Genomic DNA, 57671 nt, shown 5'->3' on the forward strand with positions numbered 1-57671 from the left:
GGCAAGTCGGGCACCGTGGCCAGGGCGTCCGCCGCGCTCACGTACAGTTCAGTGTGCGAGGTTCCCAAGTGCGAGGCCACGGCCTTGGCGAATTCCGCCTCGTTGTAGCCGGGTTCTTCGAAGCCGATGGAATAGGTATTCACGTTCCCCGAACCGCCCGCGCGCATCAGGGCCACGATCACCGACGAATCGATGCCGCCCGACAGGAATGCGCCCAGGCCCACGTCGGCCAGCATCTGGCGCTGCACCGACGCGCCCAGCACGGATTCCAGCGCGTCCACCGCCTGGTCTTCGGTTTCGAAATCCAGTTCTTGTTCCCGGGCCTGCTGCGCCACGGTTTGCGCCGACCAGTAAGTGCGCACCGGCGGGATCTCGCGGTTGCGGCACTGTTCGCGAGTCAGGCTGACCCAGGTGCCCGGCGCCAATTTGCGCATGCCGCGGTAGATGCTCCAGGGCGCAGGGATATAGTTGTGGCGCACCAGCAGCGACAAGGCGCGCCGGTCGATTTCGCGCGAGAAGCCCGGCATCGCCGTCAGCGCCTTGAGCTGCGAGCCGAAGACGAAATTCTGGCCGGCGAAGCCCATGTACAGGGGCTTTTCCCCCATGCGATCGCGCATCAGGGACAAGCTGCGTTCCTGGCGATCCCACAGGCCCATGGAGAACATGCCCGTGGCCCGGTAGAGCGTGTCTTCGATGCCCCAGGCCGCAAAGCAGGCCAGTATGGTCTCGGTGTCGGAATGCCCGCGCCAATCGGGGGCCTGGCCGAGGCTTTCGAGTTCGGCCCGCAGATCGAGGTGGTTGTATATCTCGCCATTGAGCACCAGCACATAGCGCCCGCAGTGCGACAGCATGGGTTGGTGCCCGGCCTCGGACAGATCGAGAATGGCCAGGCGCACGTGGCCCAGGGCCAGGCCGGCCTCGGTATCCTGCCAATAACCTTCGCTGTCGGGGCCGCGCTCACGCATCCGGCCGCAGCCGCGCTCCAGCTCGGCCTGCTTGTTGACCATCGGTCCCCATACGCCAACGATTCCACACATAGCCAGTCCGTTATTCCCGTTCCTGACCGGGCTCAAACACATGGTGCCATAAAGCCATGATCCGGACCATAGAAAATCGATCGCGCACATCGACGGCGCGCCTTCCCAGGGCCGCGCGCCGCTCATGATTCGTCATCAGCCCGTACAGGTGCGCCGCCAGCGCCTCGGGGTCGTCGACGGGACGCACCAGCACCCCGTCAATGCCGTCGCGCACGATTTCCCTGGGACCCGTATCGCAGTCGAAGGCCACCGCGGGCAGCCCGCTGGCCATGGACTCGATCAGCGTGTTGGACAGGCCCTCGACGCGCGAGCTCAGCACATACAGGTCGGACTGCTCATACCACTGCCCGACATTGCCCACCCGGCCCGGCATGCTGATGCGCTCCTGCAGGCCCGCTGTGTCGATCTGCCGCTGCAGTTCGTCGCGGCTGTCGCCCTCGCCGAGTATGACGAGATCCCAGTCGCGCACATGCTCGGCCATCATCTGGAATGCCTGTATCAGCAGATCGAAACCCTTGTGGGGATGCAGCCGCCCGACCGCCAGCAGGCGCCGGCGGCCGTTGCGCGGCGGCGGCTCCGCGACCGGCTCGCCGGCCTCCAGCGGCCAGCGCACGGCATTGGGAATCACCGACACGGAACAGCCCGGCACGTTCTGTTCCAGCCACAGCGCCGTGCCCTTGGTGAGCGCCACCACTGCCGCGGCGCGCGGATAGGTGCGGCGGCGCAGGCGCAGCCACATGGAGCTCAATTCCTGCGAAGGCGGATGCGTATGCTCGGTGGCGATGACTCGACAGGGCTGGCGGCGCGCCGCCAGCACGGCCAGCACCGAGGCCGTGGTCATCATGCCCAGCACCACGGTGGGACGGCTACGGCGTATCAGGCGGCGCAGCGCGTGCACACGGCGCAGATTGGCCAGCACCCCGCGCAGGCCGCCGCCGCTATCGCCGGCCGTGCCCAGCGCCACGCGTCGCACCGAGGGGTGCAGCGCGTAGGCATCGCTGGCCGCATCGGATTGCGTCACCAGCGTGACCTGGTAGCCGCGCTCGACCCAGTAGCCGCTCAGGTCGACGGCCACGCGTTCGGCCCCTCCCCCGCTCAGGGAATGGATGACTATCATCAGATGAGGGGAACGAACTGCTGGCTTCAAAATTTGCACTCGCAACGAATCTATATATGACAACGCGCCCGCGACGCCGGATCATGGGCGGCTGCGCGCCGCGGCCGGCGACGACGCCCAGGCGGCCACGACATAGCAGACATAAGAAAGAACGTACATGATGCTGGTGGCGAGCATGATGCCTTCGACGCCCATGCGCGGCGCCAGCACATGGTTCATGACCGCCTTCAACGCGAAATTGGCCACCGCGATGGCGGCCATGATGCGGTAGCGATTCTGGCTGGCCAGCAACTGCACCAGCATCAGCACCCCGAAATAAAAGGGCAGTTGCAGCAGGCCCCAGCGCAATACCTGGGCCACCGTGGCGGTATTCTGCGCGGTGAAGGCGCCGCGCTGGAACAGCAGCGCCACGCCCCAAGGCGCCAGCAGCCAGCCTATCAGGCATACCACCGCACCGGCCAGCACCATCATGCCCGACCACTTCAAGGCGGTAGCCCGCGCGCGCACCGGGTCGCCGCGTCCCTGGATGTCGGACAGCACCGGCAGCGCCGCGCGCCCCACGGAGGCCGCCCCCAGGCCCAGCACCAGCGAAAGCAGGCGCGCGGCATAGCCCAGCGTGGCGTTGGCATTGGCCCCCAGGTTGGCCGCGGTGTATTGATCGATGGGGCCGACGAAGCTCATGGCCACCTGCCCCACCAGCATCACGCCGGCGGCCGCCGCCAGGTCGGGCCAATGCGGCGAACGCAGCGTCAACTGCGGCCGGCCCCACATGCCGTCGGCCTTGCTGGCCAGCCACAACTGCCAGGCCGACTGCAGCAGGTAGCCCAGCAGGGTGCCCCACAGCAGGGGCCGCACGTCGCGCACCGGCCATGCCAGGATACAAAGCAGAATCAGCATCGCCGGCACGCTGTCGAGCAAAGTATTGATATGGCGCTCGTGCGAACGCAGCCGCGCTGCGCTGACACCTGTCATGACGGTCAGCAGCGCCGCAGGCGCGAAAGCCAGCATGAGCTGCGAGCTCATGTCGCGCACCTCGGGCGACAGCCCTTTGCCCGCCACGCTCAGCACCCAGGGCCATGCGGCGTAGATGAGCACCGCCAGCACTGCGCCCAGCACCAGCACCCAGGCCTGCAGTTCGCGCAGGAAACGCGCGCGCGCGGCCGGGTCCTGGTAGCGGATGCGCACCAGCACTGGAATGAGCACTACCGAAAGCACGCCGACCAGTGTGACCGGCAGCCAGTTCGCCATAGTCATGGTGAACTGGTAGGCATCCACCACGCTGCTCACGCCATAGCGGTACGCCACCGCCATTTCCTTGAGCGCGCCGGCCGCCTTCCCCAGCAACAGGAAGAAGGCGACCCGCGCCGCCCCCTGGGCAATGCGCCGATGATCGGAGTGCAGATTGCTTAGTCGTCGTATGAACGTATTCAAGTGAAGAACTCTCCGGCCTTTCGGCCGGCGCTTCTCCGCCACTATTCGGGGCGCCTACGGCGCTGAACGGACAAAGGCCTCGCTTCGGCCCCGCCCCTGCGGGCTGGGCTTGCGCTCGGGCTCGTGGTCAACGCAGGAATTGCGTGTACCAGGGCATGGCCACTTCCAGCCCCTGCACGATGTCGTGCAAGGGCTCGTATCCCAGCAACTGCCGCGCCTTGCTGATGTCGGCCTGCGAATGGCGCACGTCGCCGGCGCGGAAATCGCCGTGCACCGGCTGCTTGTCGTAGACGATGCCGTTGTTGGCCAGCGCCCGGGCGAGATATTCGAACAGTTCGTTCAGGCTGGTGCGTGCGTTGTAGGCCACGTTGTAGACCTGGTTGACGCCCTCGGGCTGCGCCAGCGCAGCCAGCAGATTGGCCTGCACCGCGTTCTCGACGAAACAGAAGTCGCGGCTGGTCTCGCCGTCGCCGTTGACGACCACGTCCTCGCCGCGGATCATGGCCGCCACCCACTTGGGGATCACCGCCGCATACGCGCCGTTGGGGTCCTGGCGCTTGCCGAAGACATTGAAGTAGCGCAGGCCTATGCTGCCGAAGTCGTAGGCGCGCGCGAACACGTCGGCATACAGCTCGTTGACGTACTTGGTGATGGCATAGGGCGACAGCGGACGGCCGATGCGGTCCTCGACCTTGGGCAGGTCGGGATGATCGCCATAGGTCGAGCTGGAAGCGGCATAGACAAAGGCTTTCACCTTGGCGTCGCGCGCCGCCACCAGCATGTTCAGGAAGCCGCCCACGTTCACGTCGTTGGTCGTGATGGGATCGGCCAGCGAGCGCGGCACGGAGCCCAGCGCCGCCTGGTGCAGCACGAAATCGACGCCGTCCACCGCCTTGCGGCAAGTGTCCAGGTCGCGGATGTCGCCCTCATGGAAAGTGAAACGCGACCACTGCTCGGCCGACACAGTCTGGCGCACCTCGTCCAGGTTGTATTGATGTCCGGTGGCGAAGTTGTCCAGCCCGACCACCTTCTGGTCGAGCGCCAGCAGGGTTTCGAGGATGTTGGAGCCGATAAAGCCGGCGCAGCCTGTCACCAGCCACGTGCGGGGCGTCGTGCGCAGGCTGGCCATCAATTCCTGGTAACGGGTACTCATATGCAATGAACCTTCGATGAAGTTTGTCTGCCCGCCCCTGCGGCGGGCAGTTCGCGCTGCGCGCGCCCGGCGCCGCTACAGGCGCAAATCGGATTCCCCGGCCGGAAGCACGTACTTCAGATCGTACAGGACATGTTCCGGACGGCCCAGGGCGCGCAGCGCCGCCGCGCCCATATCGGCAAATTGCTCGTGCGCCACCGCCAGTATGATGCCGTCGTAGGCGCCCGGCGCCGGCTCCGACACCGGCGTAATGCCGTATTCGTGCTGCGCCTCGGCGGCCTCGACCCACGGGTCGTAGACATCCACCTCGATGTTGTACTCGCCCAGCTCGCGCACGATGTCGACCACGCGGGTATTGCGCAGATCGGGGCAGTTTTCCTTGAACGTCAAGCCCATCACCAGCACGCGCGAGCCCTGCACCTGGATGCGCCGCTTGGTCATGGCCTTTACCAGTTGCGACACCACGTAGCCGCCCATGGAATCGTTCAGCCGGCGCCCGGCCAGGATGATCTCGGGGTGATAGCCGATGGCCTGGGCCTTGTGCGTCAGGTAGTAGGGATCCACGCCTATGCAGTGGCCGCCCACCAGGCCGGGACGGAAAGGCAGGAAATTCCATTTGGTGCCGGCCGCTTCGAGCACGGCCTGGGTGTCTATGCCCATCTTATTGAAGATCAGCGCCAGCTCGTTGATGAGCGCGATGTTGACGTCGCGCTGCGTGTTTTCGATGACCTTGGCGGCTTCGGCCACGCGGATCGAGCTGGCCTTGTGGGTGCCGGCGACTATGATCTCGCGGTACAGCGCATCGACCAGTTCGGCGGTCTCGGGCGTCGAGCCCGAGGTCACTTTCTTGATGGTCGAGACGCGGTGCGACTTGTCGCCCGGGTTGATGCGCTCGGGGCTGTAGCCGGCGTAGAAATCCTGGTTGTAGCGCAGGCCCGACATGCGTTCCAGCACCGGCACACATACTTCTTCGGTGGCGCCGGGATACACCGTGGATTCATAGACGACCACGTCGCCGCGCTTCAGGACCTTGCCTATGGTCTCGCTGGCGCGCACCAGGGGCGTGAGATCAGGCTGCTTGTACTCGTCTATGGGAGTGGGCACGGTAACGATGAACACATTGGCGCGGGCCAGTTGCTCGGCATCGTCGGTAAAGCTCAGGTGCTTGGCCTGCGCCAGTTCGGCGCCGTCGACTTCCAAGGTATGGTCGCGCCCTTCTCGCAGCTCGGCAATACGGCGGGCATTGATGTCGAAGCCCAACACCGGCCGCTTCTTGCCGAATTCGACCGCCAGGGGCAGGCCCACGTAGCCCAGCCCGACCACCGCAAGGTTCACGTCTTGAATTTGCAACTTGAATCTCCCACGCATTGCGCTAAAAAAGAAGTACTGCCTGCCGGCCTCGGCCCCGTACCCTACAGTTTAATGAAAGGCTAGCTGAAAGGGGGGCCGGCCGAAGAAACCAGACGTCTCGTGTGTTTCATTTTGACGGCGCCGGCGGCGCGCGGCATCTGTCGCCGCGGCCCGGAACCTGTATGGCGCCCTCTGCTACTTGCCGTGCTTGTGGTGCTCGCGGCCCAGCGACGGCAGCAGCAGCCACGCCGGGCGGCGCCACGACACGAGCCGCGAATACAGCCAGATGTACACCAACGAGAAAACCAGCAGGCTGGCGCATAGCGCCCAGGCGTTGTCCCACCAGATGGTGGCCGGCACCAGGCCGATCAGCGTCAGCACCCACAGGTAGGGCGAGGCCATGGCATTGCAAAGCGCCGGCACGGCGTGGCGGCTGTCGCGGCTGAAAGTCACCCGCACCAGCCGCCGGAACACCAGTTGATGCAAATGCAGCGCATCGGGCTGGTCGACCGGCGTGCCGCGCTTGAAGCGCCGGCGCCAGATCGAGAACAGGGTTTCGAAGACCGGGTAGAACAGCACCGCCAGCGCGTAAAAGGGCGAGACGCTGGGGTTGCGCACGACCAGTTGCACCGCCAGTTCGGCCAGCATGAAGCCCAGGAAATACGCGCCGCCGTCGCCCAGGAAGACCCGGCCGAAGGGAAAATTCCAGACCAGGAAACCCAGGGTGGCCGAGGCCAGCGCCGCGGCGATCAGAAAGATGGGAATGTCCTGCACTTGCAGGGCCACCAGGGCCAGGGACAGGGCCATCAAGGTCGCCACCATGCCGGCGAGCCCGTTCATGCCGTCGACTATATTCAGCGCGTGCGTGCAGCCGCCCACCGCCACCATGGTGAAGATCAGGGAAATCGGCCAGAAGCCCAGTATCCAGTCTATGGGCCACAGCCCGACCCGGGACACCCCGCCCAACAGCCACCACGCGATGGCCGCGGACACGAAAGCCGCCAGCAGGCGCTTGCCCGAGCCTATGTCCTTGGTGATGTCTTCGAGCAGGCCGGCCACGAACACCGGCAGCGCGGCCACGAACAGCACCGGCCACAACCACGTGAGGGTCATGTTCTTGGGCCCCAGCACCAGCAGCCCGGCCAGGCTGCCGGCCAGCACCGCCAGCCCGCCCACCCGCGGCGTCGGGCGCGAATGCGAGGCCTGGATCTTGTGCAGATCGGAATCGCCCGTAAACGCGCCATGCCAGCGCTCTGATGCCACGATCAGGCCGCCGATGGTGAATGCCACGATACAGATATACAGCCAGCTCACTGTATCCCAGGTTTGATGCGAGGCCACGGCCCCCCCATACACGGTAGAGAACTTCATATTATCGGACGTATTTGTAACACGCCGGGAAGCCCCCTCGGGAAAAATGCAACAAAAAAAACGCCGGCCTTCCGGCGCCGCGACGGCCCTGGTCCGCGAGATTTTCGGCCGCTATCGGGCCACGCCTGAAAAAAAAGAAAAAAAAGCCCGAGATCTTGCGATCTCGGGCTAAATCCACCAAAGGAGGAGGGTGGAGGAGACAACCGTGGCATGTCGGGCTACGAAAGCATTGCTACTTGCTTGAGACCGCGCGATTCGAGTTCCTATCGGGTTTTCCTCTACAATCGCGTTTCGACATCCGATAACTAAAGTATATAGCGTTTTTTTGTGCAATGCAAGATCTATCCGGAAAAAAATCGATATCCGCGTACCGTGTTGCTTTTTTCCATCATCAAGGGCTTGCACACCCAAAAAAGCCTGAATCAATATAACAATTAATTACAAATCAAGCCTTTAGCCGACGCAGCAGACCAGGCCGCGCCGGGCCCGGCCCCTCACAAACGATACGCGGTGGTAGTCATGATCTTGGCCATGCCCCGCATGCCCAGGCGTGCCGGCAGCGGCAGCGGCCGGCCGCCATGCTCCTCGGCGGTGGCGCGGTGCTGCGCCTCGTCGTGGCGCATTTGTTCCACGATGCCGCGCGAGCGCGCGTCGGCCGGCGGCAACACGTCGAGGTGCTTCTGCAGGTGCTGCTCGACCTGCGCCTCGGTCTCGGCCATGAAGCCCAGGTTTTTCGCCCTGCCCGCGTAGCCGGCGGCCAGCCCCAGCGAAAACGAGCCCGCATACCACAAGGGATTCAGCCAGCTCGGGCGGCTCTGCAGCTCGTCCAGCCGTTGCCGGCACCAGGCCAGGTGATCGACCTCTTCGGCGGCCGCCCGGCGCAGCACCGCGCGGGCCTGCTCGTCGCGGCAAAATACGGCCTGGCCACGGTACAAGGCCTGGGCGCAGACTTCGCCGACGTGGTTCACGCGCATCAGCCCCGCGGCATGCTTGCGCTCGGCCGCCGATAGCGCGGCATCGTCCGCGGTGGGGTCCCCCACCGCCGGATTGGGCCTGGCAGCCTGCGCGGTGCCGCCCAGCACCTGCAAGGCGCGCCCGCACTCGGCGAGCACCGCGTCCAGCAGGCCGGCGCGGCGCGAGAGGGGCGCCACCGCGGGAGCCGAGATTTCTTGATCAGTCATGATTGTTCCGTCCTTGCTTGGGTCATGTCCGCCGGCGCTTGTCCGCTCTCGGCGAACTCGGCCGCTTTTCATCGCTCGGGCCGTCGAACAGCCAGCGCCAGTAGCGTGCCAGGCACGCCAGCGGCAGCAGTATCGACAAGGCTACCAGCCCGCGTCCCGCAATCACCTGATCGCCCGCCAAATAGAAATTGCACAAACGCGTCGTGTCGTTCTGGTACAGCAAGCCCACTACTGCGGCCATCCAGCAGAAGCCGCCGAGAAAAAACAGCTTGACCACCATATTGGCTCTTCGGAGCGAGTCAAGCAGTATCATCCCCAATACAAATAGCACAAAAAATTTCATGGCCTGGGCCCACCAATAGGCCTGGACCTGGTCCAGGGCCTTGGGGATCATCCAGTAGGCGCCGGCAAGGCTGGCCAGCAACAGGCCAGGCACGCCGAATTCGTCGAAGCGCCGCCAGGACCGCAGCAGCCAGCCCTGGCAGCCATCGGGACGACCGGCCAGCGCATGGTTCGTGCACATCCCGGCGCACAAGATCAGCGGAATATGCACGAACATGTGCAAGGCCATGGACGAGGTCAGCGGCCCCAGGAACAACAGCGCAAGCAGCAGCAACCCCGCGCTGGCCAGCGCGGGACGCCGCCACGCGGCGCCGATGGCTGTCGTGCGGCCGCTCATCGAGCGCCTCCGCCGCTACGCGGCGCCCCAGCCAAGACAGCCATCTTGCCGACGGCATGGGCCGCTGCAGCATGGGTTCCTGCAGCATGGGTTCCTGCAGCATGGGTTCCTGCAGCATGGGTTCCTGCGGCATTGCCTCCGGTATTGCGCGCGGCCTGCGCCACCGCGGCTGCGAGGGCCTCGTCGGGCGCGTCATAGTCGACCACGCGCGCAAGACGGCCGTCGGCGGTCACCACGTGCAAGGCGGCATTATGCACGAACTGCCCCAAGGGGGCCGGCACCACCACAATGCCGAAGGTGTCGAGCAGCTCGCGCCGCTGAGCCGCGTCGGCCAAGCCGGCAAACCGCCACAGTTGCGGGTCGGCATGCAGGCTCTGGGCATAGCGCGTCAGTTCGTCCGCGGTGTCGGCAGGATCGAAGCTGATGCTCAGCAAACGCACGCGATCGGACAGGCCGCGGCGCAGCACCTCCGCCTGCAGTTGCTGGAACTCGGACCCCAGGGCCGCACATATGGAAATGCAGCGCGTATAGACGAAATCGACGATGGCAACGCGCCCGTCGCTGCGCAGCCAGCTCAGCAGCGAGGCCCTGGCTCCGGATTCCAGGACCACGGGCGCATCGGGCAAGGGGCGCGGATGGCGCTCCACGGCCAGGCGGCGCGCGGATTCGGAGGTGACGACCTCAAAGCCGTCGGTCTGCGCATAAATGGCGCTCAGGCCGAGCAGGCACACCAGCAGCAGCGCGGCGACGAGTTTCATGGCCGTGCCTGATGCCCGGCTGCAACCAGGGCGACAGCCGCCGCGGCGCGCGCAAGGCGGCCGGGCTCATTGCAGCCGCGAGCGGCACCAGGCCCTCGCGGCGCGCCGATGTCAACGCATGGCATCCAGTTCGGCATCGCCATTCCAGGGCTTGTCGTGAGCCTTGGTCTCGTCACGCTCTTTCTTGACCAGCGCCGCGTCCACGGGCGTAGCGTGGTTGCCGAAGCTGGTGCGCACATGCGTGAGCACCGCGGCGATTTCCTGGTCGCTGAGCTTGTCCTTGAATGTCGGCATCTGGCCGTTGTACTTGGCGCCCTTGACGGTCAGCGTGCCGGTGACCCCATGCAGCACGATGCGCGCCATGACCTCGGCCTTGCCGTCGACCCACTCGGACCCGGCCAGCGGCGGGAACACGCCCGGCAGGCCGGTGCCGGTGGCCTGGTGACAGGCCACGCACTGCGATGCATAGATCTGCGCCCCATCGACCTTGCCGCCCGCGGCTTTCGCGACGACGAAGTCGGCGGCGACGCGATGGTCGCCCAGGCTGGGGTCGCTGCTTTGCGGCGTCACCCAGAGGTAGCGCACCGCCGCCAGGAAGACCACCGCCACCACCGCGATGACCGCCCAGGGTATGGGCCGCCTGCCTTCGGAAGGCTCAGGCATTTCGCGCTCTTGCGCGTCCGTATCATGTTCAGCCACTGTGCTTCTCCTTGTCCTGCGGGGCCCTGCCCCATCGATTCCGCCGGACGATCATTTGCCTTGCGTCAGCTCGTTCTTGATCGGGTAGGTGTGATCGAGCGACAACAGGTACGTGACCAGGTCCAGCGCCTCGGGCCTGGCCACCACGACTTCGCCCGGCGGCGCATAGCCGGGAGGCAGGTTCACCACGCGGTCGCCCGGATCGGCTTTCGCCTTGACATCGAACAGGAACGGGTACGAAGGCATGATGCTGCCCGGCGTATAGGCGCGCGGCTGGTACAAGTGGCCGAGGTTCCAGTCGGCGCTGGGCTGGCGCGCGCCGATGTTGAACAGGTCGGGGCCGGTGCGCATGGTGCCCAGCAGCGGCGGCGAATCGTAGTAGTAATCGCCCGCCACCGGCGCGCGTCCCCAGCCGCGCTTGAAGTCGGCCGGCGTCTGCGCCTGGCTGCGCGGCTGCTGCGAATGGCAGTACAGGCAGCCGTTGGCGATGTATACCTCGCGGCCGCGCAGTTCGGCTGCGGTGTAGGGTTTCAGCCCGGGCGACGCCTTGACGTCGTCCAACTGCATATAAGGCATGATCACCAGCGTTGCGGTGGCCAGCGCCAGGGTCACCATGGCGCCGCTGAGCAGCTTGACTTCGCTTTCCATGGTCAGGCTCCTTGAGTGGCGGCGATGGCGCTCTTGTGGAACAAGGCGGGCCCGATACGGGCCGGCCCATAGCGCAACGCCATCGCGACGAAATGGAAGGCGAACACCAGGTGACCCAGGGTCATGATGCCGCCGCCCACGCTACGCGCTTCGAGATAAGGGATGGTGACGCGCACCGAATCCATGAAGGGCTTGGCCGGATCGAGCATGTCCAGCCCCTGCAGGACGCCGCCTATGGTCAGGCCGACGAAATAAATGGCGAAGCCTATGACCACCAGCCAGAAATGCAGCGCAATCAGCCGCGGATAGGGCCATTCCCAGGACATGACGCGAGGCATGACGAAATACATGGCACCGAACATGGTCAGGGTGAAGAAGGCGTACAGGCCCAGGTGGGCGTGGGCCACGGTGAAGTGCGTGAAATGGGTAATGGTGTTGATGCTGCGCAAGGCCTCGAACGAGCCCTGCAGCGAGCTGAGCGTGTACATCATGCCGCCCAGGACGATGAAGCGCAGCGTCGGCGAATAGATCAGTGTCTTGAAGTGGCCGCGCATCGTCAGGTGCTGATTGACCGAGAAGGCGATCACCGGCACGATCATCATGATGCTCTGGACGATGGACAGCGTGACCAGCCAGCCGGGCACCGGGCTGCCGATGAGATGGTGGCCGCCCACCTGTCCGTAGAAAAAGGCCAGCGCCCAGAAGCCCAGCAGCGACAGGTTGTAGGACTGGATCGGGCGGCCGATGATCTTGGGCAGGAAATAATAAATGGTGGCCAGCGCGATGGGGGTGTAGTAGAGCCCCAGCACGTTGTGCCCGTACCACCAGTTCATCGTGGCCTGCTCCATGCCGAAGTGCAGGCCGGGCATCTTGGCCACCAGGTACAGCACCGGGAACCAGAACAGCGCCGCGCCCATGTACCAGATCGATACGTACAGGTGCTTGACGCGCCGGTTCTGCAGCGTATAGACCAGCGGCAGGGCGATCAGCGCCCCGCCGGCCACCAGCAGGATGCTGATCTGCCAGGGGATTTCCAGCCACTCCAGGCCCGAGTTGAAGCCGGCGGCGATGCTGCCCAGGCCGGCGATCAGGCCGGCGTTCCAGAGCATGCAGCCCAGCAGCGCGAAGCGGCCGCCCACCAGCTCGGTCTTCAACAGCCGCGGGATGGTCCAGATGGCCACGCCGAAGGCCGCCATCGGACACCAGCCGTAGGCGACGGCGTTCAGGTGCAGGGTGCGCAGCCGGCCGAAGGTAAGCCAGGCCTGGCTGGTGAGGAAATCCGGCTGGTGCAGCTTGATCGAGCTGATCAGGCCGGCGCTCGAGGCGATGATCAGCCAGACTATGGCACAGGACAGGAAAACGAAGGACACCAGCGAGGTCGAGCGGTCGGCCTGCAGCCGTTCTTCCAGCTCTTTGTGCATCAATGCGGCCCGGGCCGGGTCTTCCGGCATCTGGTGCTCGCCGACGGTATCCTGCAGGCTGGCCAGTTGCTGCGGCGTCAGCGCGGGCTCTTCCACCTTGCCGATTTCCCCTTCGGAAAATATGACGCGAGCCGCCGCCGGGTCGCCGTCGAACAGGTTCTTGCGCAGCGACCAGATGAAAATGAACAGGCCAGTGACGGAAATGACGAAAGCTAGCAGTAGCGTGGTGACCGTATCCATGGATATCCAACTCCGAATCGGGCACGGCGGGTAGCGTCTTGCGCAATAAGCGGGCGAGAACGGGGGGAGCTGCTTCCAATGCCGGGCGCGGGTGCATGCGCCGAGCATGTGCGCCCTCCCGCGCAGGCTCAACAGAACTTTTTGCGCCGGTACGAGCCGGCCAGTGCTTTAAAATGGGCCGCTGCTAGTGTAAATCGGTCCACGCCGTAGTGAAGCGATTTCCATAAGCGCAATCCGGATATTCGCGCCCCGGCGCGGCCGCCATCCGGGCGGCGTCCGGCCATACCAACGACGAGGTGAATTGAACATGGAATGCACGGTAGATTGGGGCGGCCCCGAGGGCATGCTGTTCGTGGCCAAGACGGGCAGCGGCCACATCGCGGCCATGGACGGCGCGCCCGACGGCGGCGGCCACAACCTGGCCCCGCGCCCCATGGAAATGCTGCTGGCGGCAACCGGCGGCTGCACCGCCTACGACGTGGTGCTGATCCTCAAGCGCGGCCGCCATGCGGTCAAGGGCTGCCAGGTCAAACTCAGCGGCGAGCGCGCCGCGACCGACCCCAAGGTATTCACCAAGATCCATTTCGCCTTCACCGTCACGGGCACCAATCTGCCGCAGGCCGCGGTGGGGCGCGCCGTGCAACTGTCGCACGACAAGTACTGCTCGGCCTCGGCCATGCTGGCCAAGACCGCCGAGATCACCTGCTCGACCACGGTAGTAGAAGGCTGACGATCCCATGCACCAATACGAAGACTTCATGCGCCATGTCTACGAGCATGGCCAGGCCAAGACAGACCGCACCGGCACCGGCACCCGTTCGGTATTCGGCTACCAGATGCGCTTCGACCTGGCGCAGGGTTTTCCGCTGGTCACCACCAAGAAGCTGCACACCAAGAGCATCTTCATCGAACTGCTGTGGTTCCTGAGCGGCAATTCGAACGTGCGCTGGCTGCAGGAACGCGGCGTCAGCATCTGGGACGAATGGGCCGACGCCCAGGGCGAGCTGGGCCCGGTCTATGGCGTGCAGTGGCGTTCCTGGCCCACGCCCGAGGGCGGCCATATCGACCAGATCAGCCAGGTCATCGAGCAGGTCCGCAAGAATCCCGATTCGCGCAGGCTGATCGTCTCGGCCTGGAACGTCGCCGCCATCCCCGACATGGCGCTGCCGCCCTGCCATGCGTTTTTCCAGTTCTACGTGGCGGCGGGCCGGCTGTCTTGCCAGTTGTACCAGCGCAGCGCCGATATTTTCCTGGGCGTGCCCTTCAATATCGCCAGCTATGCGCTGCTCACGCACCTGGTGGCGCAGCAATGCGACCTGCAGCCGGGCGACTTCGTCTGGACCGGCGGCGACTGCCACCTGTACAGCAACCACTTCGAACAGGCGCAACTGCAGCTCTCGCGCACGCCCTACCCCTATCCGCGCCTGAACATCCGGCGCAAGCCCGCCTCGATCTTCGACTACCAGTACGAAGACTTCGAAGTGCTGGACTACCAGTCGCATCCCCACATCAAGGCGCCGGTCGCCGTCTGAACAGGCCTGCCGGCGAGGCGACCGGTACGGGTTCCGTCCTGCCGGCCGCCTGCCCGCCGGCGGCCCCGCGCCTGGATCCCGCCTCGATGGCCCATCCCTAGCAAAGCCCCCTATGCCCAGTCCTCACGTCAAAATCGTCGTCGCCTACTCGGACAATCGCACCATAGGCCGCGACAATGCCCTGCCCTGGCGCCTGCCGGGCGATCTCGCGCATTTCAAGCAGACCACGCTCGGCCACCCTATCGTCATGGGGCGCAAGACCTGGGAATCGCTGGGCCGGCCGCTGCCGGGACGGCGCAACATCGTCGTCAGCCGCCAGCCGCACTTCGCCGCGGCGGGAGCCAGCGTCTTCGGCTCGCTCGCCGAGGCCCTGCGCGACTGCGCGGATGAAGACAGCATCAGCATCATCGGCGGGGCGCAAATCTACAGGCTGGCGCTGCCGCTGGCCGACGAGATCGTGGCCACCGAAGTGCATGCCGAGGTCGAGGGCGATGCCCATTTTCCGCCCATCGAAGCGGGCGAATGGCAAGAAACGCAGCGGCTCGCGCAGCAGCCCGAGAACGGCTACGCCTATGATTTCGTGACCTACCGCCGGGTGGCGCCGGGCCTTACGCCGCCGCCCCCACGCGGCGCATGAACTTCCACAGCAAGGGATCGAGCGAGTAGGCCACGTTGAAGCGCAGCCAGCCCGCGTCGGCGCCGGCCGGGTCGAAATAGCCGCCGGGCGCGAGCCAGATGCCGTCGCGCAAGGCGATTTCGGCCAGCCGCGCCGCGCCCCGTTCGCGCCACCGGCCGGCCGGACGCGCCCACAGGAACAGCCCGGCGCCGGGCCGCGCGAAAACCTCGAAGCCGTGGCTGTCCATCAGCCCGCAAAGCGTCTCGTGGGCTTCGCCCAGGCGATCGCGCACACGCGCCAGGTGCGCCTGGTGACGCCCCTGGCGCAGCACCTGGTAGACCATGCGCTCGAGCATCTCGGCCGGCGTCAGGGACATGGCCATGCGGGTACGCACGAACGCGGTGGCCAGTTCCTGCGCCGCGACGATGTAGCCCACGCGCACCGAGGGCGTGATGCTCTTGGAAAACCCCGATACGTGTACCACCCGCCGGGTACCCGCCAGAGCCAGCAGCATGGGGCCTATGCCCGGCAGCAGGTCGCGCGAGACGTCGTCTTCGATTACCCAGAACCCGTGGCGCTCGGCCACCTGCAGCACCTGGAAGGCATTGGCCATGCTCAGGCTCGCGCCGGTCGGGTTATGCAGCACCGTATTGACGAACAGCCCCTTGACGCTGCGCGAGGCCGCCAGCCGCTGCAAGGTGTCTATGCACAGGCCCTCGGCGCTGCGCGGCACGCCCAGGATTTCCAGCCCGGCCAGGCGCAGGCACGGCAACAGGTTGGCGTAACAGGGCAGTTCCACCAGCACGACGTCGCCGGCGCGAAACAGCGTGCGGATGACGATATCCAGCGCCTGGGTGGCCCCCTGGGTCAGTACGATCTGGGACGGCTGCGCGGTCACGCCGCGTTCGGCCAGCACCTGCAGCATATGCTCGCGCAAGGGCGCATAGCCGTATGGATGGCCATAGCCCGCGATCTGCGCCGCGGGCACGCGCGCCAGTTGGCGCAGGGACTGCTGCAGGCCGGCCTCGTTGAGCCATTCGGACGGCAGCCAGCCGCAGCCGGACTTGATCGGGATGGAGTGATCGGCGAATACGTCGGCCAGCAGCCACGATTCGCCCATCTTGGGCGGCCGCCACGGCGCGTCGGCTGCCGCCGGGCGCGCGGCAGCCCGCGACGCCACGCGGTAGGCCGAGCCTGGCCGAGCCGCCAGCCAGCCCTGTGCCACCAGCCTGCCGTAGGCGGCGGCCACCGTGAAAGTGCTCAGGCCATGTGTGCGCGCGAACTGCCGCACCGAAGGCACGGCCATGCCGGGACGCAGCAACTGGCTTTCCATGGCCGCCTGCAGGGCCTGCGCCACCTGGTCCACCAGCGTGGGCGCGCCCTTGCCGCGCAAGGGCTGGAAGAACATCATGGCAGTCATGGCGCATTACCTGTACGGTTTTCTGAATTCTACCAATACAGTTATGGAAATATTGGATTACTGTATATTTCCATGCCCCGTGCGCCTGACGAGAATATGAGTCCACAGGCGGCCATGACCGCCGGCAGGCCGGCGCCGGCCTGCCCCGGAACCATGCCGCCCGCTTTTTTTCGCGTAACGCAAACCTCAAAAAGCCAAGCAGAGAGCAAACATGAGCAGCCCGACTCCCCTTCCCGACATGTCGCATATGTGGATGCCGTTCACGGCAAACCGCCAGTTCAAGGAACAACCCCGCCTGCTGGCCAAGGCCAAAGGCATGTACTACACCTCGCACGACGGGCGCCGCATCCTGGACGGCACTTCGGGCCTGTGGTGCGTGAACGCCGGACACGGGCGCGAGGAAATCGTCGAGGCCATCGCGCGCCAGGCGGCCGAGCTGGACTACGCGCCCAGCTTCCAGATCGGACACCCCGACTCGTTTCGCGCCGCCAGCGCCGTGGCCGAGATCATGCCCGCCGGGCTGGACCGCATCTTCTTCACCAATTCGGGCTCTGAATCCGTCGACACCGCGCTGAAGATCGCGCTGGCCTATCACCGCGCCCGCGGCGAAGGGCAGCGCACGCGGCTCATCGGCCGCGAACGCGGCTACCACGGCGTGGGATTCGGCGGCATTTCGGTAGGCGGCATCGCCCCCAATCGCAAGGCCTTTTCGGGCGCACTGCTGCCCAGCGTGGATCACCTGCCCCATACCCACGACCTGGCCCACAACGCCAATTCGCGCGGCCAGCCCGAATGGGGCGCGCACCTGGCCGACGAGCTCGAACGCCTGGTCGCGCTGCACGACGCCTCGACCATCGCCGCCGTCATCGTCGAACCCATGGCGGGGTCTACAGGCGTGCTGATTCCCCCCAAGGGGTACCTGGAACGGCTGCGGGCCATCACCGAAAAATACGGCATCCTGCTGATCTTCGACGAAGTCATCTGCGCCTACGGGCGCCTGGGCGCGGCCACGGCCAGCGAGCGGTTCTCGGTGACGCCCGATATCATCACCATGGCCAAAGGCATCAGCAACGCCAGCGTCCCGGCCGGCGCGGTCGCCGTCAAGCGCGGGGTTCACGACACGATCGTGGACGCCACGGCCAGCGGCATCGAGTTCTTCCACGGCTACACCTACTCGGGCCACCCGCTGGCCACCGCGGCCATCCTGGCCACGCTGGACATCTACAAGCGCGAACAACTCTTCAAGCGCGCCGCGGGCCTGTCCGACGCCTTCGAGCGCGCCGCCCACCAGTTGGAAAGCGCGAACCACGTGCTCGACGTGCGCAATCTCGGCCTGGTCGCCGGCATCGAACTGCGGCCGCGCGACGGGGCGCCGGGCGCCCGCGCAGCCGAGGTGTTCCGCCACTGCTTCGACAAGGGCGTGATGCTGCGCTATACCGGCGATACCCTGGCGATCTCGCCGCCGCTGATCATCGAGGAAAGCCAGATCGCCGAAATCTTCGACGCGATCGGACAGGCGCTGCGGACGGTGCAGTAAGCAGGCCCGCGACCAGGCAAGCGGCGGCGGACCTGCGCCGCCGGCTTGCGCGAAGCAGCGCCCCGCATATATCCGCGGCGGCGGCAGGCCGATAGGTTTACGCGGCGGCGACGCTTCGGGCTCTAGGCTTCGGGCTCTAGGCTTTGAGCTTCAGGCTTCAGGACAGTATGTCGGACCAGATGGCGCGGGCCCAGCTCGCGCCGTCGCGCGCCTCGCGCGCACTGGGTTCGCGCGACACGCCCCCCGACCCCGGCACAGTAAGCATGGTGCGCTGCTGCGCATCGTAGCGATGCACTGTCGCCACATGCATGGCCAGTTCGGGGTTCAGGAAGCTGTAGCAGGTGTTGGCATAGGTCGGCCCGGCGTCCACCGGCCGGCCTGCCTGCAGCGCGATGATGGCCGCCGCGCAGGTCTTGCCGTGCTGGCTCGCCATATGCCCCGACTTGGGCATGATAGGCGCGATCTGTATGGCGTCGCCCAGCACATGCACGCCCGGCGCGACGATAGACTCGAAAGTCAGGAAATCCACCTCGCACCAGCGGCCGTTGGCAGTGGCCAGCCCCGCCGCCACCGCCACGTCGCCCGCCCGCATGGGCGGAATCAGGTTCACGACGTCGGCCGTCTCGCGCTCGCCGAACTCGAAGATCAGGGCGTTTTCTGCCGGATCCACGTCCACCGCCTTGAATTCCGGCGTGTATTCGACCGTGCCGGGATAGAGTTCCCGCCAGGCCCGCTTGAACTGCGCGCTTTCCGAGGTGACATCCGAGTTCGCATCGAAAACATGGACCTTGGCGCGAGGCTTGTGCTTTTTGAAATACGACGCAACCAGGCAGGCCCGCTCGTAGGGCGCAGGCGGGCAGCGATAAGGCGCCTCGGGGATGGCAATGATGTAGCGGCCGCCGTCCGGCATGGCCTGCAATTGCGCACGCAGCGCCGCCACCTGCGCGCCACCGCGCCATGCGTGCAGGATGCGCTCGCGGGCGCGAGCATCGGCCATGCCCGGGATGTGGTCCCACATGAAATCTATGCCCGGCGACAGCACCATGCGGTCGTAGTCGATGACGGCGCCGCTTTCGAGGCGCGCGCGGCGCGCGGGCACGTCGATGTCCCGCACCCGGTCGCGCACGATGCGCACGCCGTCGCGCGCTTGCAGCGCGGCATAGGACAGCGTGATGTCGGCCATGTCCCAGGCCCCGGCCAGCACCAGGTTGGACATGGGCGCGGAAGCGAATTCGGCCTGCGGCTCGACCAGCGTGACCCGCAGGCGGCCGCCGCTCCACATGCGCAGATAGCGCGCAGCCGTGGCGCCGCCATAGCCGCCGCCGACCACCAGTATGTGTCCATCGCTGCTGCCGGCCGCCCGCGCCAGGCCCGGCGCGGCCAATATGGCGCAGGCGCCCGCGCCGCGCAGAAATTCGCGCCGCTTCATCATGGCGCCTCCGGTTTCAGTCCGGCGTACCACTGCGCGATCAGGGCCAGCGTACGCGCGTCGTATCCGCGGGCAATCTGCCCCATGAGCTCACCGGTCCCGGCGTGCGCCGCATAATCGCGCATGGCTCGCTCGATGCGATCGGCCGGCATGCCCGCCAGGCGCGGGATCCGCGACCCCGGCACCGGCCGCGCCGCGCCATGGCAAGTCACGCATGTGGCTGCTCGCAGCGCCCCGGTCGACGGCATATCGATACCGTCGGCAGTCGACGCCGCGCCCTCTGCCCAAGCCGAGGCGGCCAGGGCCATCCCCAGCAGCGCGGCCCCGGCTACGCGCAACGGTTTACGAGCAGGCGTTCGGCTCTGCATAGGTCCTCCGGCGTATTGATATTCAGGAACAGGCCCTCGCGTTCGGGGAAGTCCACGACGACAGAGCCTTGCCGGGCCTGCCATTGCTGCACCTTGCGCCCGCCGCCGCGCAGGAAGCCGCGCAAGCTGTCGAGCAGGTCCCGGTGCAGCAGCATGCACAGCGGCTGCGGGCCGCCGCAGCTCGCATGGGCGAGCCGCGCGGCGGGCGCGTCCGCCACAGCCTGCGCCAGGCCCGAGGCCAGGTCGGGCGGCAGCAGCGGCACGTCCACGGGCAGCACCAGCAGCCAAGGGGTATCGATGCGCTCCAGCGCGCCGGCCACGCCCGCCAGGGGCCCGGGCTGGGCTCCGAATTCCGGTCCGTCGGCAAGCACGGCGCCGTAGCGCGCGTAGTCCGATGCATGCCGGTTGGCGCTGATCCAGACCGCCTCGACCCTGGGCCGCAAATAACGGCAGGCATGCTCCACGAGAGGCATTCCGCCGAGCTCCAGCAAGCCCTTGTCCACGGGCTCGGCGCCGGGAGCGCGCATCCGGCTCGCCTGGCCTCCGGCCAGCACCAGGCCGCTGGTCGCTGCGCCGGACTTCATCCTCCGATGTAGCTCATTTCGATTTTCTTGTGCTGCGCAGCCGCACTGCCGCGCAACTCGGAATAGTGGTCGTCGCGCCCACGCCAGATGGCCGCGATGCGCTGCGCGAGTTGTTCGTCGGTGGCGCCGCTGCGCAGCAGCGCGCGCAGGTCGTGCCCCTGCGACGCGAACAGGCACAGGAACAGCTTGCCCTCGGGCGAAAGACGCACGCGGGTACAGTCGCCGCAGAACGGCTGCGACACGCTGGTGATGATACCGATCTCGCCCGCGCCGTCGGCATAGCGCCAGCGTCCGGCCACCTCGCCGCGATAGCCGCTGGCCACGGGTTCGAGGGGAAACTCGGCGCCGATGGCGCGCAGGATTTCGGCGCCCGTCATGACTTCTTTCATGTTCCAGCCATTGGTGCCGCCCACGTCCATGAATTCGATGAAACGCAGCACATGCCCCGAATGGCGGAAGTGGCGCGCCATGGGCACTACCTGCCCATGGTTCACACCCTTGCGCACCACCATATTGATCTTGACCGGCGCCAGCCCGACCCGCGCCGCCTCGTCGATGCCGCGCAATATGGTCTTGACGCTGACCTGGCTGTCGCTCATGCGCTCGAACATTTCATCGTCGAGCGCGTCCAGGCTGACGGTGACCCGGCTGAGCCCCGCGTCTTTCAGGGCTTGCGCCTTCTTGGCCAGCAGCGTGCCGTTGGTGGTGAGGGTGATGTCCACCGGCCGGCCCTCGGGCGTGCGCAATGGCGCCAGCATCGCGACCAGGATCTCGAGGTTCTTGCGTACCAGGGGCTCGCCGCCGGTCAGGCGGATCTTGCGTACGCCCAGGTCGACGCCGATGGAGGCCACGCGCGCGATCTCCTCGAAGGTAAGCAAGGCCGCGTGCGGCATGAAGCTGTAATTGCCGTCGAAGATCTCGCGCGGCATACAGTATGTGCAGCGGAAATTGCAGCGGTCCGTGACCGAGATGCGCAAGTCGCGCAAAGGCCTGCGGCGCGTATCGAGCAAAGCCTCTCCCGGCGGCGCGCCGGCCGCGCGCCGCAAGGACTCGCGATGTTCTGTGAGGGAAACGACTTTGCTCAACTATGTATTCTCCTGTCGCTGCGCGGCCTGCTTCATCGAGGCGGGGCGCGCGCCTTCCGGGCCGACACGACTGCCTGGCTGCGTTCCTGCCGCTGCGCGATACCCTTCGCAAGAAAGGGAGCGCAACCTCCGGTCGACCGCGCTCATGCGACTATCATAAACCACTTGTAGCAGGCTTTTTCAGGGCCGCCCAGGATTCGCCCAGCGCCTCTTCCAGGGTCTGGACTTGCCCCATCAGCGTCGAATCGTAGCCTACCAGCTCGGCGACATATTGCTGGTACTCAGGGCCGCACATCAGGCTCAACAGGCGCTCCATGGCCGGAGTGCCGAGGCTGTCGCGATGCACGGCAAAGAAGTAGCGCTCCCTGACCAGCGGAATGAACGCCAGGCCGCAGCGCCAGGCCGCAGTTTCCACGCCTATGCCCACATCGGCCATGCCGCTGGCGATGTGCGCCGCAATCGCCATGTGCGTGAATTCGCTGCTGTCGTAGCCCTGGATCTGCGAGGGCTCGATGCCCAGCCGCGCAAGCATCAGGCCCACCAAATAGCGCGTGCTGGAGCCGATCTGGCGATTGACGAAACGCACATCCGGATTGAGCAGGTCGGCGACGCTGCGTATGTGCTTGGGATTGTCGGGCTGCACGAACAAGCCGGTATTGCGCACCGCCAGATGGACCAGGCAATGCCTGGAAGAATCCAGCCACTGGCTGTAGCGCTGCAGGATCGGCAACTCGAAATCGCCCACCGGCAACTGGAAGCCGGCCAGATCGCATTCGCGCCGGTCGAGCGAGGCCAGGGCCTCTATGGCCGTGCGGTAGCGCAATTCCAGGGGCGACATGTGCATGCCATTGGCCAGGCGCATCAAGCCCTCGACCGCGAAACCGTGGCTGGCATGCAAGCGCAGATGCGGCTGGTTCTCGGGATAGAGCCGCCCGAGCTCTTCCTCGAGTTCCGAGGCCATGCTTTCCAGCGTAGGCATGAGGCGCGCATCGACGCGGCGATTGGCCCACAGCAGGCGCTGGCCGAACGATGTCAGGCGCGTGCCCTGGCGCCGGTGGGTCTCGAGCAGCTCGGCGCCGAATTCCTGCTCGGCCTTGCGCAATATGCCCCATGCATGGCGATAGGACAGCCCGCAGGCCTTGCAGGCGCCGGCGATATGGCCCATGGTGTCGATGGCGGCAAGCAGCCGCAGCACCTCGCCGAGAGCCAGGATTTCGCCCGTGGGCTTTTCCAGCAGCCACTCCGAATTCAGTCGTGCCTTGAATTTATATGTCATTTATTTCCTATTGAAAAAGCACACGGTCAGAGTAGGATTAGCGCAAATACACAATTCTAATATGCAATCAATAACATAATAAACGGGCTTTTCACAACCCGGCCGATATCACCATATCGAGGACAAGGTCATGCACACTACTCCCGACCATTCCATGGCGGAGCCGCCCGAAGACACCGTGCGGCGAGTCGCGCTGCAGGCGTTGCAGCGCTACGAAGGCCAGCAGGGCAATCTGCTGCCGGTGCTGCATGCCGTCCAGGAAATGCTGGGCTACATACCGGCCGCCGCCGTGCCCGTGCTGGCCGAAGCCATGCAGCTCTCGCGCGCGGAAATCCACGGCGTCATCAGCTTCTATGCCCACCTGCGCGACAAGCCGGCCGGCAAGGTCGTGCTCGAGATCTGCCGCGCCGAGGCCTGTCAGGCCATGGGCGGCGAACGCCTGGCCGAACATGCGCGCCACAGCCTGGGCTGCGACTTCCATGCCACCACGGCCGACGGCCGGGTCACGCTCGAACCCGTGTACTGCCTGGGCCTGTGCGCCCAGTCGCCCTCGGTGATGATAGATGGCCGGCCGCATGCCCGCATGACGGCCGACAAGCTCGACGCACTGCTGCGCGAAAAGGGGGTACGGCCATGACTTCCCCCGTCCGTATCTATGTGCCGCGCGATACCGCCGCGCTGGCGGTGGGCGCCGACGACGTAGTCGAGGCCATCGCGCACGAAGCCGCGGCGCGCGGCGCCGATGTCCAGATCGTGCGCAACGGTTCGCGCGGCCTGCTCTGGCTCGAACCGCTGGTTGAAATCGAAACTCCCGCGGGGCGCTGCGCCTACGGTCCGGTGGCTGCCGGCGACGTAGGCAAGCTGTTCGAGGCCGGCTGGCTTGAAGGCAAGCCGCATCCGCTCGCCCATGGCCTGACCGAAGACATCCCCTACCTGAAAAAACAGGAACGCCTGACCTTCGCGCGCGTCGGCATCACCGATCCGCTGAGCCTCGCCGACTATCGCGCCCACGGCGGGCTGGCCGGCTTCGAGCGCGCCCTGGGCATGCAGCCGGCGGACATCGTCGAAGAGGTCGTGCAGTCCGGCCTGCGCGGCCGCGGCGGCGCGGCTTTTCCCACAGGCATCAAATGGAAGACGGTGCTCGCCACCGAGGCGCCGCAGAAATACATAGTCTGCAATGCCGACGAAGGCGACTCGGGCACCTTCTCCGATCGCATGCTGATGGAAGGCGATCCCTACGCGCTGATCGAGGGCATGGCCATCGCCGGCATGGCCACCGGCGCCACCTATGGCTATATCTACGTGCGTTCCGAATACCCGTATGCCATCGCCACGCTGCAGCAGGCCATCGCCGCAGCGCGCGCCGAGGGCTGGCTGGGCGCCGACATCCGCGGCAGCGGCCGCGCCTTCGACCTCGAAGTGCGCAAGGCGGCCGGCGCCTATATCTGCGGCGAAGAAACCTCGCTGCTGGAAAGTCTCGAAGGCAAGCGCGCCGTAGTGCGCGCCAAGCCGCCGCTGCCGGCCGTCAAGGGCTTGTTCGGCAAGCCCACGGTCATCAACAACGTGATCTCGCTCGCCTCGGTGCCCATCATCCTGGCGCGCGGCGCGGCGTTCTATCGCGACTACGGCATGGGCCGCTCGCGCGGCACCCTGCCCTTCCAGCTTGCGGGCAACATCAAGCACGGCGGCCTGGTCGAAAAGGCCTTCGGGCTCAGCCTGCGCGAGCTGCTCTACGATTTCGGCGGCGGCAGCGCCTCGGGGCGCCCGCTGCGCGCGGTGCAGGTCGGCGGCCCGCTGGGCGCCTACCTGCCCGAATCGCAATGGGACGTGCCGCTGGACTACGAAGCCTACATAGGCATCTCGGCCATGCTGGGCCACGGAGGCCTGGTCGCCTTCGACGACACCGTCGACATGGCGCACATGGCCCGCTACGCCATGGAATTCTGTGCCATCGAATCCTGCGGCAAGTGCACCCCCTGTCGGATCGGCGCCGTGCGCGGCGCCGAAGTGGTCGACCGCATCATCCGCAACGAACAGCGCGAACAACAGGTAGAACTGCTGCGCGACCTGTGCGACACCATGCTGGGCGGCTCGCTCTGTGCGCTGGGCGGCATGACGCCCTATCCCGTGCTGTCGGCGCTGGAACACTTCCCCGAAGACTTCGGCCTGCCGTCTCCCGGCATTTCCACCCGCAAGGCCGCTTAGGGCCTGCTCACACTAAATACCTGGAGCCGCCATGTTAGAAACCGTAGTCAAACGCGACCGGGATTTCGGCACCCCCGCCATCGTCGGCACCGAGCTGGTGAGCCTGACCATAGACGGCCAGCACGTCGAGGTTCCCGCCGGCACGTCCATCATGCGCGCGGCGGCCGAAACCGGCATCAGCATTCCCAAGCTATGCGCGACCGACAGTCTCGAAGCCTTCGGCTCCTGCCGGCTGTGCCTGGTGGAAATCAAGGGGCGGCGCGGCTATCCCGCCTCGTGCACCACGCCGGTGGAAGCCGGCATGGTGGTCTACACGGAAACGCCCAAGCTGCACGAACTGCGGCGCGGCGTCATGGAACTCTATATATCCGACCACCCGCTGGACTGCCTGACCTGCCCCGCCAACGGCGATTGCGAATTGCAGGACATGGCCGGCGTGGTGGGGCTGCGCAATGTGCGCTATGGCTATGAAGGCGCCAACCACCTGAACGACGCCACCGACGCCTCCAACCCCTATTTCAGCTACGACCCTTCCAAGTGCATCGTCTGCAACCGCTGTGTGCGGGCCTGTGACGAAACCCAGGGCACCTTCGCGCTGACCGTCGACGGCCGCGGCTTCGCCTCGCGCATCGCCGCCGGCCAGAACGACGCTTTCCTCGCCAGCGATTGCGTGTCCTGCGGCGCCTGCGTGCAAGCCTGTCCGACCTCGTCGCTGACGGAAAAATCCGTCATCGACATGGGCCAGGCCGAACACTCCGTCATCACCACTTGCGCGTATTGCGGCGTGGGCTGCGCCTTCAAGGCCGAAATGAAAGGCCAGGAAGTCGTGCGCATGGTGCCCTGGAAGGACGGCAAGGCCAATCGCGGCCACTCCTGCGTCAAGGGGCGCTTCGCCTGGGGCTACGCCACGCACAAGGATCGCATCACCACGCCCATGATACGCGCCAGCATCAGCGAGCCCTGGCGCGAAGTCAGCTGGGACGAAGCCATCGCGTATGCGGCCTCGGAAATCAAGCGCATCCAGGCCAAGTACGGACGCGATTCGGTCGGCGGCATCACGTCCTCGCGCTGCACCAACGAAGAAACCTGGCTGGTCCAGAAACTGGTGCGCGCCGGCTTCGGCACCAATAACGTCGACACCTGCGCCCGCGTCTGCCACTCGCCCACCGGCTACGGCCTGAAGACCACCATAGGCGAATCCGCCGGCACCCAGACTTTCGACTCGGTGATGCACACCGACGTGGCCGTCATCATCGGCGCCAATCCCAGCGCCGCGCATCCCGTATTCGCCTCGCGGCTCAAGCGCCGCCTGCGCCAGGGCGCCAAGCTGATCGTCATCGATCCGCGCCGCACCGAACTGGTCGACTCGCCGCATGTAAAAGCCGCCTACCACCTGCCCGCGCGGCCGGGCACCAATGTGGCGGTTCTCAATGCGCTGTCGCACGTCGTCGCCACCGAAGGCCTGGTCGACGAAGAATTCGTGGCTGCGCGCTGCGAGGCCCTGGCCTTCCAGCAATGGCGCGACTTCGTGTCGCTGCCCGAGAATTCCCCCGAGGCGCTCGAAGCAGTCACGGGCGTGCCGGCCGCCGACCTGCGCGGCGCGGCACGGCTCTATGCCACCGGCGGCAACGGCGCCTTCTACTACGGCTTGGGCGTCACCGAGCACAGCCAGGGGTCGACGGCGGTAATGGCGATCGCCAACCTCGCCATGGCCACCGGCAACATGGGCCGCGAGGGCGTGGGCGTGAATCCGATGCGGGGCCAGAACAATGTGCAGGGCTCTTGCGACATGGGCTCCTTCCCGCACGAGCTGCCGGGCTACCGCCACATCTCGGACGACAAGGTGCGCCACGAATTCGAGCTCGACTGGGGCGTCACGCTGCAGCCCGAGCCGGGCCTGCGCCTGCCGAACATGTTCGACGCCGCCGTGGACGGAACTTTCAAGGGCCTGTACTGCCAGGGCGAGGACGTCGTCCAGTCCGATCCCGACACGCAGCACGTGGCGCACGCCCTGGCCAGCATGGAATGCATCATCATGCAGGACATGTTCCTGAACGAGACGGCCAAGTACGCCCACGTATTCCTGCCCGGCTCGTCCTTCATGGAAAAGGACGGCACCTTCACCAATGCCGAACGGCGCATCTCGCGCGTGCGGCAGATCATGGAACCCAAGGGCGGCTATGCCGACTGGGAAGTCACCTGCCTGCTCTCGAACGCGCTGGGCTATCCCATGCACTACAAGCACGCCAGCGAGATCATGGACGAGGTCGCGCGCCTGACGCCGACCTTCTCCGGCGTATCCTTCGAGCGCATCGAGGAACTGGGCGGCAGCGTCCAGTGGCCGTGCAATGCCGAGGCGCCGGAAGGCACGCCCATCATGCACGTGGGCGAGTTCGTGCGCGGCAAGGGCCGCTTCATGATCACCAAGTACATACCCAGCGAAGAACGCAGCACGCGCAAGTTCCCGCTGCTGCTGACCACCGGCCGCATCCTGTCCCAGTACAACGTGGGCGCGCAGACGCGCCGCACCCCGAACGTGGCCTGGCACAGCGAAGACCTGCTCGAGATCCATCCGCACGACGCGGAAGACCGCGGCATCGAGGCGGGCGACTGGGTGGCGGTGCAGAGCCGCGCCGGCGAAACCGTGCTGCGCGCCGATGTCACCGAACGCGTGCAGCCCGGCGTGCTCTACACCACCTTCCACTTCCCGGAATCGGGCGCCAACGTGGTCACTACCGACAGCGTCGACTGGGCCACCGGCTGCCCCGAATACAAGGTCACTGCAGTGCAGGCGCGGCGCGTCACGCAACCGTCCGAATGGCAGGCGAAATGGTCGCGCTTCAGCGAGATCCAGGAAAAGCTGCTGCGCGAACGCAAGCGCGCCGGCGACGAAGAAGCCGCCGTCGCCGCCAAGGCGCCGGACAAGGCTACCGTCGCCCACTAGGGCCTGACCCTTCGGCAATGCACATGAAGCCACCGGATATCGCCATGCAGGAACCCGATCCGCTGCTAGCCGGCGGGCCGGGGGCTTGCCGCTCGCACCTGGTGACACGCATCCGCGAGCATGAGGGCGTGCAGCACGAGGCCGACCTGCTGGCCGAGGAAACCGCGGTCGCGCTCGAGTACAACGGCATCAGCCACGCCACGCTGCTGGCCTCGCCCTGCGACCTCGAAGACCTGGCCTATGGGTTTTCCTACACCGAAGGCATCATCCGCGGCCCGCAAGACATGCGCGACGTGGAACTGGTCGAACGCGGCAACGGCCTGGTGCTGCGGATGCAGATCGCCAGCGCCTGCCTCGACCAGCTCAAGCGCCGGCGGCGCAGCCTGGCCGGGCGCAGCGGCTGCGGGCTGTGCGGCATAGAAAGCCTGGACGAAGTGCGGCGCGACCTGCCGCCGCTGGCGCCGCGCCGTTCGGTGGCCAAGGTCTCGGCCATCGTCGCGGCGGTCGCCGAATTGCGCGGCATGCAGGCCCTGCACGCCGCCACCGGCGCCACGCATGCTGCGGGCTGGGCCGATGCCGCGGGCAAAATCATGCTGGTGCGCGAAGATGTCGGGCGGCACAACGCCCTGGACAAGCTCATCGGGCACCTGCTGCGCAATGCTGCGGACACCGCCGTGGGCATCGCCGTGGTGTCCAGCCGGGCCAGCTTCGAAATGGTCGAGAAATCCGCCGCCGCCGGCATCCCGGTGCTGGTGGCCGTATCCGCCGCCACCTCCTATGCGGCGCGCACGGCGGAAGAACTCAATGTCATGCTCGCCGGCTTCGCCCGCGGCCCGCAATTCACGATCTACAGCCATCCCGAATACCTCAGCCGCGAGGAAGATCCCACATGATGAATTTGAATCACTTGATCCGCATGGCCAACAGCATCGGCGATTTCTTCGAGGCCATGCCCGATCGCGCCGAAGGCCTGGAGGGCATCGCCAATCATATCCAGAAGTTCTGGGAGCCGCGCATGCGCACCGATCTGCTCGACTTCCTGGACCAGCACCCCGACGGCCGCGCACCCGACGTGGGCCTGTCGGCCATCGTATTGCAGGCCATCAACCAGGACCGCGAGCGGCTGCGGCCCAAGGCCTCGGCCTGAATCCCGCGCAGCGAGGCGCCCCACCCTTTGTCAAATCAACCATCCGAGAGGTTCCAACCCAGCTTCACATCCGCAACATCCGTCTTATAACTATTAGCTATTCCATTGCCCTATTGACTACCCGGTGCCAGACGATACCGCAAAGCTAGCCACAAGGAGACAGACCCTATGAGCGTGCTCAGCCCATCAGAACACGGATTTTTCAGCAAGGAACGCATTACCGCCGGTCCTGGATTCAACCGCTGGATGATCCCGCCCGCCGCCCTCGCCGTGCATTTATGCATCGGACAGGCCTATGCATTTTCCGTATTCAACAAGCCGATGACTCAGCTCCTCGGCATTAGCAAATCGGCCCCAGGCGACTGGTCGCTGGCATCGCTGGGCTGGATCTTCAGCCTGGCCATCACCTTCCTGGGCCTGTCGGCCGCCTTCGCCGGCAAATGGCTGGAAGACGTGGGCCCGCGCAAGGCCATGTTCACGGCGGCCTGCTGCTTCGGCGGCGGTTTCCTGATCGGCGCCATAGGCATATCGCTGCACCAGCTATGGCTCGTATATCTAGGCTACGGGATCATAGGCGGTATCGGGTTGGGCATAGGCTACGTATCGCCGGTGTCGACGCTGATCAAGTGGTTCCCCGACAAGCGCGGCATGGCCACCGGCATGGCCATCATGGGCTTCGGCGGCGGCGCGTTCATCGCCTCGCCGCTATCGGTGGCCCTGATGAGCCACTTCCATACCGCGACTTCCGTAGGGGTGGCGCAGACCTTCGTCGTCCTGGGCGTGCTCTATTTCATCTCGATGAACATCGGCGCCTTCGCGATCCGCATTCCCGCGCCCGGCTGGAAGCCCGAGGGCTGGACTCCCCCGGCCACGCAAAGCGCCATGATCACCAAGAACCACGTGCACATCGACCAGGCCCTGAAGACACCGCAATTCTGGCTGGTATGGTGGGCGCTGTGCCTGAACGTCACGGGCGGCATCGGCGTGATCGGCCAGGCTTCGGTGATGATCCAGGAAAGTTTCAAGGGCGCCGTCACGCCCGCGGCAGCGGCAGGCTTCGTGGGCCTGCTGTCGCTGTTCAACATGCTGGGGCGCTTCTTCTGGTCATCGGCCTCCGATTACATCGGGCGCAAGAACACCTACTACATCTTCCTGGCGCTCGGCGCAGTGCTGTATTTCCTGGTGCCCGGCATGGGCGCGGCAGGCAACGTGGCGCTGTTCGTGCTGTTCTACGTGATCATCATCTCGATGTACGGCGGCGGCTTCTCGACGGTGCCGGCCTATCTCGCCGACCTGTTCGGCACACGCTACGTGGGAGGCATCCACGGCCGGCTGCTGACCGCATGGGCCGCCGGCGGCATCTTCGGACCGGTGCTGGTGAACTACATACGCCAATACCAGGTGGCGCATGGCGTGCCGCCCTCGCAGGCCTATACCGACACCATGCACATCATGGCGGTGCTGCTGATCATAGGCTTCGTCTGCAATTTCTTCGTGCGCCCCGTCGCATCGCACCACCACATGAGCAGCGAAGAGCTGGCCATGGATGCGCAACCGGCCATGGCCACCAAATAACCGGAGACCTCGCATGAACGACGTGACTCAACAGAGCAAGCCCACTTCCCCCTTGCTGCTGATCATCTTCTGGCTGTATGTCGGCATCCCGCTGGTGATCGGCATCTACCAGACGCTGCTCAAGGCCGCAGCCCTGTTCAAATAAAGATACCCAACGGCCGGCACCCGGCCGGCCGGCCAGTTGCGCCCCCGCTTGCGGGGGCTTTTTTCGCCCATGGGGAATCGCCGCGACGCTTCACGCCCCCGCGGGCGGCGCCCCGCCTATACCCGCACCCGCCGCCCTCGACCGGCGCCGTGCAAGCCGCCCATGTTTCAGCGAGCCGGGGATACCCAAAACAACGGCCCCGTAAAAAAACGCCGGAGGTCATCCGGCGTTTTTGCGTAGCCATGCGAACTGCGTCAAGGCGCGGGCATAGGCGAGGCGCCGCCCGCGGCGGGCGTTACGGCCTAGCGTGGCGTCACTCGGATTCCTTGACGCGATACACCAGGACCGCGGTCTTGGCCAGGCCCAGGACCTTGACCGTGACGCTGCCCAGCAGCAGGCGCGACAGGCCGCTGCGGCCGTGGCTGCCTATGAAGATGAGGTCGCATTTTTCGTCTTCCGCGGCCTGCACGAGGCCGTCGGCCACGTTGAAATTCGACACGGCCTTGCCCGAGGCCTTTACCCCGGCCGTTTCGGCGCGATCGAGCACCGACTTGAGATACTTTTGGGCCTGCTCGGTCGCGGTCTTTTCGTAGTCTTCATCGGTGATGGCATAGGCCGCGGCCATGCCGTCGAAGCCTACCGTCGCTGCGAAAGGCTGCGTGACGTACAGAGCCACGACCTCCGCGCCGATCTGGCGCGCAAAGCACACGCCCTTGTTCGCGGCCTGCGCCGACAGGGCGGAACCATCGGTGGGAATCAATATCTTCTTGAACATGGCATCTGACTCCAAGTTGAGTGCTCCTATGCTAAACCATAATTTGTAAAAAAATAAAGCCGCTGCCCCTAGGGTTTGCTCTACTGTAAGTTACAAGATCCGCGCGGCTCGAGGGGGGACAATGAGGATATGCGACACCCCGAAAAGGGTGTGAGAGGGCCGTTCGGGGCTCCGATTCGCGACACGCCGCCGAGCCTGCGGAAGGCGGGGCGCCAGCCCCGCATCCCGGCCCCGCGGACGGAAGACGCGCCGAACGCCTCCATGCGGAGACGCCGGAGATCATCACCGCCGCTCAAGCGCCGGTGGCGGCGCGATACAGGTTGGTGCAGCGCGTGCCCGTGCGGCAATACGCCAGCACAGGCGCCGGCAGGGTCTTGAGCAGCTCGGCGAAGCGCTGCACATCGGCGGGAGTCATGGCGCCACTGACCACAGGCTGGTATTCGGCCGTCAGGCCCGCCTTGGCCGCCGCGGCCATTACGTCGGCGGCCAGGGGCTGGTCGGGGCCGCCCTCGAGATCGGGGCGATTGATGATGAGGCTCTTGAACCCCGCGGCGGCCACGGCCGCCATATCCTCGGGTGCGAGCTGCGGCGACACGGCAAAGGAATCCGTCAACGCGTTGACCGGCAAAGACATTATTTTCTCCTTCGAGCGATCTATACTTCGAAGTCTAATCGTAACCTCAAAATCCGTCCGGCAAAGCATATGTCCTCCAGCTTCATCCGGCCAGCCGCCCCGCTCCCGCACGGGCCCGAACCCCTGGCAGGCCTGCAGATCCGCGATGCAAGCGCCGACGACATGATTGCGGTACAGGCGATATACGCGCAGCACGTGCTGCACAGCTCGGCCACTTTCGAGGAAGTGCCGCCCCCGCTGCCCGAAATGCGGACGCGCCGCGAGCGCGTGCTGGAGCAAGGCCTGCCCTACCTGGTGGCGATGCTGGGCGGCGAGGTCGCAGGCTACTGCTATGCCTCGACCTTCCGGCCGCGCGTGGCCTACCGCTATACGATAGAAGACTCCATCTACCTGGCCGACGGCCAGGCCGGCAAGGGCCTGGGCAAGGCGCTGCTCTCGGCCTTGCTGGCGCGCTGCGAACAGGGCCCGTGGCGGCAGATGGTTGCCGTCATAGGCGGCACCAGCAACTCGGCTTCCATAGGCCTGCACCGCAGCCTGGGCTTCAGGCACGTGGGCACGCAGCCGTCCACCGGCTTCAAGTTCAATCAGTGGATAGACGTGGTGTTCATGCAGCGCGCGCTGGGCGAAGGCGATTCCACACTGCCCACGGCCGCCGGCCGATAGGCGGGGATCAACGCGGCTGCGGCTCCAGGCTGGCGCGCGAGTGCAGCTCCAGGCCGCAGGCGACCAGCCAGGCCGGCATTTCGTCGCCCGCCAATACCCGGAATTCGGCGCTGCGCTGCGCGCCCAGGCCATCGCCTTCGCAGGCGCGGGATGCCGGGTGGCACATGAGCAGGTCCGTGTCGCGCGCGTGCTCCAGCCAGCCCCGCAAGAGCGTGCAATAGGCGGGCTCGCCGCCCTGGAAGCCGTATACGCCCAGGAAGCCACCGTTCATTGCATAGCCGAGACGCCGCGCCATGCGCGCGAAACGGTGCGCCCCCAACAGCTCTATGATGCCGGCCTTGACCACGAAGGCCGCCGACCCGGCGCCGCCGCGCCGCATGCCGGTATAGCGCAGCCAGGGCCGCCTCTCCCCGTAGCGCCGCTCCAGTTCGGCGAGCAATTCGCCGCGCAACTGCGGCAACTGGTGCACATGCTGGTGGCCGTCGACGAAATCAGGGGCGCGGCCCATGGCATCCTCGAAATCGTCGAGCTGGCGGCAAACCTGGGCGCGCAGCCTTGCCCTGTCGAGCCTGCGCAGATAGGCAAGCGCAATGAAACGCGACAGCGGCAGGTACAGGCCGCGGGCATCGCCCAGCGCTTCGGTAAAATTCAGGTGCAGCCCGGTCTGCAGCCCCGAGCCGGCCAGCGCCGCCGCGTCGGCGCGAAAGCGCGGCGCGCCGCTCATGCAACTGGTGGCGCTCAGGCGCCCCAAAGCGGCCAGTTGCAGCACGGCCTCGTCGACGCCCGGATTCATGCCAAAATCATCGGCGCAGATCACGATTCTTTTTTTTCCGACTTCTATCACGTCACCTAGCCTCTGGAAAACCACCCCATGCGTAAACTCATCCGGCAACTGGGCTGCTTTGTTGCCGTGGGCTGCGCCGCCGCCGCCACTCACTGGCTGGTAGCTGTGCTGATAGTGCGTCTGGCGGGCTACCCGCCGCTGGCCGCCAATGTAGTGGGCTGGCTCGTCGCGTTCTGCGTATCGTTTGCCGGGCACTACCGCTATACATTCCGCCATCAGCGCGCGCCGCTGCTGCGGGCTGCCGGACGCTTCTTCATGGTGTCCGCGGCGGGCTTCTGCGTCAACGAGCTGGCCTATGCCTACCTGCTGCGGGTCACGACGATACGCTACGACGTGCTGCTGGCGCTGATTTTAATAGGTATTGCCGGCGGCACTTTCATTCTGGGGCGCTTCTGGGCGTTTCGGCACAGAACCTGAGCGGCGGCCCCGGATCGACCTTCCAGACCCTCAGCTTGCGGTCGGACGCATAAGGCGCCATGGCCGCCACGAAGGGGAAATCGTGGAAACTGTTCCTGTCGCCCACCAGCCAGATCGTGTGGGTGCGCTGGGTGCACAACTGCTGCACCAGCGCGGCCGGGCGTACCAGCGTACGCGCCGCCGCGTCGGGCTCGAACAGGCCGGCGTCATAGAGTTCCTTGCGCCAGGTGTCCTCGGTCTTGATCGCCGGATCGTCCCAGTCCGCCACCACATAGGCGGGCCGGGCCGCATGCAGATAGAAATCCAGGTCGTAGCGATAGCGCCCCAGCATGACGATCTGGTCGTCCGGCTGGAACTGCGCGCTCATGGCGCGCGCCAGCGGCTTGGAGCTGGGCTGCGGGGCCACGACCAGGGCCAGCACCGCCACCAGGCACAGGCCGATCGATACCAGCGTATAGACCGAAAAAGTCTTCAGCGCCTTGTCTTCGCCGGCGCGCATGCGCAACTCGAAAGGCTCGGCAAGAAAGAACGCAAAGGGCGCCAGCAGCGGCAGGATGTATCCCACCAGCTTCGAGCTGGGGATGGAAAAGAAGATCAGCACCACCAGCAGCCACGACAGCATCAGGCCGCGCAGCGCAGCGCGTTCGGGATTGCGCCAGTACGCCGGGCGCGCCGCGCGCCACACCTGTATGGACCAGGGCAGGCTCAGCGCCAGCAGCACGGGCACGTAGAACCAGAACGGATAGGGATTATTGAAGCCCGATTCCAGGAAGCGCTTGAAGTGCTGGTAAACGATGTAGTAGTCGAAAAAGCCGGAATAGCGCCACTGCATGGCGATCATCCAGGGCAGCGACACCAGTAGGAACACGGCTATGGCCGGTACATGGAACATGCGCCGCAAGGTGTCGATGCGCCAGCGCCCCAGCAGCCAGAAGACGATGATCGCGCCGGGCAGCACGATGCCGATCAGGCCCTTGGCCAGAAAGCCCAGCCCGGCCGCGGCGTAGGCCAGTATCAAGATGCCGCGATAGGGGCGGCCGGCCTCGATGCGGAATACGGCATCGGCGGCCAGCACCACCGTGGCGGTAATCATCGCGGCCACCGTCATGTCCAGGTTGGCGTACTGCCCGCCGCCGAACAGGAAGGGCTGGGTAGCCAGTATGAGCGCGACCAGGGCGGCCAGGCGCTGCCCCGCATACTTGCGCAGGAACCAGAATGCCAGGCCGACGATGAGTGCCGCGGACAGCACCGAGCTCATGCGCGCCGCCCATTCGTTGACGCCGAACACCTTGAGCGAGGCTGCGGTGATCCAGTAGAACAGCGGCGGCTTGTGGAAAAACGGCAGCCCGTCCAGGCGCGGCACTGACCATTCTCCGTGCTTGAGCATTTCCCATGCCACCCCCACGTACCGGCCCTCGTCGGGCAGGATGAGCGGGCGCGTCCAGGTCGTGGCCGACAGCCAGACGAATGCGCACAGGGCGTACAGCCAGGCCGACCGTCCCCGCAGCGCCTTGTCGACCAGGGCGGTATAGCGTTGCATGAAATGCTTCATGGGTGTGTATCCCTTAGCTGTATGCGCCGTGCCGCAAGCACCGTCAAGCCTGGCTTTCGTCGCGGGAGGGCAGGCGGCCGCGGGCATCCGCCGTGCCGGCATCCGCGGCTGGGTCGGCGTCCAGCCCCACGCCCACACGCTTCCTGCTGAGGTACACGGGGCGGTTCTTGACTTCGCCGAAGATGCGGGCCACGTATTCGCCCAGGACGCCGATCGACAGCAGATTGACGCCCGCGAAGAACAAGACCACCGTGATCAGCGTGGTCCAGCCTTGCACCGGATCGCTGTACAGGATGTGGTTGATGACGATGTACAGGCCGTAGATGAAGGACAGTATCGACAAGGTAGCACCGGACAGGCTCAGCAGGCGCAGCGGCCATGTCGTGAATGCCGTGATGCCGTCGATGGCGAAGCGGAACAGCTTGAACGGCTTGAAGCGGCTGGTGCCGTGCAGGCGTTCCGGCGGCGAGTAATACAGCGGCTCGGAATGAAAGCCCACCCATGCGAACAGGCCCTTCATGAAGCGGTTGCGCTCGGGCAATAGCGCCAGGGCGTCGACCACCACGCGGTCCATGAGGCGGAAATCACCCGCATTCTCGGGCACTTTCAGGCCGCCCGAGGTACGCATCATCTTGTAGAACAGCCTGGTGCCCAGGCGCTTGAAGGCCGATTCGTCGCTGCGCGTGGCGCGCACCGCGTAGACCATTTCCACCCCGTGGCGCCAGCGCTCGAGCATGGTGGGAATCAGCGACGGCGGGTGCTGCAGGTCGGCATCCATGCACACCACCACCTGGCCGCGTGCGGCGTCCAGCCCGGCGCTCAGTGCGGACTCTTTGCCGAAATTGCGCGACAGCTGCAGATAGACGACTTGCGGATGCTGCTGCGCCCAGCGCGCCATGGCCAGCGGAGTGCCGTCGGTGCTGCCGTCGTCCACGACTATGACTTCGAACGGGCAGCCCAGGTTTTCCAGTACCGCGAACAATGACGGCAGCAACACATTCAGGTTGGCTTCTTCGTTCAGGCAGGGAACCACACAGGAAATGGACGAAAGCTGCGGCATATTCTCGGACAGGGTCTGGGACGAAAGCGGGCGGGACGGCCAAGGCCGCGCCGCCTGGACACGGCGGGCGCCCGTAACGAAAACGGCCGCGCAGGCCTTCCCCTTCCTCGCGGCGTGATCCCGGCCTTTATAGCATGCCCGGCGGCGCCGCGGCACACGCGCAACACAGGCGCCGCGCCGATTGACGCGGCGGCCTGCCGGGATATAAGATTCATATTAAATATATCTTTAACGCGAAGCCGCGACATCCGGCTTCGCCACGACCCGCGCACACACCGGAGCACCCCGCATGGCGACAGCCGATCTCTGTACCGAAGAAGAAATCGTTACCCTGGTCTATGGTTTTTACGACAAAGTCCGGGCCGATCCGGTGCTCGGCCCCATTTTCAACACGCATGTCGACGACTGGGACGTCCATTTGTCGAAAATGGTCAGCTTCTGGTCCTCGCTGCTGCTGGGCTCGGGCACCTATCGCGGCGCGCCCATGCCCACGCATATCGCCTTGCCCGGCCTGCAGGCGCCGATGTTCGGGCAATGGCTGGAGCTGTTCCACGAGACCACTGCCGCCCTGCCCAACCGCCCTTTCGCCGAACGCGCCGAAGAGTTCGCGCAGCGCATCGCCCGCAGCCTCTGGTTCGGCTATCAATTGAACAACCACCCGGACCGCGCGCCCACAGAGATCGCCCATGGCTGAACCGCTGGTCATCGAAGAACCTGCCGCGGCGCGTCCGCGGCCGCGCCCGAGTCTCGACGCTTTCCTGTCCCTGGGGTTCCGCCCGCTATATATCGCGGGCAGCGCCTGGGCCGTCGTCGCCGTGGCCATATGGATCTTCGCTCCGGCGCTGATAGGCGCACCGCTCTCCGGCGTGGCCTGGCACGCGCACGAAATGCTGTGGGGCTTCATCGCCACCATCGCCGTCGCCTTCCTGCTCACGGCCAGCGCCAACTGGACCGGCATCAATCCGCTGCGCGGCGCCGGGCTGGGCGCGACATGCCTGCTGTGGCTGGTGGCGCGCCTGGGCTACTTGTTCGGCGGCACGGCCGGCTTCTGGCTGGCCGCCGCCTGCGAATCGGCCTTCTTCCTGGTGGCGGCGCTGTCCCTGCTGCGCGTCATGCACAAGGCGCACAGCCGCCGCAACTACGGCATACCCTGGCTGGTGCTGGGCCTGGGCGCCGCCAACCTGCTCTACTTGCAGGCGGCCTTGCGCGGCGACCATGCCGTGCTGATCCAGCGCTTCGACCTGGGCCTGCTGTGCATGGCCGTGATCGCCCTGCTGATCGCCCGCCGCGTCATCCCCTTTTTCGCCATGCGCGCCGTGACCGGGCTGAAGATACCCATGCTCACGCGCAGCGGCCAGGTGCAAGTGGCCCTGGGCCTGGCGGCCATCGCGGCCGCGCTCGCCGGCCTGCCGCACGTGGCGGCCCCGGCCCTCGCCGTGGCGGCCCTGATCGGCTTGTTCCAGGTGTGGTCCTGGCGTCCGCTGGCGGCGCGCGCCAATCCGCTGCTGTGGATCTTGTACCTGGGCTATACGGCGCTGAGCCTGGGCCTGCTGGCCGCGGGCGCCTATCTCGGCGGCCTGGAATCGGGCCCGCTGGCCCGGCCGGCCACATATGTGCACATCGTCGCCATGGGCGGGTTCTCCATACTCATCATCGGCATGATCACGCGCACCGCGCTCGGCCACCTGGGCAAGCCCTTGCGCGTGGACCGCAGCATGCTCTGGAGCTATGTCCTGATAATCGCCGCGGCGCTGTTGCGCCTGGCCGCGCTGTGGCCCACCGCGTCCGGGCAGGGGCTGCTGCATGCCGCGGCCGCCTGCTGGATCGCGGGCCTGGCCCTGTACCTGTGGCGCTTCGTGCCCATGCTGATACGGCCCCGGCCCGACGCAGCGCCGCAACCGCAGCCGCAGCGCGGGCAGGTTCAAGCGGCGGTGGTGCGCGGGCCGGCGCAAGGGCCCAGGCCATGAGGCCCGTCGGCTACGGCGGCGCGTCTCAGCCGTGGCCGGCTTGCAACCCGCAAGCCGGCAAGAGCGTATCGAGCAAGGAGCCGTCTTGCGCCTGACCACGCATACCGACTACGCCATGCGGCTGCTCATGTATCTGGGGCAGCATCCCGAGCGGCTGTGCACGATCGCCGAAATCGCCCAGGCCCACGGCATATCGGAACCGCACTTGATGAAGATCACTCATCGGCTCGGCCAGCAGGGATGGATTCACACCGTGCGCGGCAAGCACGGCGGCATGCGGCTGGCCATGGAGCCCTCGCAAATCGGCCTCGGAGCCGTGCTGCGCGACACCGAAAGCGATCTGGAGCTTGTCGAATGCTTCGGCACGCACAGCAACTGCATGCTGGGAGGCCGCTGCCGCCTGGCGGCCATCGTGGACGGCGCACTGCAACAGTTCATGCGCCACATGGACGGCTATACGCTGGCCGACATCATGCCGCAGCCTGGCCTGGAAGCCGGCCCGCCGCAGCAGGCCATGTTCCTGGGATCAGCCGCGCAGTTGCGCCACCCATAGCGCTACCGAATCCCAGGTGCGGCCCAGCAGGCCGGCCTGCGGCACGCCATCGAGGGCGATCAAGGGCAGATTCAGGGCCTTGCCGTCTATGGTCGCGTGCAGGGTCGCCACGGGCGCATGATCGGCGATGGGAGCGATCAGCGGGCCCGTCGTGGTGACAGTGGGCACGCCCTCGATACGCGCCGAACGCGGCAAGGTCAGGTAAATATCATGGTCGAAGCCGACCTTGACTTCCTTGAGCTGGCCTTTCCAGACACGCGGCGTGGCCACTACCTGGCCTTTGTTGTAGAGCCTGACCGTCTCGAAATTCTGGAACCCCCAGTTCAGCAAGGTCATGCTTTCCTGCGTGCGCGCCTTGCCGGACGCCGTTCCCAGCACTACCGAGATCAGGCGGCGCTGCACCGAACCCTCGGGCCGCAGCGCCGAAGCGATCAGGCAATAGCCCGCGCTTTCGGTATGGCCCGTCTTCAGGCCGTCGACGGTGGGGTCGAGCCACAGCAGGCCATTGCGGTTGCGCTGGGTGATGTGGTCGTAGGTGAATTGGCGCGTGGTGTCGTAGCCCTTGTACAGGACCGGGAAATCCTGGATCAGCCGGCGCGACAAGGTGGCGAGATCGCGCGCGTTGGAATAGGTGCCGGGGTTGGGCAGGCCGTTGGGGTTGGCGAAATGCGTGCCGGTCAGGCCCATGGCCTGGGCGGTCTGGTTCATGCGCGTCACGAAGGCCTCGACACTGCCCGAGACCGCCTCGGCCAGCGCCACGGCGGCGTCGTTGCCCGACTGCACCAGCAGGCCGTCCAGCAGTTGATCGACACTGACCTTGTCGCCGGGCTTGAGGAACATCTTGGAGCTGCCCGGCGCTATCTTCCATGCGCGCTGCGACACCGTCACGATTTGCTGCTTGTCCAGCCTGTGGTCCTTGATGGCCTGGAACACCAGGTAAGCCGTCATGATCTTCGTCAGCGAAGCGGGCTCGATGCGCTCGTCGGCATTCTGCTCGGCCATCACCTGCCCGCTCTGGGCATCCAGCAACAACCAGGCCTTGGCCGCGATGGCAGGCGCAGGCGCGGGCGCGGGCATGGCGGCATCGGCCCAGGCCGACGCTGCGCCTGCGCAGCCCAGGGCCACGCACAGATTCATTATCAGTTTCTTCATGCGTTCAAGTCTGTCTATTCTGTCTGCGTTTACAGGAAGGGGGGAGGCGCCCGCAGGCGGGCTGGTGCCTGCTCATACTAAAAGGGGTGTCGCAACCGTGGCCGAGGCGTCCGGTAGGCAGCCGCGCCGGATTGCGCACGGGTCCACCTGTGGCTCAGGCGCTGCATGAATCTGAGCGGACAGCGCGGCACCGGCGGAGGCATCGGGCCATGGCCCGCACCCCGCGGCAGCCGCAGGAAAAACGGCGCCGGGGCCAGGCCGGCCGGCACAGAACCCCGCAAGTGTACTCCCGCGGACTTCTTTGTCCAAAGTCCGCGTGGAAGGTTCCCCTGAAAGAACCCATCCCTGCTTGCGCCCTCGCGGCGACAGGACCGCGAGGATTCGATGCGGGCATCCCGCCGCACTTACGCTACACATGAAGAATGCCGCCGCCCCGAGCGTCCCCGCCCGTGCCGGCAAGGCAGCCGGCCTGGCGGCGCACGGCGCGGATCGGGCCGGCGCACGGGGCATGAAGCCCGCAGCGGCAGCCGGCCCGTGACGGTCAGTAGACCAGTTCGCAGCGCACGGTGATGGGATGCGAGCGCAAGGCCGTCATCACGGCGTCGTCGACCTTGCCCTCGACGTCGGACACCACATAGCCGATCTGGCCGCGGGTCTGCAGGTTCTGGCTGAGGATGTTCAGGCCCTGTTCCGCCATCAGGCTGCTGAGCGTGCCGAGCGCGCCGGGCAGGTTGCGATGCACGTGCAGGATGCGCGCGGAGCCGACCGGATCCTGGTAGGGAATCTCGGGGAAATTCACCGCGCCCTTGGTGGCGCCGCCCTGCAGGAAGCGCACGAGTTTTTCCGCAACCTCGCGGCCGATGTTCTCTTGCGATTCCTGGGTGCTGCCGCCGATGTGCGGAGTGAGAATCACATTGTCCATGCCGATCAGGGGGCTGGCCAGCGGTTCGTCGACGCTCTTGGGCTCGGTGGGAAAGACGTCCAGCGCCGCCCCGGAAAGATGCTTGGCCGCCAGCGACTCGTGCAGCGCATCGATGTCGACCACCGTGCCGCGCGAGGCGTTGATGAGTATGGAGCCGGGCTTCATGGCGGCCAAGGCCGCCGCGTCGATGATGTTCTTGGTGCCCTTGCCGCCCGGCACGTGCAGGGTGACCACGTCGGCCTGGCCCAGCAGCGCCTCGAGCGAGGGCATGGCCCGCGCATTGCCCAGCGGCAGCTTGGCCTCGACGTCGTAGAACACCACGCGCATGCCGAAGGTCTCGGCCAGCGTGCCCACCTGCGAGCCGATATTGCCGTAGCCCACCACGCCCAGGGTCTTGCCGCGCGCCTCGAAGGCGCCGCTGGCGGTCTTGTCCCAGTGGCCGCGATGCACGCGCGCGTTCTTCTCGGGAATGCGGCGCATCAGCAGTATGGCTTCGCCCAGCACCAGTTCGGCCACGGAGCGCGTGTTGGAAAACGGCGCATTGAACACCGGCACACCGTGCAGCATGGCGGCGTCCAGGTCGACCTGGTTAGTGCCGATGCAGAAGCAGCCTATCACCCGCAGGTCGGGCGCACCGGCCAGCAGCGCCGCATCCAGGTGCGTACGGGAACGGATGCCCACGGCTTGCGCACCGGCCAGGGCCTCGCGCAGGGCATCGGGCTGCAGCGACGACGCGTAGGTAACTACATCATCCAGGCCGGCGCCGTTGAAGACTTCCTTGGCGCTGGGGTGTATGTTTTCGAACAGAACTATGCGAGTCATGAATCGTCCAGACGAACATCAAAGGAACGATTGTGCCGCAAGACCGAAGCTCATGCCGTCACGTCCCTGTCGAGGGTAAGGGTTATCCCGGCACCACCCAGGTATTTCAGGCCGATCTCACATATTGGCTGGGCGGGAACCCCATCGATTTCCTGAACATGGTCGAGAACGAAGACGGGCTTTCGTAGCCCAGGTCCAGGGCGATACTGGTGACGCTCTCGCCGGCGGCCAGGCGGGCCATGGCGGCGAACACGCAAGCCTGCTGGCGCCAGGCGATGAAAGTCATGCCGGTGGCGGCCAGGAAGCGCCGATAGAAAGTGCGCTCGCTGACGTTGAGCTGGCGCGCCCAGTCGGCCGGCGCCACGGCCTGGTTGGGCGATTTGTAGAAGGCCTGGCACAAGGATGCGAGCGGCCCTTCGCGCGGCACGGGCAGGTGCAGCGGCACCACCGGCTGGATGCTGGCCTCGCGCAGCAGCATTTCCATCAGCAGCCCGTCGCGCGACCCGGCCACGTACAGTAGCGGCACCTTGACGGCCTCGCGTATCAGTTCGCGCAGCAACGGCGGCACGGCAATGACCTGGCAGCGCTGCGGCGCCTCGGGCAGCGCCGAATCGCGGAAATACAAGCTGTGGGTGACGACGTTGATCATGCTCAGCCGATGCGCAACCCCCGTGGGGATCCAGACCGCGAAGCCGGGCGGCACGACCCAGGCGCCGAAGCGGGTCTCGAGCTGCATGGTGCCGGTGGTGCCGTACAAGAGCTGGATGCGGCGGTGGGAATGCGCCTCGACCGTCTGCCGGTCCAGGTAGAACGACTCCATCGCGATCACGTCGCGGTCGGCGTCTTCCACGAGATCGATAGGCCGGGTCATGGCTGGCTGAAATTCAATGTTGTTTGTCTTATATTATAAGGACAGTCACGCAGCGCTTGTCTATATTGGAGACTGCATGCCGGCCCGCCAGGCGCGGCCGTGCTGGCGCCGGAGCCCCGGCCACATCCATCTCGACGGAACTTCAGACATGAATCAAGCCACGGCCTCCACCATGCCGCCGGCCTCCACGGCCGCAGCGGCCACGACCGACGCCGCCCCGGCCGCAGCCTCCAAGACCGCGGGCGTCGCATTCGGCGTCCTTGGGGCGATCAGCGTCACGCACTTGCTCAACGACATGATGCAGTCGGTGCTGCTTGCGCTCTATCCGGTGCTCAAGGGCAATTTCGATCTCAGCTTTGCGCAAGTGGGGGTCATTACGCTGGCCTTTCAATTTTCCTCGTCGCTGCTGCAGCCGCTGATCGGGCTGTTCACCGACAAGAAGCCGCAGCCATTTTCGCTGCCCATCGCCATGGGCTTCACTTTCATGGGGCTGCTGCTGCTTTCGCAGGCCTGGAACTTCCCCAGCGTGGTGCTGGCCGCTGCCCTGATCGGCATGGGCTCGTCGGTGTTCCACCCCGAATCGTCGCGCGTCGCGCGCATGGCTTCGGCCGGGCAGCACGGGCTGGCGCAATCCATCTTCCAGGTGGGCGGCAACCTCGGCTCTTCGCTGGGCCCCCTGCTGGCCGCCTTGCTGATCGTGCCTCACGGGCAGCACAGCGTGGCGTGGTTCTCGCTGGCCGCGCTGCTGGCCATGGCGATCCTGTACGGGGTCAGCCGCTGGTACAAATTCCACCTGACCAGCGCGCGTGGCAAGAAGAGCCTGGGCAAGGTCGACACCGGGCTGACGCGCCGCGAAGTCAAGCGCGCCCTCGTGGTATTGCTGGTGCTGGTGTTTTCCAAGTACATCTACCTGGCCGGGCTCAACAGCTACTTCACTTTCTACCTGATGCACCGCTTCGGCATGTCGATCCAGAACGCGCAATACTGCCTGTTCGTGTTCCTGTTCGCGGTGGCGATAGGCACGGTGGTGGGCGGGCCGGTGGGCGACCGCATCGGCCGCAAGCGCGTGATCTGGGGTTCGATCCTGGGCGCCGCGCCCTTCGCGCTGGTGCTGCCCTTCGCCAACCTGTTCTGGACCATCGTGCTGGTGTTCATCATCGGCCTGGTGATCGCCTCGGCCTTCTCGGCCATCCTGGTCTATGCACAGGAACTGGTGCCGGGCAAGACCGGCACGATCTCGGGCCTGTTCTTCGGCCTGGCCTTCGGCATGGCGGGTATCGGCGCCGCAGCGCTCGGCACGCTGGCCGACGCCACCAGCATCGAGTTCGTGTATCACGTCTGCGCCTTCCTGCCCCTGCTGGGCGTGACGGCCTTCCTGCTGCCCAATATGCGCAATCACCGCAAGGTGGCCTGAAGAGGCTTCCAGGCTCCCGCCGCATCCCGGCACTGTCCCGCGGATGCGGACCGCGGGGCCACCGCCCTCTCGGGCGCGGGCCCCGTCATGAACGCGGGCCTGTCGCTGGATGCATTCGCGGGGAGCCTGGCTTCCGGGCCTCGATCTCGCCGCAGACCCGCCAGAAGCTAGCTCGCCAGCATCTTCCTCAAAGGTTTACCCGCCCTTCGATGCACACGGCGGTTTCGCCGCCTATCCAGATATCGTCGCCCAGGCGCTGCACGTGCACTCTGCCGGCCCGCCCCAGGGCCGTGCCCTGCGAAGCCACATAGGCATCGGGCGCCTGGCCGCTGCCTATCAGCCACTGGGCCAAGCCGGCATTCAGGCTGCCGGTCACCGGATCTTCGGGCACGCCTATGCCGGGCACGAAGGCGCGCACCTCGAAACTCGCCTCGCCGCCGTCGCGCGCCGCATCCCAGGGCGCCACCACGCCGATCTTGAGATCGCCGAGCGCGGCCATATCCGGACGCAGCGCCAGCACTTCGGCCCGGCTGCCCAGCATGACCGCCAGCCAGCCGGGACCATTGTCGACCCACTGCGCCCCGCGGATGGCAGTGCGTTCGATCAGCAAGCCCGAGGCGACGCGCTCGAGCAGGCTCGCGTCGGGCACGCCGCTGCGCAGCAAGGGAGGAGCGGCAAAGGCGAGCCGCGAACCGTCGCGCCGCAGGCGTATCAGGCCGGCCTGGCATTCCTGCACGACTTCCTGTCCTTGCGGGCGGCCGCCCGCGGCCAGCCATACGTGACAGGAACCCAGCGTAGGATGGCCGGCGAACGGCAGCTCGGCGCGGGGCGTGAAGATGCGCACGCGGTAGTCGGCGCCCGCCGCCGTGGGCCGCAACAGGAAAGTCGTTTCGCTCAGGTTGGTCCAGTTGGCGAAGGCCGCCATGCCGGCCTCGTCCAGTTCGTCCGCGCCGATGACCACCGCCAGCGGGTTGCCCTTCAAGGGCGTGGCGGAAAACACATCGACTTGCTTGAAATCCAGGGTGGGCATGAGACGAACTCCGACGAACGTAGGGGCGATAAAAGCGCCACGAAGGCAAGGGGGATGAGGAATGCCAGACGATAAGCCCGCGAGCGGCATCGCCGCGCGGCCACGGGCTACGGCCGATGTGGCTGCAGGCTGCGGTGCGGGCTACGGTGTGGGCTGCATAGCTGCATAGCTGCATAGCTGCATAGCCGCATAGCCGCATAGCCGCATAGCTGCGTGGCTGCGTGGCTGCGTGGCTGCGTGGCTGCGTGGCTGCGTGGCTGCGTGGCTGCGTGGCGGTAGAATACCATCCCATCCAGTCCCTCCGGACGGCCATGTCCGGCACGGCCGCCCCGCCGGCCGCGACCCTCCATGCCGAGCACATCATGACATCGGACTCCCCCGCAACGCGCAAAGTCATACTCGTGATCATCGATGGCCTGGGCTGGCAGACGGCCCACGACGGCCTGGGATACCTGCAGGGCCTGTGCGAGGCCGGCCGCGCCAGCCTGTACCGCATGGAATGCGGCCTGCCCTCGTTGTCGCGCCCCATGTACGAATGCATACTGACCGGCGTGCTTCCCGTGGACAGCGGCATCGTCAACAACGACATACAGCGCCTGTCGAACCAGCAGAGCATCTTCCACCTGGCGCGCGCCGCCGGCCGCAGCACCGCCGCGGCCGCCTACCACTGGATCAGCGAGCTGTACAACCGCTGCCCCTATTTGCCCGTGCGCGACCGCTACACCGACGACCTGTCCCTGCCCATCCAGCACGGCATCTTCTACCACGGCGAAGATTATCCCGACGACCACCTGCTGCTGGACGCCGAGACGCTGCGCCGGCGGCACGAACCCGATTTCCTGCTGGTGCATCCCATGGGCGCCGACAGCGCAGGGCATGCCTACGGCCTGGACAGCCCGCAGTACCGCAACACGGCGAGGCGCATCGATGCCCTGCTGGCCGAGTACCTGCCGGGATGGCTGGACGCTGGCTGCCAGGTACTGGTGACCAGCGACCATGGCATGAACCGCGACCGCAATCACGGCGGCCTGCTGCCCGAAGAACGCCAGGTTCCGCTGTTCACCCTGGGCAGCGCCTTCGCCCATCCGGGCAACGCCCATGTGAGACAAGTCGAGATCTGCGGCATCGTCGCCGACCTGCTCGGCATCGGGCACGCCAAGCCGCGCAACCCGACCGTGCTGCAAGCAACCGAACCGGAAGCCGGCGCCGACGGTATAAACTGAACTGACACGAACGAATATCGCCGCAGCGTGCAGGCGCCGGGCCCGGCCCGCAAACCTGTGGCATCGCCCGTGACGCAAGTACACGCACACAAGACACAAGGGAAGACATGGACGCTGATTTCTGGCTGCAACGCTGGCGCGCAGGGCAAACCGGATTCCACCAGAGCAGGGTCATGCCGCTGCTGCAGAAATACTGGGGCAGCCTGGCGCTGCCCGCCGCGAGCCGCGTCCTGGTGCCGCTGGCCGGCAAGTCGCTGGACGTCGTCTGGCTGGCAGCGCAAGGCCACCAAGTTCTGGCCGTGGAACTCTCGCCCCTGGCCGTGGAGCAGTTCTACGCCGAGCAAGGGCTGAAGCCCGAAGTGCGCGACTCCGCCATGGGGCGCCATTACCTCGCGGGCAATATCGAATTCCTGTGCGGCGATATTTTCGACGTGGACGCCGCAACCCTGGCGCAGTGCGCCGGCTTCTACGACCGGGCCGCGCTGATCGCCCTGACGCCCGAGTTGCGCCAGCGCTACGTGCGGCATGTGTACGGCCAGATGGCCCAGGGTTGCCGCGGCCTCTTGCTGACCCTGGAATACACGCAGGAACAAATGGACGGCCCGCCCTTCTCGGTTCCGGAAGCCGAGGTGCGCAAGCACTACGGCGAGGCCGGCGGCTGGGACGTGCAGGTGCTGGACCGCCGCTCCATACTCGACAAAGAACCGAAGTTCGCGGCCCGCGGCCTGGACAGCCTGGATACCGTGGTCTATCGCATGGAACGCCAATCCGCATGAACGGCGGGGCCGGGCGGTGAATTCGGGTGGGCGTAGCCGCCCGGCATGCCGCGCCCGCCCCTCTATGCCTTCGAGCCGGTTCGCCGCAACCCCGACGCTCAAAGTCCCAGGATCTGCACGCCCGCGGCCTGTAGCAGCAGCATGATATTCAGCCCCAGCACGACCAGCGCGGCCAAGACCGCCAGCACGATGACCAGCGGCGAGTTGCGATAGGAGCCCATGATGTCGCGCCTGCAGGTGAACCACAGCAGCGCCAGCATCGGAACCGGCAGGGCCAGGCTCAGCCCCACCTGACTCAGGATCAAGGCCCGCGTCGCACTCACGCCCATCGCGATGACGATAAAGCTGGGGATCATGGTAACCAGGCGCCGCACCCACATCGGGATATGGAAGCCCACGAAACCCTGCATCACGAGCTGCCCGGCCATGGTGCCCACCACGGAACTGGATACCCCCGAAGCCAGCAGCGACACGAGGAATATGCCGGCGGCGGCCGAACCGAGCACCGGCGTCAAGGTGTGATAGGCCGTTTCGATTTCCGCCACGCCCCTGTGCCCGGAATGAAAGGCGCTGGCGGCCATGATTACCATCGACATATTGACGAGCCCGGCTATCGACAAGGCGATCGCCACTTCCAGGCCCGAGAACCTCAGCAGCTTCTTGCGCTCGCCCTCGTTGCGCGGCGGCACCCGGCCCTGGGTCAGGCCGGAATGCAGGAACAGGGCGTGCGGCATGATGGTCGCGCCGATGATGCCCACCGCTATCGTCACGGCCTCGCGGTCCGGCAGGCGCGGCGTGACCATGCCGCCCAACACCTGCGGCCAGTGCACCGGCGCAATGATCAGCTCAATCAGGTAGCACACGGCGATCAGCCCCACCAGCGCGCCTATGGTCAGCTCCATCGGGCGAAAACCGAATTTATCGGACAGCAGCAAGAAATAGGTGATCGCCGCCGTCAAGGCCATTCCCACCAGCAGCGGCAGATGAAACAACAGCGCCAGGCCAAGCGCACCGCCTATGAATTCGGCCAGGTCGGTGGCCATCGCAGCCAGTTCGCAGATGACCCACATCAGCAACACCAGCGGCGGCGGAAAATGATCGCGGCATAGCTGCGCAAGGTTTCGGCCTGTCACGATGCCCAGCTTGGCCGACAGCGCCTGGAACAGCATCGCGACCAGATTGGCCAGCAGCACCACCCACAGCAAGCCATAGCCGTAGCGCGCCCCGGCCTGGATATTGGTCGCGAAGTTGCCCGGATCCATATAGGCGATGGACACCACCACCGCCGGCCCGACGAAAGGCAGCAGCATCGCAATGCCATGGCGGCGGCCCTCCAGGGCATCGTGGATGGCGAGCACCGTCCCCTCGGTCATGGGAGGACGTGTCATGGGCTGCAGGCGGCGTGGGTTCATGAAGACCTGGTGTTGGGCGGGCGAGCCGGGCCATGGATACCGGATACCGGCGGCGTAGGCCGGGCCACCGCCGCGTAGCGGGCATTCCGGGCATCGCCGCGGCTCGGGCTCGGCATCCCGTCTTATATCAAATCACCCGAAAGTTCGCACGCACGATCTCGCACGAAAGCGTCATGCGCCCACAGCCGCGCGCCGCGCCCATGCACCGCCGGCGCTTTCGGGCGACAATGCCGCCTGGACATGGCCCTCGCCGCCACACGCCGCCCTTCGATCCGCCCCGCGATAATCAGCCCGCATGAGCCCTTCGCCACAGACAGACCGCAATACGAACAACGCCCAGTCCTCGGTGGAAAACCCGCACTGGCGGCGCAATATGTATGTGTGCCTGAGCGGCTCTTTCACTAACGTCATGGCCATGACGCTGCTGTTGCCGTTCCTGCCCATTTACGTCGAGCAGCTCGGCGTCAAGAGCCAGGCCGCGATAGTCCAGTGGTCCGGCATCGCCTATGGCATCACTTTCCTCGGCGCGGGCCTGCTCGCGCCGCTGTGGGGCAAATTCGCCGACCTCTACGGGCGCAAGCTGATCCTGGTGCGCGCCTGCCTGGCGATGGCGATCTGCATGTCGCTGATCGGCTTGTCGCAGAACATATGGCAGCTCGTGGCGCTGCGCCTGCTCGCCGGATTGCTGGGCGGCTATGCGTCCGGCGCCGTGGTGCTGGTCGCCTCGCAGACCCCCAGGGCCCATTCGGCCTGGGCGCTGGCCACGCTTTCCACGGGAGTGCTGGCCGGCACCCTGCTGGGGCCCCTGGTGGGCGGCTATCTGCCCGGCCTGATCGGCATACGCAATACCTTCTTTCTTGCCGGCGCAGTGATCTTCATGGCCTTCCTGGCCACTTGCTTCCTGCTGCACGAAGACCGCTCGGCGGTGAAGCAACGGCGCCAGACGGCCAGGGCCGGCGCCTGGTCCGCGATCCCCGACCGGCGCCCGGTGTACGCGATGCTGGCCACCGTCATGATGCTGATGCTGGCCAATATGTCCATAGAACCCATCATCACCGTGTATGTCGGCAAGCTGGTCGACGAGCCATCGCGCGTGGTGAGCACCGCAGGCCTGGTCATGGCGGCCTCGGCGCTGGGCAGCATCCTGGCGGCGCGCCGGCTGGGACGCCTGGCCGACAAGGTCGGCAGCTGGAAGGTGATCATCATCTGCCTGGCGGTGGCGGGCGTGCTGCTGGTTCCGCAGGCCTTCGTCACCAACAGCATGCAGTTGCTGGTGCTGCGCTTCCTGATGGGCATGGCGCTGTCCGGCTTGCTGCCGGCCATCAACGCCACCATCCGCCACAACGTGCCCGACGCCTCGGTCGGCACCATATTGGGATACGCGACTTCCGCCCAATACGCGGGCCAGGTCCTCGGGCCGGCCCTGGGCGGCTTCATAGGCGGCCACATGGGCATGCGGCCGGTGTTCCTGATCACCGCGGCGCTGATGCTGGTCTGCGCGGGGTGCAACTGGAGCGTGGCGCGGCGCCGGGCTTGATACGCACCCGCCGGGCACATCCCGGCTGGCAGCGCACAGCGCCTCGGCCCAGCGGCGAGCCCGCCGCCCGCACGCATGCCCGCCTTTCTGCACTACTACCCCGCCGGGCGGGGCCGCCCGCGATGCTCGAGCACCCGCAACCGACCTATTTACGTTGCCACGTTTCGACTGCCGTTGACCCATTCGCAAATCCCACATAGAATTCAAATTCAAATTTGAAATTGAATTTTTAATTCTGCAGCTGGCAGGCACCGGGTGGACACCAAGCAAAAAATCATCCAGACCGCGCTCACTTTGTTCGCGCGGCACGGATTCAACGGCACCACGCTCAAGGACATCACCGCCAGCGCAGGCGTCAATGTCGCCGCAATCCACTACCACATCGGCGGCAAAGAAGAACTGATCCGCGCGGTGCTGGCCTCGGTCGTCGAGCCCGTCAACCGCATGCGGCGCGAAGCGCTGCAGAAGCTCAATGCAGGCCCGGGGCCGACCCTGCGATGCGTGGTCGAAGCCCTGGTGGCGCCCCCCATACGCCACAGCCTGGACGCCACCGGCGACAGCCGCCTGCTGGTGCGCCTGCTGATGCAGGCCCGCACGCTGCCCAGCCAGACATCGAATGCCGCGATCTTCCGGCTCTACGACGAGCTGGCGCTCGAATTCGTGGAAGCCTTCCTCAAGGCCAGCCCCGGCCTGGGGCGCGAAGAAGCCTTCTGGCGCTATGCCTTCACCATAGGCTCGATGATGTACATCATCACCGACTCGGACAAGCACTACCACCGCCTCAATCGCCTCTCCGGCGGCCTGTGCGACACCGATGATCCGCAAGCCATCATCGGCCAGCTCGCCACTTTCGTGGTCGCCGGAATCCAGGCCGCAAACATCGCCCCAGACAAAGGAGCCTCTCTTGGTTCGCAGGATCATTGACTTGTCGGTCACGCTGGAAGACAAGCCCACCTCCCCCGCCCACCACCGGCCGCGCATCGATTACGTCAACCATGACGAATCGTGGGAACTGTTCGGCAAGCTGCTGCCGGGCGTGACGCCCGACGATATGCCGGAAGGCAAGGCATGGGCCGTCGAGAAAATTTCCCTGTCCACGCATGCGGGCACCCACATGGACGCGCCCTGGCATTACCACCCGACCACCAACCACGCCCTGGTGGAAGGCGGCGAGCCGGCGCCGGGCATCGACCAGGCGCCCCTGGACTGGTGCATGCGCCCTGGCGTCAAGCTGGACTTTCGCCACTTCGAGGCCGGCTACGTCGTCACGCCGCAGGACATCGAGGCCGAGCTCGCACGCATCGGGCATGCGCTGCAGCCGCTGGACATCGTGGTCGCCAACACGCGCGCCGGCGCGCGCCAGGGCTGCGAAGACTACTGGGAAAGCGCCTGCGGCTTCGGCCGGGCCGCCACACTGTGGCTGCTGGAACGCGGCGTGCGCGTGGTGGGCACCGATTCCTATAGCTGGGACGCCGCGTTCAAGTTCGTCATAGACCGGTTCAACGCCACGCGAGACCCCAGCATAGTCTGGGAAGGGCACAAGGCAGGCCGCGACATCGGCTACTACCAGATGGAAAAGCTGACGAACCTGGACCTGCTGCCGTCCCACGGCTTTACCGTGTGCTGCTTTCCCATAAAGATCGCCCACGCATCGGCGGGCTGGTGCCGCGCCGTCGCCATCATCAAATGATCAGCCGTCCGGCATTCTCTGCCGGAGGCTCAACTCATAAAAAAGAAATTTTCAGGGAGATTTCCGACATGTATCCGCAGACTCGCAGCTTGCGCGCACGGCTGGCAAGCTTTGCCCTACCCATGGCGATGGCCGCCGCCACGTTCGCCTGCTCCATTCCCGCATTTGCCGCGGGGACCTATCCCGACCACGCCGTCGAAGTCGTGGTGCCCTTTCCGCCCGGCGGCATCGTCGACGTCGTCACGCGCATGATGGGCAAGCAACTGAGCAAGACCCTGGGACAGCCGGTGGTGGTGATGAACAAGCCCGGAGCCGGCGGATCCATAGGCGCCGGGCTGGTTGCACATTCCAAGCCGGACGGGTACACGCTGCTCATGGCGTTCGATACCCATGCCATCAACCCGCTGCTGTACAAACTGCCGTTCGACAGCGACAAGGATCTGGCGCCGGTGTCGCTGGTCGGCACATCCGCCCTGGTGCTTGCCGTGCACCCCTCGGTGCCCGCCAAAGACGTGCCCGCGCTGGTCGAATGGTCCAAGCAGCATCCCGACGACCTGAATTACGCCTCGACCGGCGCAGGAAGCTCGAACCAGCTCGCCGCCGAACTGTTCAAGCTGACCACCGGTGCGCAACTGCGGCACATCCCCTATAAGGGCGGCGCGCCGGCCATCACGGATTTGCTGGCCGGCCGGGTGCAAGTCATGTTCGTCAGTACCAGTTCGGTCCTGCAATACATACGCGCAGGCAAGCTCAAGGCCCTGGCGGTGACAACCAAGGCGCCCATTCCGCAGCTTCCGGGCGTGCCGTCGATCACCGACTACTACCCCGGGTTCGAGGCAGGGTCATGGGTCGGCATGCTGGCGCCCGCGGGCACGCCCAAGGACATCATCGCCCGCCTGAATCGCGAGGTCCACGCCGCGATCACGAGCCCCGAAATGCAGCAATTCTTCGAAAAGCAAGCCATACAGCCGGCCCCGTCCACGCCCGAGGCATTCGGCGAGCTGATGCACCGCGACACGCAAAAGTGGGCCAAGGTGATCAAGCAGGCCGGCATCAAGGTCGAATAACCGCGCCATCCCGAGAGCCGGCTTCTATCGCCGGCGATGCCCTTGCTTTAGGCCGGGCATCGTCGGCGACGCGCATGCCGCCCCGGCGAGAGCCCGCGCCGCAAGCACGCCGCAGCGGCCGCCCCCATGCAAGCAGCCGATGAATCCGATTATTTTCCTGGAGATCCTATTGTGAATATTTCCCCTTCCTTCTTTACTTCGATGGCGCGCCTGCGGGCCGTCGCCTGCGGCGTGGCCTTGCTGGCAGGCAGCGGCCTGCAAGCGGCAATCGCGCAGGACCACTTTCCCGCCAGGGCCGTCACATTCGTGGTGCCCTATGCCGCGGGCGGCACGACAGACTTGGTCGCACGCACGGTAGGGGCCCGCATGGCCCAGATCCTGGGCCAGCCGATAGTCATAGAAAACCGCGGGGGCGCCGGCGGCAACATCGGCATGGCGGCCGTGGCCAGGGCCAAGCCCGACGGCTATACCGTCGGCATGGGCGCGATATCGACCAATGCGCTCAATCCGCACATATACAAGAAAATGCCTTTCGATCCGCGCAAGGATTTCACGGCAATCGGCATGCTGGGCACGTCGACCATCGTGCTCGAGGCGGGCTCGGCCTTGCCGCAGGACATCAAGAACGTGCAAGAGCTGCTGGACTATGCCCGCAAAAACCCCGGCACCCCCTACGGCACGGCGGGGGTTGGCACATCCATGCACCTTGCCGGCGTACTGTTCGCGCAGCTCAGCCATACCGAATGGGTGCATGTGCCGTACAAGGGAAGCTCGCCGCTGATCACCGACCTGATAGGCGGCCGGGTACAAGTGGCCTTCGACAATCTGCCGGCCTCGCTGCCGCAAATCCAGGCGGGCAAGCTGCGCGCATTGGCCGTCGCGGGGGCTCGACGCTCTCCTTCCCTGCCGGATGTCCCGACCATGGCGGAAGCGGGCCTGAAGGGATACGCGGTAGAGCCGTGGTTCGGCGTCTACGGCCCGGCGGGCATCCCGGCCCCGATCGTGCAGAACTTGCAGCATGCCTTACAGGAAGCCCTGGCCGACACCGCAGTACAAACCAAGCTGCTGGCAGCCGGATTCTCGCCGCGCTCGTCCACGGGAGAGGAACTGGCCACGCTTACGGCGAACGAGTACGAAAGACTGGGCAAGGTCGCCAAAGACGCCAAGATGATGGCCGACTGACGTGGCGCCATCTGGCCTCTACACCGTACCCCGCGCGCCCGGCAAGCCGCGGGGGCGCCGCGCTTCCGACAAGCCATCAAGCGAACTTCCGGAGGGCCCGGACCGTCGCCAATGGCAGGAACAGCATCATGGGCGAGTCTGACAATGCGATGAAGCCATGATGCCGATACAAAATCACTGCGCAGCAATCGACATATTGCTATACATTTCATCAATCTTGGGCAATCACGCGGCGGATTGCCGTACAAGATCATTTCCATGCAGCAGCCTTGCATCGCTCGATCTTATGCCGGGACAGGGCGTGGATACTGGGTCATGAGACCATTCGGCCCATCCGTGAAACATCCGTCATGAGCCCGCATCCGCCGGGATCAATATATATTTTTAGTTAGAAGTAGTTACATCATCGCGGCACAGCAATGGTAAAGATTCCGCGCCCGCCATGGACGGGCCGGGGTCCGTCGGAGATAATCGGCTAGGCCGCGCGGGGCACCCTGCCGAAATCTGCGGACAGAATGCGCGGCGCAACAATCCAGAGGGGAATGCGTGCAATGCGGTTGCGGATGCCAGTTCTGAAATCCAAGCGGCGGGTGGTGAAGATCTTAGTGGGCATCGTGCTCACGCTGCTCGTCCTGGCTGGCTTGTCGGCCTGGCTGGTGCCCAAGGTAACCCGCAATCTGCTCACCGAGAACGTCGCGCAACTGCTGGGCCGCCAGGTGGACGTGGGAGAAATCCACTTCAACCCCTTCACGCTGGCGCTGCGCGCACAGAACATTTCCATCAGGCAAGCCGGGGCGTCCCCCGCGCAGCCTTCCCCCAAGCAGGCAGAGCCTTCTTCGGCGCAAGCCGCGTCGTCCGCCATGCAAACCCAGCCTGCCCCCGCGCAAGCAGAGCCCGCCTCCGGACAAGCCGCAGTGGCGCCCGCGCCATTACTGAAGATCGGCGAAATCGACCTGCGCGTAGCCTGGCGATCTCTCGTCATGTTCGCGCCGGTGGTCGACCGGCTGCATATCGAACGACCCCAGCTCGCCCTGGTGCGCAAGGACGCCACGCACTTCAATTTTTCCGACATCGTCGAGCGGCTGGCCAAGATGTCGGCCGACGAACCGGACAAGCCCGAGCAAGCCTCGAGCAAGCCGCCGCGCTTCTCACTGAACAATCTCACGCTGTCCAACGGTTCCATTAGCCTGGACGATCACGTAACCGGCCACCACCAGGCGATCGACGATCTCAAGCTGGGCATCCCTTTTATTTCTTCCTTCGGCTACGCCACGCAGATCGACGTGCTGCCTGCCGTGCACATGCGCATCAACGGCAGCCCCTTCGACCTGAGCGGCACGGCGCGGCCTTTCGACAAGGTGCCGGCATCCACGCTGAATGTGACACTGGATGGCCTGGCGCTGGACAAATGGGCCGACTTCTGGCCCTTGCCGCTGCCCGTCAAGGTCAAGAGCGCGCTGCTGGACTCCAGGCTGCAGGTGCTGTTCGAGCAGCCCGCCGGCGCCCCTCCGCGCATACGCGTGCAGGGCGGGCTGGATCTGCGACACCTCGACGTGGTCGAATCCTCGGGCGCACCGCTGCTGGCCTGGGACAAGCTGCAACTCGACCACATCGCCGCCGACCTGAGCGCACGCACGCTTTCCATCGGCACGATAAGCCTGGAAAAACCGCAAGTCGAGGTGCACCGCGATGCCAGGCAACTGAACTGGCAGCGCGTGGCCGCCGGCTTCGCCAAGCTGGGCAGCCCAGCTCCCGCATCCGCATCCGCATCCGCAAAGAATTCTGCGGGTGGCAATTCAGCGCCTGCCGTTTCAACGCCTACGCCCTCGGCGCCTTCCACCGCCGCGCCCCAGCCCGCCGCGGCTCCCGCTGCGGCAGCGCAAGCGGCCGCCGACACCGACACCAAGCCGGCTGCCGTACAAGGCGATGAAAAAAAACACCTGACCCCTGCACAAGGCGATGAAAAAACCGGCGCGACCGGCGCCGTCCCTGCAAGCCCCGCGCAGGCTGCCGCGGACAAACCGGCCACGGCGCCGGCCCACTCCGCGCCGGCCAACTCCACGCCTTCCGCCTGGAAGATCGCCATCGACACCTTCAAGCTCGATGCGGGACAGGCGCAACTGCGCGACGACCCGCTGGGACTGAACTACCCGCTGGACGGGCTGAACGCCGAGGTCGATCACATCGACCTGCCGCAAGCCGCGAGCCAGCCCATGCAAGTGCGACTGGGCATGGACAACAGCCACGACAGCAGTTCGCTGCGCGTCGAGGCGCCCGTCGTCCTGCAGCCGCTCTCGGCCCAGGCGCAAATCCAGATGAACAATCTGGCGCTGGCGCCGTTTGCTGCGGCCCTGCACCATTTCGCTCCGATCGCCTTGAAGGACGGCCGGCTGAGCATTGCGGGCAAGGTCGATGTGGCAGGGTCCCGGGTCGAAGCCCATGACGTCAAGCTCGGCCTGCAAAAGCTCGCCGCGCGGGACGACTCCGTCAAGCCGGGGATCGATTTTTCCGTGGGTTCCCTGGCGCTGGAAGCCGACCGGCTGGCCCTGGATGCCAAGCCGACCAACTTCACCCTGCGGGCCGACGGCATCCAGAAGCACGGCACCCTGGCGCTCAAGGGCGCACTGACCACACAGCCGCTGACGCTGAAGACCTCGGTCGACCTGGCCAAATTCGATGCTGCATCCCTGGCTCCGTATATAGCATCCAGCCTGAACGCCACGGTGCGCAGCGTGTCCCTGGGCGCGCGCGGCAACGCCGAATTCACCCCGGCAAGCAGCGGCAAGCCGATGCACGTGGACTGGCACGGCGCCGTGCAAGTCGACAATCTCGACCTCCTGGACCGCGTCAACAAGGCCAAATTCCTTACCTGGAAACACCTGGGCCTGAGCAACATGCACGTCACGATGGCAGGGAGCAAGCTCGGACTGGCGCTGGGCGACATCCTGCTGGACGATTTCTACGGCGACATCCTGCTCAACAACAAGGCGCGCCTGAACGTCATGGACATCATGGTGGACAAAGGCAAGGCCGCCGGCTCCATCACGCAGGACACGCAGACCCGCCGCAGCAAGACCGGGGCGGCCAAGCGCGCTGCAGAGCACGGCGCCGGGCCCGATATCTCCATCCATAGCGTCACGCTCAAGCGCGGCCGCATGCT

The 57671-nt window shown here is 66.0% G+C and carries 53 protein-coding genes (2 of these 53 cut by a window edge); 25 read left to right on the top strand and 28 right to left on the bottom strand.

Annotation, left to right across the window (positions count from 1 at the left end):
- The 12 genes from asnB to KVP10_RS15045 form a co-directional block, all read right to left on the bottom strand.
- Positions 1–1037: the 5' portion of an asparagine synthase (glutamine-hydrolyzing) gene (gene asnB / locus KVP10_RS14990; protein WP_217965419.1), read on the bottom strand. Its footprint begins 883 nt before the window's first position; 1037 of the gene's 1920 nt are visible here — the first part of the coding sequence; it begins with the start codon at positions 1035–1037; its stop codon lies off the left edge, out of view.
- 10 nt (positions 1038–1047) lie between these two features.
- Positions 1048–2154 carry a glycosyltransferase family 4 protein gene (locus tag KVP10_RS14995; RefSeq protein ID WP_217965473.1) on the bottom strand — a complete coding sequence of 369 codons (1107 nt, stop codon included), beginning with the start codon at positions 2152–2154 and terminating at the stop codon, positions 1048–1050.
- 81 nt (positions 2155–2235) lie between these two features.
- Complete coding sequence (gene murJ, locus KVP10_RS15000) at positions 2236–3585, bottom strand: murein biosynthesis integral membrane protein MurJ (protein ID WP_217965420.1); 1350 nt, start codon at positions 3583–3585, stop codon at positions 2236–2238.
- Positions 3586–3712: 127 nt separating this feature from the next.
- Positions 3713–4738: an NAD-dependent epimerase/dehydratase family protein gene (locus tag KVP10_RS15005; protein WP_217965421.1), complete on the bottom strand. Its 1026-nt coding sequence runs from the start codon at positions 4736–4738 to the stop codon at positions 3713–3715.
- 75 nt (positions 4739–4813) lie between these two features.
- Complete coding sequence (gene tviB / locus KVP10_RS15010) at positions 4814–6088, bottom strand: Vi polysaccharide biosynthesis UDP-N-acetylglucosamine C-6 dehydrogenase TviB (RefSeq protein ID WP_246600703.1); 1275 nt, start codon at positions 6086–6088, stop codon at positions 4814–4816.
- A 195-nt stretch (positions 6089–6283) separates the two neighbouring features.
- The gene (locus KVP10_RS15015; protein WP_217965474.1) at positions 6284–7402 is read right to left on the bottom strand and encodes an MraY family glycosyltransferase; all 1119 of its coding nucleotides are present in this window, start codon (positions 7400–7402) and stop codon (positions 6284–6286) included.
- Between the two features lie 551 nt (positions 7403–7953).
- A complete protein-coding gene (coq7, locus tag KVP10_RS15020; protein WP_217965423.1) occupies positions 7954–8640 on the bottom strand; it encodes a 2-polyprenyl-3-methyl-6-methoxy-1,4-benzoquinone monooxygenase in 687 nt (228 codons plus the stop codon).
- A gap of 22 nt (positions 8641–8662) precedes the next feature.
- Positions 8663–9319: a hypothetical protein gene (locus tag KVP10_RS15025; protein ID WP_217965424.1), complete on the bottom strand. Its 657-nt coding sequence runs from the start codon at positions 9317–9319 to the stop codon at positions 8663–8665.
- Positions 9316–10077, bottom strand: a complete 762-nt coding sequence (locus KVP10_RS15030; RefSeq protein ID WP_217965425.1) for an SCO family protein — start codon at positions 10075–10077, stop codon at positions 9316–9318. Before KVP10_RS15030 ends, KVP10_RS15025 begins: the two co-directional genes overlap by 4 nt.
- Positions 10078–10188: 111 nt before the next feature.
- On the bottom strand, positions 10189–10776 hold the full coding sequence (locus KVP10_RS15035) for a c-type cytochrome (protein WP_343218749.1): 588 nt from the start codon (positions 10774–10776) through the stop codon (positions 10189–10191).
- Between the two features lie 51 nt (positions 10777–10827).
- Positions 10828–11424 (bottom strand): cbb3-type cytochrome c oxidase subunit II, encoded by a 597-nt coding sequence (locus tag KVP10_RS15040; protein ID WP_217965426.1) that lies wholly within the window; start codon positions 11422–11424, stop codon positions 10828–10830.
- Between the two features lie 2 nt (positions 11425–11426).
- Positions 11427–13085: a cbb3-type cytochrome c oxidase subunit I gene (locus KVP10_RS15045; protein WP_217965427.1), complete on the bottom strand. Its 1659-nt coding sequence runs from the start codon at positions 13083–13085 to the stop codon at positions 11427–11429.
- 307 nt (positions 13086–13392) lie between these two features.
- On the opposite strand from KVP10_RS15045, the gene KVP10_RS15050 reads away from it, so the two are divergent.
- The 3 genes from KVP10_RS15050 (at position 13393) to KVP10_RS15060 (ending at position 15254) form a co-directional block, all read left to right on the top strand.
- On the top strand, positions 13393–13815 hold the full coding sequence (locus KVP10_RS15050) for an OsmC family protein (RefSeq protein WP_217965428.1): 423 nt from the start codon (positions 13393–13395) through the stop codon (positions 13813–13815).
- Between the two features lie 7 nt (positions 13816–13822).
- Positions 13823–14617 carry a thymidylate synthase gene (locus KVP10_RS15055; RefSeq protein ID WP_217965429.1) on the top strand — a complete coding sequence of 265 codons (795 nt, stop codon included), beginning with the start codon at positions 13823–13825 and terminating at the stop codon, positions 14615–14617.
- Between the two features lie 112 nt (positions 14618–14729).
- Positions 14730–15254, top strand: coding sequence for a dihydrofolate reductase (locus KVP10_RS15060; protein WP_217965430.1), 525 nt, complete (start codon positions 14730–14732; stop codon positions 15252–15254).
- On the opposite strand, the gene KVP10_RS15065 is transcribed toward KVP10_RS15060, so the two are convergent.
- Complete coding sequence (locus tag KVP10_RS15065; RefSeq protein ID WP_217965476.1) at positions 15226–16644, bottom strand: aminotransferase-like domain-containing protein; 1419 nt, start codon at positions 16642–16644, stop codon at positions 15226–15228. The two genes, KVP10_RS15060 and KVP10_RS15065, sit on opposite strands and share 29 nt — an antisense overlap.
- Positions 16645–16864: 220 nt before the next feature.
- Here KVP10_RS15065 and aptA point away from each other — a divergent pair, with 220 nt between their 5' ends.
- Positions 16865–18190, top strand: a complete 1326-nt coding sequence (gene aptA / locus KVP10_RS15070; RefSeq protein WP_217965431.1) for an omega-aminotransferase AptA — start codon at positions 16865–16867, stop codon at positions 18188–18190.
- Between the two features lie 157 nt (positions 18191–18347).
- Here the strand turns inward: aptA and KVP10_RS15075 are convergent, their stop codons facing one another.
- The 5 genes from KVP10_RS15075 to KVP10_RS15095 all read right to left on the bottom strand — a co-directional run bounded on the left by KVP10_RS15075 (position 18348) and on the right by KVP10_RS15095 (position 22932).
- On the bottom strand, positions 18348–19619 hold the full coding sequence (locus KVP10_RS15075) for an NAD(P)/FAD-dependent oxidoreductase (RefSeq protein WP_217965477.1): 1272 nt from the start codon (positions 19617–19619) through the stop codon (positions 18348–18350).
- A complete protein-coding gene (locus KVP10_RS15080) occupies positions 19619–19987 on the bottom strand; it encodes a c-type cytochrome (protein ID WP_217965432.1) in 369 nt (122 codons plus the stop codon). The genes KVP10_RS15075 and KVP10_RS15080 overlap by 1 nt, the downstream gene beginning before the upstream one ends.
- A complete protein-coding gene (mobA, locus tag KVP10_RS15085; RefSeq protein ID WP_217965433.1) occupies positions 19948–20571 on the bottom strand; it encodes a molybdenum cofactor guanylyltransferase MobA in 624 nt (207 codons plus the stop codon). Before mobA ends, KVP10_RS15080 begins: the two co-directional genes overlap by 40 nt.
- Complete coding sequence (moaA, locus tag KVP10_RS15090; protein ID WP_217965434.1) at positions 20568–21656, bottom strand: GTP 3',8-cyclase MoaA; 1089 nt, start codon at positions 21654–21656, stop codon at positions 20568–20570. Before moaA ends, mobA begins: the two co-directional genes overlap by 4 nt.
- 154 nt (positions 21657–21810) lie before the next feature.
- Complete coding sequence (locus KVP10_RS15095) at positions 21811–22932, bottom strand: substrate-binding domain-containing protein (RefSeq protein ID WP_217965435.1); 1122 nt, start codon at positions 22930–22932, stop codon at positions 21811–21813.
- Between the two features lie 130 nt (positions 22933–23062).
- Between KVP10_RS15095 and KVP10_RS15100 the strand changes: the two genes are divergently transcribed.
- The 7 genes from KVP10_RS15100 to KVP10_RS15130 all read left to right on the top strand — a co-directional run bounded on the left by KVP10_RS15100 (position 23063) and on the right by KVP10_RS15130 (position 30948).
- Complete coding sequence (locus KVP10_RS15100; RefSeq protein ID WP_217965436.1) at positions 23063–23569, top strand: formate dehydrogenase subunit gamma; 507 nt, start codon at positions 23063–23065, stop codon at positions 23567–23569.
- Positions 23566–25137 (top strand): formate dehydrogenase beta subunit, encoded by a 1572-nt coding sequence (locus KVP10_RS15105; protein ID WP_217965437.1) that lies wholly within the window; start codon positions 23566–23568, stop codon positions 25135–25137. The genes KVP10_RS15100 and KVP10_RS15105 overlap by 4 nt, the downstream gene beginning before the upstream one ends.
- Before the next feature lie 31 nt (positions 25138–25168).
- Complete coding sequence (gene fdhF / locus KVP10_RS15110; protein WP_217965438.1) at positions 25169–28081, top strand: formate dehydrogenase subunit alpha; 2913 nt, start codon at positions 25169–25171, stop codon at positions 28079–28081.
- A gap of 44 nt (positions 28082–28125) precedes the next feature.
- Positions 28126–28974, top strand: coding sequence for a formate dehydrogenase accessory sulfurtransferase FdhD (fdhD, locus tag KVP10_RS15115; RefSeq protein WP_217965478.1), 849 nt, complete (start codon positions 28126–28128; stop codon positions 28972–28974).
- Entirely contained in the window at positions 28974–29228 is a 255-nt protein-coding gene (locus tag KVP10_RS15120) for a formate dehydrogenase subunit delta (protein ID WP_217965479.1), read from the top strand. Before fdhD ends, KVP10_RS15120 begins: the two co-directional genes overlap by 1 nt.
- A 168-nt stretch (positions 29229–29396) precedes the next feature.
- Positions 29397–30803, top strand: a complete 1407-nt coding sequence (locus KVP10_RS15125) for an L-lactate MFS transporter (RefSeq protein WP_217965439.1) — start codon at positions 29397–29399, stop codon at positions 30801–30803.
- Between the two features lie 13 nt (positions 30804–30816).
- Complete coding sequence (locus KVP10_RS15130; protein WP_217965440.1) at positions 30817–30948, top strand: MFS transporter small subunit; 132 nt, start codon at positions 30817–30819, stop codon at positions 30946–30948.
- Between the two features lie 313 nt (positions 30949–31261).
- On the opposite strand, the gene KVP10_RS15135 is transcribed toward KVP10_RS15130, so the two are convergent.
- Positions 31262–31723 (bottom strand): universal stress protein, encoded by a 462-nt coding sequence (locus KVP10_RS15135; protein ID WP_217965441.1) that lies wholly within the window; start codon positions 31721–31723, stop codon positions 31262–31264.
- A 292-nt stretch (positions 31724–32015) separates the two neighbouring features.
- A complete protein-coding gene (locus KVP10_RS15140) occupies positions 32016–32357 on the bottom strand; it encodes a protein tyrosine phosphatase family protein (RefSeq protein WP_217965442.1) in 342 nt (113 codons plus the stop codon).
- Between the two features lie 69 nt (positions 32358–32426).
- Here KVP10_RS15140 and KVP10_RS15145 point away from each other — a divergent pair, with 69 nt between their 5' ends.
- Complete coding sequence (locus tag KVP10_RS15145) at positions 32427–33020, top strand: GNAT family N-acetyltransferase (RefSeq protein ID WP_217965443.1); 594 nt, start codon at positions 32427–32429, stop codon at positions 33018–33020.
- A gap of 7 nt (positions 33021–33027) precedes the next feature.
- Here KVP10_RS15145 and KVP10_RS15150 read toward each other — a convergent pair whose 3' ends face one another.
- A complete protein-coding gene (locus tag KVP10_RS15150) occupies positions 33028–33813 on the bottom strand; it encodes a ChbG/HpnK family deacetylase (protein ID WP_217965444.1) in 786 nt (261 codons plus the stop codon).
- A gap of 78 nt (positions 33814–33891) precedes the next feature.
- On the opposite strand from KVP10_RS15150, the gene KVP10_RS15155 reads away from it, so the two are divergent.
- Positions 33892–34281: a GtrA family protein gene (locus KVP10_RS15155; RefSeq protein ID WP_217965445.1), complete on the top strand. Its 390-nt coding sequence runs from the start codon at positions 33892–33894 to the stop codon at positions 34279–34281.
- Here KVP10_RS15155 and KVP10_RS15160 read toward each other — a convergent pair.
- Together KVP10_RS15160 and KVP10_RS15165 are read right to left on the bottom strand one after the other, a co-directional pair.
- Complete coding sequence (locus KVP10_RS15160) at positions 34241–35833, bottom strand: glycosyltransferase family 39 protein (RefSeq protein WP_217965446.1); 1593 nt, start codon at positions 35831–35833, stop codon at positions 34241–34243. The genes KVP10_RS15155 and KVP10_RS15160 overlap by 41 nt on opposite strands.
- Positions 35834–35876: 43 nt before the next feature.
- The gene (locus tag KVP10_RS15165) at positions 35877–36893 is read right to left on the bottom strand and encodes a glycosyltransferase family 2 protein (protein WP_217965447.1); all 1017 of its coding nucleotides are present in this window, start codon (positions 36891–36893) and stop codon (positions 35877–35879) included.
- Between the two features lie 289 nt (positions 36894–37182).
- Here KVP10_RS15165 and KVP10_RS15170 point away from each other — a divergent pair, with 289 nt between their 5' ends.
- The 3 genes from KVP10_RS15170 to KVP10_RS15180 all read left to right on the top strand — a co-directional run bounded on the left by KVP10_RS15170 (position 37183) and on the right by KVP10_RS15180 (position 39413).
- A complete protein-coding gene (locus tag KVP10_RS15170) occupies positions 37183–37587 on the top strand; it encodes a group III truncated hemoglobin (protein WP_217965448.1) in 405 nt (134 codons plus the stop codon).
- On the top strand, positions 37580–38860 hold the full coding sequence (locus tag KVP10_RS15175; RefSeq protein ID WP_217965449.1) for an NnrS family protein: 1281 nt from the start codon (positions 37580–37582) through the stop codon (positions 38858–38860). The genes KVP10_RS15170 and KVP10_RS15175 overlap by 8 nt, the downstream gene beginning before the upstream one ends.
- A gap of 85 nt (positions 38861–38945) precedes the next feature.
- Complete coding sequence (locus tag KVP10_RS15180; RefSeq protein ID WP_217965480.1) at positions 38946–39413, top strand: RrF2 family transcriptional regulator; 468 nt, start codon at positions 38946–38948, stop codon at positions 39411–39413.
- On the opposite strand, the gene KVP10_RS15185 is transcribed toward KVP10_RS15180, so the two are convergent.
- The 3 genes from KVP10_RS15185 to KVP10_RS15195 all read right to left on the bottom strand — a co-directional run bounded on the left by KVP10_RS15185 (position 39387) and on the right by KVP10_RS15195 (position 43180).
- Entirely contained in the window at positions 39387–40565 is a 1179-nt protein-coding gene (locus KVP10_RS15185) for a D-alanyl-D-alanine carboxypeptidase family protein (RefSeq protein WP_376810989.1), read from the bottom strand. The genes KVP10_RS15180 and KVP10_RS15185 overlap by 27 nt on opposite strands.
- Before the next feature lie 541 nt (positions 40566–41106).
- A complete protein-coding gene (gene serA, locus KVP10_RS15190; protein ID WP_217965450.1) occupies positions 41107–42309 on the bottom strand; it encodes a phosphoglycerate dehydrogenase in 1203 nt (400 codons plus the stop codon).
- 106 nt (positions 42310–42415) lie between these two features.
- Positions 42416–43180, bottom strand: coding sequence for an AraC family transcriptional regulator (locus tag KVP10_RS15195; protein ID WP_217965451.1), 765 nt, complete (start codon positions 43178–43180; stop codon positions 42416–42418).
- Between the two features lie 148 nt (positions 43181–43328).
- Here KVP10_RS15195 and KVP10_RS15200 point away from each other — a divergent pair, with 148 nt between their 5' ends.
- Positions 43329–44594 (top strand): MFS transporter, encoded by a 1266-nt coding sequence (locus tag KVP10_RS15200; protein ID WP_376810988.1) that lies wholly within the window; start codon positions 43329–43331, stop codon positions 44592–44594.
- 187 nt (positions 44595–44781) lie between these two features.
- Here KVP10_RS15200 and KVP10_RS15205 read toward each other — a convergent pair whose 3' ends face one another.
- Positions 44782–45624: a PhzF family phenazine biosynthesis protein gene (locus KVP10_RS15205; RefSeq protein WP_217965452.1), complete on the bottom strand. Its 843-nt coding sequence runs from the start codon at positions 45622–45624 to the stop codon at positions 44782–44784.
- Positions 45625–45986: 362 nt separating this feature from the next.
- Here KVP10_RS15205 and KVP10_RS15210 point away from each other — a divergent pair, with 362 nt between their 5' ends.
- Together KVP10_RS15210 and KVP10_RS15215 are read left to right on the top strand one after the other, a co-directional pair.
- Positions 45987–46847, top strand: coding sequence for an alkaline phosphatase family protein (locus tag KVP10_RS15210; protein ID WP_217965453.1), 861 nt, complete (start codon positions 45987–45989; stop codon positions 46845–46847).
- A 107-nt stretch (positions 46848–46954) separates the two neighbouring features.
- Positions 46955–47623, top strand: coding sequence for a thiopurine S-methyltransferase (locus tag KVP10_RS15215; protein WP_217965454.1), 669 nt, complete (start codon positions 46955–46957; stop codon positions 47621–47623).
- 98 nt (positions 47624–47721) lie between these two features.
- Here KVP10_RS15215 and KVP10_RS15220 read toward each other — a convergent pair whose 3' ends face one another.
- On the bottom strand, positions 47722–49035 hold the full coding sequence (locus KVP10_RS15220; RefSeq protein ID WP_217965455.1) for an Nramp family divalent metal transporter: 1314 nt from the start codon (positions 49033–49035) through the stop codon (positions 47722–47724).
- 295 nt (positions 49036–49330) lie between these two features.
- Here KVP10_RS15220 and KVP10_RS15225 point away from each other — a divergent pair, with 295 nt between their 5' ends.
- The 6 genes from KVP10_RS15225 to KVP10_RS15250 form a co-directional block, all read left to right on the top strand.
- The gene (locus KVP10_RS15225) at positions 49331–50572 is read left to right on the top strand and encodes an MFS transporter (RefSeq protein ID WP_217965456.1); all 1242 of its coding nucleotides are present in this window, start codon (positions 49331–49333) and stop codon (positions 50570–50572) included.
- A 255-nt stretch (positions 50573–50827) separates the two neighbouring features.
- Positions 50828–51496: a TetR/AcrR family transcriptional regulator gene (locus tag KVP10_RS15230; protein WP_217965457.1), complete on the top strand. Its 669-nt coding sequence runs from the start codon at positions 50828–50830 to the stop codon at positions 51494–51496.
- Positions 51477–52262, top strand: coding sequence for a cyclase family protein (locus KVP10_RS15235; protein WP_246600706.1), 786 nt, complete (start codon positions 51477–51479; stop codon positions 52260–52262). Before KVP10_RS15230 ends, KVP10_RS15235 begins: the two co-directional genes overlap by 20 nt.
- A 68-nt stretch (positions 52263–52330) precedes the next feature.
- Positions 52331–53329 (top strand): Bug family tripartite tricarboxylate transporter substrate binding protein, encoded by a 999-nt coding sequence (locus tag KVP10_RS15240; RefSeq protein WP_217965459.1) that lies wholly within the window; start codon positions 52331–52333, stop codon positions 53327–53329.
- A gap of 201 nt (positions 53330–53530) precedes the next feature.
- Positions 53531–54511: a Bug family tripartite tricarboxylate transporter substrate binding protein gene (locus KVP10_RS15245; RefSeq protein WP_217965483.1), complete on the top strand. Its 981-nt coding sequence runs from the start codon at positions 53531–53533 to the stop codon at positions 54509–54511.
- Between the two features lie 563 nt (positions 54512–55074).
- Positions 55075–57671: the 5' portion of a DUF748 domain-containing protein gene (locus tag KVP10_RS15250; protein ID WP_246600707.1), read on the top strand. 1147 nt of this gene lie beyond the right edge of the window; only the first 2597 of its 3744 coding nucleotides appear in the window; the start codon lies at positions 55075–55077; its stop codon lies beyond the right edge, outside the window.

The sequence above is a fragment of the Candidimonas humi genome, assembly GCF_019166065.1.
Lineage (GTDB): Bacteria > Pseudomonadota > Gammaproteobacteria > Burkholderiales > Burkholderiaceae_B > Candidimonas > Candidimonas humi.

Coding starts and splice junctions, on each gene's coding strand:
- KVP10_RS15150 (WP_217965444.1), bottom strand. CDS start 33,813: ATGAATCCGGGCGTCGACGAGGCCGTGCTGCAACTGGCCGCTTTGGGG.
- KVP10_RS15075 (WP_217965477.1), bottom strand. CDS start 19,619: ATGAAGCGGCGCGAATTTCTGCGCGGCGCGGGCGCCTGCGCCATATTG.
- KVP10_RS15050 (WP_217965428.1), top strand. CDS start 13,393: ATGGAATGCACGGTAGATTGGGGCGGCCCCGAGGGCATGCTGTTCGTG.
- KVP10_RS15225 (WP_217965456.1), top strand. CDS start 49,331: ATGAGCCCTTCGCCACAGACAGACCGCAATACGAACAACGCCCAGTCC.
- serA (WP_217965450.1), bottom strand. CDS start 42,309: ATGACTCGCATAGTTCTGTTCGAAAACATACACCCCAGCGCCAAGGAA.
- KVP10_RS15245 (WP_217965483.1), top strand. CDS start 53,531: ATGGCGCGCCTGCGGGCCGTCGCCTGCGGCGTGGCCTTGCTGGCAGGC.
- KVP10_RS15195 (WP_217965451.1), bottom strand. CDS start 43,180: ATGACCCGGCCTATCGATCTCGTGGAAGACGCCGACCGCGACGTGATC.
- KVP10_RS15080 (WP_217965432.1), bottom strand. CDS start 19,987: ATGCAGAGCCGAACGCCTGCTCGTAAACCGTTGCGCGTAGCCGGGGCC.
- KVP10_RS15025 (WP_217965424.1), bottom strand. CDS start 9,319: ATGAGCGGCCGCACGACAGCCATCGGCGCCGCGTGGCGGCGTCCCGCG.
- KVP10_RS15215 (WP_217965454.1), top strand. CDS start 46,955: ATGGACGCTGATTTCTGGCTGCAACGCTGGCGCGCAGGGCAAACCGGA.
- KVP10_RS15170 (WP_217965448.1), top strand. CDS start 37,183: ATGGCGACAGCCGATCTCTGTACCGAAGAAGAAATCGTTACCCTGGTC.
- KVP10_RS15200 (WP_376810988.1), top strand. CDS start 43,329: ATGAATCAAGCCACGGCCTCCACCATGCCGCCGGCCTCCACGGCCGCA.
- KVP10_RS15095 (WP_217965435.1), bottom strand. CDS start 22,932: ATGACATATAAATTCAAGGCACGACTGAATTCGGAGTGGCTGCTGGAA.
- KVP10_RS15205 (WP_217965452.1), bottom strand. CDS start 45,624: ATGCCCACCCTGGATTTCAAGCAAGTCGATGTGTTTTCCGCCACGCCC.
- KVP10_RS15210 (WP_217965453.1), top strand. CDS start 45,987: ATGACATCGGACTCCCCCGCAACGCGCAAAGTCATACTCGTGATCATC.
- KVP10_RS14995 (WP_217965473.1), bottom strand. CDS start 2,154: ATGATAGTCATCCATTCCCTGAGCGGGGGAGGGGCCGAACGCGTGGCC.
- KVP10_RS15145 (WP_217965443.1), top strand. CDS start 32,427: ATGTCCTCCAGCTTCATCCGGCCAGCCGCCCCGCTCCCGCACGGGCCC.
- KVP10_RS15045 (WP_217965427.1), bottom strand. CDS start 13,085: ATGGATACGGTCACCACGCTACTGCTAGCTTTCGTCATTTCCGTCACT.
- coq7 (WP_217965423.1), bottom strand. CDS start 8,640: ATGACTGATCAAGAAATCTCGGCTCCCGCGGTGGCGCCCCTCTCGCGC.
- KVP10_RS15130 (WP_217965440.1), top strand. CDS start 30,817: ATGAACGACGTGACTCAACAGAGCAAGCCCACTTCCCCCTTGCTGCTG.
- KVP10_RS15120 (WP_217965479.1), top strand. CDS start 28,974: ATGAATTTGAATCACTTGATCCGCATGGCCAACAGCATCGGCGATTTC.
- fdhD (WP_217965478.1), top strand. CDS start 28,126: ATGCAGGAACCCGATCCGCTGCTAGCCGGCGGGCCGGGGGCTTGCCGC.
- KVP10_RS15240 (WP_217965459.1), top strand. CDS start 52,331: ATGTATCCGCAGACTCGCAGCTTGCGCGCACGGCTGGCAAGCTTTGCC.
- KVP10_RS15175 (WP_217965449.1), top strand. CDS start 37,580: ATGGCTGAACCGCTGGTCATCGAAGAACCTGCCGCGGCGCGTCCGCGG.
- KVP10_RS15220 (WP_217965455.1), bottom strand. CDS start 49,035: ATGAACCCACGCCGCCTGCAGCCCATGACACGTCCTCCCATGACCGAG.
- KVP10_RS15030 (WP_217965425.1), bottom strand. CDS start 10,077: ATGAAACTCGTCGCCGCGCTGCTGCTGGTGTGCCTGCTCGGCCTGAGC.
- KVP10_RS15065 (WP_217965476.1), bottom strand. CDS start 16,644: ATGATGTTCTTCCAGCCCTTGCGCGGCAAGGGCGCGCCCACGCTGGTG.
- KVP10_RS15040 (WP_217965426.1), bottom strand. CDS start 11,424: ATGGAAAGCGAAGTCAAGCTGCTCAGCGGCGCCATGGTGACCCTGGCG.
- KVP10_RS15140 (WP_217965442.1), bottom strand. CDS start 32,357: ATGTCTTTGCCGGTCAACGCGTTGACGGATTCCTTTGCCGTGTCGCCG.
- KVP10_RS15005 (WP_217965421.1), bottom strand. CDS start 4,738: ATGAGTACCCGTTACCAGGAATTGATGGCCAGCCTGCGCACGACGCCC.
- mobA (WP_217965433.1), bottom strand. CDS start 20,571: ATGAAGTCCGGCGCAGCGACCAGCGGCCTGGTGCTGGCCGGAGGCCAG.
- KVP10_RS15185 (WP_376810989.1), bottom strand. CDS start 40,565: ATGAAGAAACTGATAATGAATCTGTGCGTGGCCCTGGGCTGCGCAGGC.
- KVP10_RS15155 (WP_217965445.1), top strand. CDS start 33,892: ATGCGTAAACTCATCCGGCAACTGGGCTGCTTTGTTGCCGTGGGCTGC.
- KVP10_RS15125 (WP_217965439.1), top strand. CDS start 29,397: ATGAGCGTGCTCAGCCCATCAGAACACGGATTTTTCAGCAAGGAACGC.
- KVP10_RS15100 (WP_217965436.1), top strand. CDS start 23,063: ATGCACACTACTCCCGACCATTCCATGGCGGAGCCGCCCGAAGACACC.
- KVP10_RS15105 (WP_217965437.1), top strand. CDS start 23,566: ATGACTTCCCCCGTCCGTATCTATGTGCCGCGCGATACCGCCGCGCTG.
- KVP10_RS15060 (WP_217965430.1), top strand. CDS start 14,730: ATGCCCAGTCCTCACGTCAAAATCGTCGTCGCCTACTCGGACAATCGC.
- KVP10_RS15165 (WP_217965447.1), bottom strand. CDS start 36,893: ATGCCGCAGCTTTCGTCCATTTCCTGTGTGGTTCCCTGCCTGAACGAA.
- KVP10_RS15055 (WP_217965429.1), top strand. CDS start 13,823: ATGCACCAATACGAAGACTTCATGCGCCATGTCTACGAGCATGGCCAG.
- fdhF (WP_217965438.1), top strand. CDS start 25,169: ATGTTAGAAACCGTAGTCAAACGCGACCGGGATTTCGGCACCCCCGCC.
- KVP10_RS15135 (WP_217965441.1), bottom strand. CDS start 31,723: ATGTTCAAGAAGATATTGATTCCCACCGATGGTTCCGCCCTGTCGGCG.
- aptA (WP_217965431.1), top strand. CDS start 16,865: ATGAGCAGCCCGACTCCCCTTCCCGACATGTCGCATATGTGGATGCCG.
- KVP10_RS15160 (WP_217965446.1), bottom strand. CDS start 35,833: ATGAAGCATTTCATGCAACGCTATACCGCCCTGGTCGACAAGGCGCTG.